This window comes from Terriglobales bacterium (assembly GCA_035691485.1).
Classification (GTDB): Bacteria; Acidobacteriota; Terriglobia; order Terriglobales; family Acidobacteriaceae; genus JAIQGF01.
This window is the reverse complement of record DASSIZ010000069.1, coordinates 57,672-114,463: the sequence shown is the minus strand read 5'-3', so window position 1 is coordinate 114,463 and position 56,792 is coordinate 57,672. Positions and strand designations below refer to the sequence as shown.

Genomic DNA, 56,792 nt, shown 5'->3' with positions numbered 1-56,792 from the left:
AACGTCAAAGAAATGGGGCAGCCGGTGCGGGCGAGCGGGGAAGAATCCTTCGACATGGTTGTGCCGGCGATGAAAGTGAAGGACTTCAACTTTACCGAGGTAACGAAGTTCTGAACAAGGGGCGGCGGTACTCAAAAACACTTTTGGTTTAGCCCAACGAGTGATGACGACAAGCAGCGGTAACCGGCCGCAAGTGCCTGTTTCCGTATCACTTTGGTAACTTTCCCGGCCGCGAAAACCGGGTGTACTCTAAGCACTCTGTGACGAACGAAGAGATATCAACGGAATTGCGGACTGCAGTACGGTTCCCGCTCAGGCTCCCCATCGCCATCACCAGTTCTGGCGAACAACACCATGCGGAAACGCAGAACATTTCAGCCGGTGGAGTTTTGTTTAACTTGGAATCGGAAATGACGGTCGGATCGTCATTGGAATTTTCCATCCAAATGCCGGCGGCAGTGTTGGGCGCAACCACAGATGTACTGGTCACCGGAATGGGACGCGTAGTACGTTGTAGCGTCGAAGGCGGACGCCGTGCCATTGCGGCGGTGATTGACGATTACCGGTTCGAGCGTAGCCAATAGGACCTCGTGGGGAGGCACATGGCCGGGGGCCCGGTTAAGGCACAGTCCGACAGTCAAGCTGCATCTGCCGAAAGCGTTCGGCAGATCCGCGTTATCATTGCGGACTCACAGGCCATCTTCCGCGTCGGCATCCGCAAGGTTTTTGCGGTAGAAGACGACCTGCGGGTCGTCGCGCAAGCGGAGTCTCTGGGGCAAACTCTTGCCGCCGCCGCCAAGTTTCCTGCCGACGTGCTGATTTTCCAATCGGTAATTTCGGCCAACCCCCTGGAAGCCGCCTCGGAAATTCTGAAGCGCGCGCCGGAGCTGAAGATCATCGTCATTACCGCGGAGGCGGACGCCGACCAAACTGTCGAATACCTGCGGCGGGGCGTTCGCGGCATTGTGACCCATTCCGTTGCGCCTGACCTGCTGGTGAAGTGCGTGCGCAAGGTTGCCGAGGGCGAGACCTGGCTCGATAATCGCGGCGTCAACTGGGTGATCGAGGCCTACCGTTCGCAAGCCACGCTTCTGACCTCGCCACGTCCCAAAAACCGGCTCAGCGACAAGGAACTGCTGATCGTTTCCGGCGTGGCACAGGGCATGCGCAACAAGGAGATCGCGCAGGAAGTCGGTACCACCGAGCAGGTGATCAAGAATTACCTGCGCAAGATCTACGACAAGCTGGGCGTCTCCGACCGCCTCGAACTGGCGCTGTATTGCGTGCATCATCGGCTTATGGATAAGGGCGGCAGCTCTGTTGACATGGCGGAGGCGGCGGCTGCAGGCAACGGGAACGGCAGCACCTCAGGAGTCCAGTAAGCAAGAGTCAACCGCGAGTCTGCAGCGCAATCGTACGTCCTACCGCAGAGTTCCTTCCGACTTACCGCCTGGATTCGTCGATTCCTGAATTTCCCAATTCGCCAAGAGGGGCGTGGGCGGCTCGGGCCTGCGAATACGCTAGAATGAAGTAGTCCTGCCTTCGCAGTCTCTCCGGAGAGATGGCCGAGTGGCTGAAGGCGCACGCTTGGAAAGCGTGTTTACTCGAAAGGGTAACGTGGGTTCGAATCCCACTCTCTCCGCCAGCATTTTTATTATCAACGCCGGGAACAACGCCAGGCATGGCTGAGTTAAACCACAATGGGAATAAGCGCCGGCCACAGCGAATCGCTCGCTTCGCGCCGCCGCAGGACGAGTATAGTTCGGCTGAGATGGCGGCCGGCACCCCACAATTCGATTTCGACTTTATCGTGATCGGCTCCGGCTTCGGCGGTAGTGTCAGTGCCCACCGGCTGACCGAGAAGGGCTACCGCGTCGCCGTCATGGAAATGGGACGGCGCTGGACCGCCGCCGATTATCCGGAGACGAGTTGGTCGCTGCACCGCTGGTTCTGGCGGCCCAAGCTGGCGCTGCGCGGCTTCTTCAACATGCGCTTCTTCCGCCACGTCACCATCCTGCACGGTTGCGCTGTCGGCGGGGGTTCCATCACCTATGCCGCCACCCTCCTGCGCCCCCCCGACAAGATTTGGGACTCCGGGTCGTGGCGCGACCTTGCGGATTGGAAGAGGGAAATGGCGCGCCACTACGATGCTGCTTCCGCGATGCTTGGGGTAACCGAGAACCGGATTCTGGGCCCGGCGGACCGCCTGCTGCAGCGCGCCGCCGAGGCTGCGGGCGTGGGGCAGAGTTTTTATCGCACCAGCGTTGCGATCTTTCAGGGCAAGGAAGGCGACCAGGGGGGCAAGACCGTGCCCGATCCTTATCTGGGCGGAGAAGGCCCCGAGCGCACTACGTGCACCGCCTGCGGCGGCTGCATGATGGGCTGCCGTCATGGCGCCAAGAATTCCCTGGACATGAACTATCTCTACCTGGCGGAGAAACACGGCGCCCGTATTTTTGCCGAGACGCAGGTTGTCGACGTCAAGCCCCTTGGCGCCGCCGACGGCAGTGATGGATACGAAGTGCATACAGTGTGCTCCACCGCTTGGCTGCGTCGCCGGCCGCACCGGTTCACCTGCCGCGGCTTGGTCTTCGCCGCCTCCTCTCTCGGGACCATGGAGCTGATGTTTCGACTGAAGGACGGCGGTTCGCTTCCGCGCATCAGCGACAAGGTCGGCAAGCACGTCCGCACCAACTCCGAATCGCTGATCGGGGTGCGAATTCCCGGCTGCAAGGACGACCTATCGAAAGGGGTGGCCATCGGCTCGGGCATTTACATCGACGAGCACACGCACGTCGAGGCCGTGCGCTACCCGAGCGGCTCCGACGCCATAAGCCTGCTTTCCACCATCCTGACCGGCGGCCGCCCCGGCCCGCGACGGATTCTGCTCTGGCTCGCCAACTTTGCGGGCGCGCTACTGCGGCATCCGGTGAAGAGCATGCGCCTGTTTCGACCGTGGGGGTGGGCGCGCGAGTCGGTGATCCTGCTCTGCATGCAGGCGCTGGACGGCCACATCGAGATGCGCTGGCAGCGTCCCTGGTTCTGGCCGTTTCGCAAGTTCCTGGTCAGCCGCGGTGACAAGGTCCCTACCTACATTCCTGCCGCCAATGCCTTTGCCGAAAATTTCGCCCGCCTGACCGGCGGCACCGCCATGAGCATGCTCCCGGAAATCCTGTTCAACGTTCCCGGGACCGCACATTGCATCGGCGGCTGCGTGATCGCCGACTCTCCCGAGCGCGGCGTCGTTGATCATCGCCACCGCGTCTTCGGATACCGGAACATGTACGTGTGTGACGGCTCCGTGGTCGGAGCCAATCTCGGCGTTAACCCCAGCCTGACCATCACCGCCCTCGCCGAGCGCGCCATGTCGTTCGTGCCGCGTGCGGCGGATACATCGTGGAACGATACTGCCGATCCGATCGCAACTCACTCCTCAGTTTCGATAAACACGGTTCTGTGACGCACGGCACACCGTGAGGCGCCACAAGCGTGTTCCAATCTGGTACGGGTCCGAAGGCATTCCTCTTTCGTATTCTGCTCCCGCTGGTCCGACCGCGGTTAGCATGGCATGTTGCCAAGCCAAGTGCCGGAGAGAAGGCGTCATGACCACCGCAGCCCCAGTTCTCCAACCAACTCAGGCGCCACGTGATCCCGCAATTCCCGATGCGAAGCCTGCAATCATCAGCCAGGAGAGAATCGCGTACCTGGATGGCCTGGTGGCGCAGGCCGGCGCCGCCGCGGCCGCGTTTTCCCGCTACACCCAGGAAGACGTAGACCGCATTGTTCAGCCGATGGTACTGGCGGGCCTCCAACAAGCCATGCCGCTGGCGCGGCTCGCCGTCGAGGAAACGCGTCTCGGGGTCATGGAAGACAAGGCCCTCAAGAACATGGTGGCCACGGAATTCGTTTACAACTACATAAAGGACAAGCGCACCGTCGGCGCCATTCGGGAATTTCCTGAGCGCGGCCTGGTGGAGGTGGCAGAACCGATCGGAGTCATCCTGTCGATGACGCCGATCACGAATCCGACCTCGACCGTCCTCTTCAAGTGCATCATGGCGATCAAGACGCGAAACGCGGTCGTCTTCAGCCCGCATCCCAACGCCTGGCGCTGCTGCCACGAGGCGGTCAAGGTGATGTATGAGGCCGCGCTCAAGGCGGGCGCGCCCGAAGGCGTCTTCACCTGCCTGGAATCGCACACCCTGCAGGACAACGACTACCTGATGCACCACAAGGGCATCGGCCTGATCGATGCCACGGGCGGCCCCGGTGTGGTGAAAGCGGCCTACAGTTCCGGCAAACCGGCCTTGGGCGTGGGCGCGGGCAACACGCCAGTCTACTTGGAGAAGACCGCCGATCTCGACATGGCGGTGGTCGACATCATCACTTCCAAAACCTTTGATAATGGCACCATCTGCGCCTCCGAACAGACGGTCGTGATTGACGAGGAGATCTATGACGCGGTGCTGAAGAAGTTCGCTGAACTCGGCGCGCATCTTTGCAGTGATAAAGAGGCCCGGATACTCGCGCGTACTGTGATTGACCCAAAAACCGGGTGCATGCAACCACTGGCCGTGGGGCAGAAGGCGGCCGACATCGCGGGCTTTGCCGGAATCCCGGTCGAGGGCAACACCAAGCTGCTGATCGCGCCCATCCAGGGCGTCGGCCCGGAGTTTCCGCTCTCGGCGGAAAAGCTATTTCCCGTGCTCGCCGTCTATCGCGCGAAATCAACCGATGAGGCGCTAAAGACCTGCGTTGAGGTCAACCACTTCGGCGGACTCGGGCACACCGGCGTCATCTTCTCTACCAATGATTCGATCGTGCGGAAATTTGCGGAGATGATCAATGCCGGCCGCATTATCGTCAATTCGCCAGGCTCCATTGGCGCGCTCGGCGGTGTTTACAACGACATGGTGCCGACATTCTCCTTCGGCTGCGGCACTGGCGGCGGCAACAGCACCATGGACAACGTCAATGTTTTTCACTATCTCAACATCAAGCGCGTTGCCCGGAGGACTCAGGCGCACATGTGGCTCCGCATTCCGAGCGAGATTTATTTCAACCTGAACGCCGTGCAAAACCTGCGGCAGATCCCATCGCGTTCCACCGTCATCGTCACGAATGCAGCGCTGGAACAGATCGGGCACGCCGACATCGTACGACGTCACCTGCCACCCGAGACGCGCGTTCACCTGACCATCATTCCCGATGCCGAGCCGGAAGTGAGTGTGATCGCGCAAGGCGTGCAGGACTTCCACCAGTATCAGCCCGACCAGATCATTGCCCTTGGCGGCGGCGCGGTGATCGATGCCGCCAAGATCATGAAGCTCAAGTACGAATCGCCCGCGGCCGACCTGGAGCAACTCGGCGCGCCCTTCCTGGATCTTCGCAAGCGCGTGGTGAGCTTTCCCAGCGAGAAAGTGAACCGCTCGCGGCTGGTTGCGATCTCGACGACCAGCGGAACCGGCAGCGAAGTCACGCCTTTTGCCGTGCTCACCGACAAGCAACGCGGGCGCAAGGTGACCCTCGCCGATTACTCCCTAACGCCGGACGTCGCCATCGTCGATCCGCAGTTCGTGATGTCCATGCCCAAAGGCCTGACCGCCGATACCGGCATTGATTGCCTGACGCACGCGCTGGAGGCGGCGGTTTCCATCTATGCGTCGCCCTACACCGACGCCAATGCCATGCAGGCGATTCAACTGGCGTTCGAGTACCTGCCGATTGCTTTCGAGAATCCACGGAACGAAGAGGCGCGAACCATGATGCACAATGCCGCAACGATTGCGGCAATTGCGTTCGCCAACGCTTCGGTCGGCGTCAACCATGCGCTCGCACACGCCTTCGGCGCCCGTTTTCATGTGGCGCACGGACGCTCCAACGCGCTGATGCTGCCCCACGTCATCGCCTTCAACGCTTCCGTGCCGACCAAGTTCATGCCTTCCCCGAACCAGCGCACGTACGTGGCGCACAAGAAATATGCCGCCATCGCCGACCGGCTCGGCCTGGGCGGTTCCACGATCAATGAAAAAGTCAGGAACCTGGTGAGCGCTATCGAGCAACTGCTCGATCGCCTCGGATTTCCCCGTGCCATCTCGGAGATGGGCATCTCGAAAGAAGAATTTGAGCGCGCCGTTCCGGATCTCATTCAGGTTGCGTTTGACGATCCTTCCTGGCGATCGAACCCGCGAATGCCGCTGATGGGTGAGTTGTCCGACCTGCTCTGGCGCGCTTACCAGGGTCGGGGCGCCCAGTCCAGCGACACGCATCTACCAACCGGCGAAAAATTGCCGGCATGAGGGCACGGTCATGGCGGAACTGAAACAGCGCGACTCTCTTTCGTTCGGAGACGCCCTTTTTCTGTACCTGGAACGCGAGGGTATGCCGCTGCATATCGCGTCGGCCAGCATCTTCGACGGCGAAATTCCCTTGGAACAGTTCATGCGCTACATCGAGACGAAGCTCGATGTCGTGCCGCGCTATCGGCAGCGGGTAAAGATTCCGCCCTTGAATCTTGGGCTTCCAACTTGGAGCCACGATCCCGAGTTCGATGTGCGCAATCACATCCGGGAGACGCGGCTCTCCCGCAGTACCACCGCGGCGTTCAAAGAGGCAGCCGCCCGCATCCTGAGCCAGAGGATGGATCACGGGCGTCCGCTATGGGACCTGACTCTGGTGCACGGGCTCCCTGGGAACCGCACCGGACTCATCGTTCGCGTGCATCATTGCCTGGCCGACGGATTGGCCGGAATCGGCCTGATGAATGCTCTCATGGATGCCAGCCCGGCGCCGTCGCGCACCGGGTCGCATCCGCGTTCCGCCGCGCCCGCGGAAGGGCAAGAGCCATCCTTACTGGACAGCCTGGTGCAATCATCTCTTTCGGCCGTTCAGCAGTTGCTGAGCGCGCACTCGGAATTGCTGAGCTTTGCAGAAACTCTCGTCGCTGCCCCCAAGCCGCGCGATGGACGCGCGCAGGCGGAAGCCGTCCCCAACGGCACGAATCATCAGAGCGGGGTGAATCTCGCAACCGAATTCAACCGTCTGCTGCCGGAAGTTGCCGCACCGGCCGAGCGCTTGCCGTTCAATATCGTATGCCGCGGGCCGCAGAAATTTCACTGGGCCGAGATTCCGCTGGCACAGATCAAGGCCGTGAAAGACGCCTGTGGCGCCACCGTGAACGACGTGGCCCTGGCTACGATTGTCTCCGCCGTCCGAGGCTATGCGGAACTGCACCGGGTGCGGGTTCGCGGACGTTCGTTGCGCATTGTTGTTCCGGTGAGTGTTCGCGCCAAGGAAGACTCCGGCGAACTCGGAAACCGCATCACCTTTCTTCCCGTCACGCTCCCCCTGGACATCTCGAACCCGAAAAAACTAATCGCGGTTGTGCGCGAACAGATGACGCAGCTGAAAAACGCGCGTCTGGCTGAGTTTGTAGGCTTCGCCGGCACTTTGCTCGGCACCATCCCAAGCCCGCTGCAGGCTCTGCTTGGACCGCTGGTCAGCCAGTTGCCGCTCAGTATCTGCAACTTGATTTTTACCAACGTGCGCGGCCCCGAGACGCCGCTCTACCTGCTCGGGCACAAGATGGTCGCGTGTTATCCCTATGTGCCTATCGGCGGGGAGATGGGCATGAACTGTGCCGTCCTGACTTACAACGGGACCGCTTTTTTTGGCTTTACCGGTGACGTGAACGCTGTGCCTGATCTCGGGCAGTTCGAAAAGCTGCTTGCCGCCAGCTTCGGGGAATTGAAGAAGAGCCTGATCCCGACAAAGCGGAAGCGGAGACGCCAGCGTGCCGTGAAGCCGAGTCCGGACCAATCGGTGGCTGGCACGGCGCCCGTGCCCCCGCGTGTGCCACCCTCGTCGCACACACCATCGTCCCCTGAAGACGCGCCGACCCAGCCCCCGGCGCGCCACCAAACCGCGGTTGCCTAGCGTTTCACCCGCCGCCTTGGCCGCTTCGGCTTGTTTACGCGGGTTTCCAGTTCCGCGAGACGCTCGCGAAGCTCCTGCACGTCGCGCGATTCCCCGCGATTGGCCTGCATGAATCCGCTGACCGCTTCGAGAGGCGAAAGCGCTGCGTCGCGCACGCCGCTGATCCCGCTCTGCACGGCGTCTTGCAGTTTCGAGTAAGCGTCCACTGCCGACTTCACGAATTCGCGCCGCACCGTGTCCGAGGTCACGATCAGCTGCCGCAACAATTCCAGCGGCACCCCGGCGGGCTCATGGCGCGCATCCTCCAGGATGATCTGCGTCAGTGTCACGCGGGTCAGGTCCTGTCCAGTCTTGCCGTCAATCACCTGGACGTCGGTCCCATTTCGGATGAGGGCGGCGATGTCTTCCAGGTTCACGTAGCGGCTGCCGGAAGTGTCGTAGAGCCTGCGGTTGGCGTATTTCCGGATCACAACCTTTCCCGTTTTTGTCATTTTGCCTCGGCGGTGCGGTGCAACAAATTTCAAGAAGCATATTGACACATTTCCGCGAAAAGACTAGGGTTTAATCGTAATGCTGCAGCGCAGCAAATTGGAGGCATCATGCCAAGAGATACCAAGCCCCGTCCCGCCGCCCATCCCCGGCCTTCGTCTTTCCTTTCTTTGCTGACAGGGTGGGTGCAGCAAGGAGTTGAAAGCTTTTTCGCTACCCAGCGCGTGCTGGTTGACGTGGCGATGCGGCAAAACGCGATTGCCATGAAGAACCTGCGCGAGGGCCTATCCGACCCGGAGAATTCACCTTTGGCAATTCTCGCCGAACTCGCCGTCGAGGGCACTTCCAGCTTCATGGAGGCGCAGCAAATCCTGCTCAACATGGCGCAAAAGGAAAACGAGATCCTCATGGAAGGCGTCAAGGAGCGCGTCAACGGTTCCATGCCGCTGGTAGCCACCACCGACCTGGTGCGGCGCAGTATCGACACCTTCATCCGCATGCAGGAGGAATTCTTGAAGATCACGAGCAAGCAAACCATCGCCTGGCTGGAAGACGTGAAGGCCGGCAAGGGCTATCAGGGTACGCACCTGGTCGAGCTCGCCCGCGAAGGAATGGATACCTTCGTCGAGGCGCAAAAGAAGTTTCTCGACCTCGTAGCCCAGGAAACTGCCAAGGCCACGTCAGGCAAACCCGACACCGCCAAGCACGCCAAGAAAACGGAACTGCCGAAGCTGGCGCGCGAGGCGACCAACGCCTTCATCGAGGCGCAGAAGCGGCTGCTCGACGTCATCGGACAACAGATGAACGTCAATCTCAAGACGGCGACCAAGACCGTCGAGATGCTGACCCCGACGCGTTTGCTACCCATGGCCAACCTGACCGGCGAAGGAGTCAAGAACTTTGTGGACGCGGAGAAGGCGTTCATAACCTCCATGATGAAGCCGCGGGATGGTGCAAAAGTGGTGAACATGAGGGAGCGCCGCAAGCGCCCCGCATCGCGCAAGACCGAAAAGGTCCAGGCGGCGCACGCCGGCGCCTGACACGGTGGACGCGCAATGATCTGTTGACCGGCGCGCCGCAGTTCGACGGAGGCACGCCGGTCGACAGGCTTGAACATTCTCGTGCCGTGCGATATATCTCGAAACGAGCGATTGGGAATCGCGTGTCCCCTATTCTCATGCAGCAACCTGGCACCTGAGGCTAGCGGCCCTCCGCAGGTTATCGAGGCGCAGCGAAAGAGTTTCGGTCGAGCGAATGGGAACGAGACGAGGAGCTACGCGACGCAGAACCGTGGATAGCGGTGCGGCCCGGCCCCGGGTGCGCGAACACGAGGCGGATGCCAATCTTGCCATCTGGAAAGAGGCGCTGTTCGGCGCCGAGCTCCTCCTGCTGCACGCCTCGCCGGTGTTCTACGGTTTAGGGATACCACACGGTGCGGGCACGGCAGTGGTCGTAATTCCCGGCTTCCTGGGCAGCGACATCTACGTCGCCCACCTCAATTCCTGGTTGCAGCGCGTCGGGTATCGCTCGTGTTTGTCAAATATCGGCGTCAATGCCGAGTGTCCCAACCTGCTGATTCGCTATCGCCTTGCCCGGACCATTCGAACGGCGCGTCGGCAATCGGGTGCCAAAGTGCACCTGATCGGGCACAGCCTGGGAGGCATCATTGCCCGCTCGGTTGCCGCGCAGATGCCGGGAGACGTTGCTTCCGTTACCACGCTGGGAGCCCCTTTCCGCGGCACCGTCCTGCACCAGTCAGTGCTCGATGCCACCAATGTTGTCCGGCGGCACATTCTTGACCAGCATGGAGAGCGCGTGAATCCCGACTGCTATACGCCTCGCTGCACCTGCGATTTCGTGAATTCGCTGCGCGGGGAATTGCCGGAGTCGGTTGTCCAGACCGCGATCTACACGCGCGACGACGGCATCGTGAACTGGCGCTACTGTCGCAGCGGTTCCCAGGAAGTGGATTTCGAAGTTTCCGGCACGCACGTCGGGCTGGTCTTCAATCCCTCGGTGTACACCATCATCGCCGAGCGCCTGGCGGCGATCGATTCGGGGTCGTAGCGCCTGGTTGGTTCCGAAATGCCGGTTTTGAGCCCTCGGCGGAATTCTGCGATCAGGGCCGCTTTTCCGGCAGAAGACGGTTCAACAGCGCCTCTTCGCCCCGCACCCACAAACGGCTGGGATAGAGCAGCGCGCTGCACTGCAGTGTCAGCCAGTCCTTCGCCTGGACCGGAGAGCGAAACGCGGCGGGATTGGCCATCCAGCGCTGCGCCAGGTGGCGCGCGAGCGAGAAGCCGATTCCCGGCTTCACTCCCGCGACATCCTCCACGATCCCGTCCAGCGTCAGCAGCACCTTCGACAACATGATCAGCGGAGCAGGGAAGCGGATGCCCTGCACCGCCAGCCTCTCCAGCAGCCGCATGACATCCGCTCCGCTGGGCAGCTTTGTCGCCGGCATCTCCTCCAGCATTCGAGTCACGCAACGCCGGATCGTCCGTGCCTGCGGCGAACGCGTCTTAATCCGGAACTGGCTCAGGGCCCGCGCCGCCTCGGCCGTTCCCACCGGATCGCGCACCGTCATGGCCAGGAACAGCAGCGCCAGGTGGCGGCGCTGGACATGAGTCAGTCGTTCGCGCAAAGCCCAATCAATAATGATCAACTCCCGGGTCGCGCTGTTGTAAAGCAGGTTGCCGGCGTGAGGGTCGGCGTGGAACAGGGTGTTCTCGTCGGCGGCAAACAGCGGCACCGCCACCAGCGCTTCCACCAATTGCTCGGCGATCTGACGCCGCCGCCAATCCGGCAGGTGCGCCGCTGCATTCGTTACCTTTACGCCGCGCTCCTCCGTGAGGGCGGTAATCGTGGGCGTGCACAGCGCTGAAATCAGCCTTGGCACGCGCACCTTCTTTTCGTTCCGGTACTGTTCCCACGCTTCCAGCAGCGTCTTCTGCTCGCGCGCGAAGTCCACTTCGTGTTGCAGCAGCCGGCGCACTTTCTGGAAGGTGTCCGAGATCACGTGACGCCCGAATCCGTATTCGCGGTGCCGCGTCCCGAACCACTGTGCCAGGCCGTGCAGGAATTCCATGTCTTCGGCGAAGCAGTCGGGGATGTGCGGCTTCAGGACTTTGAACACGCCGCGCTGGCGCTTGCCCGTGTCGGCATCCAGCCAGGTGAAACGCACCACCGCGCTGACGCTCGCCTCCGACAAAATACCGGGCTTGATTTGGACCTGCAATTCGTCGAGGCGGGCGCCCAGTTGCCGGCGGATAATCGCCGCCATGTCCTCTGGACGAACATCCCGAATTCCGTTTTCCAGCTTTGCTAGCGCGTTGCGCAGTGCCGGACTCAGGTGCCTATTGCGGGCGATCACCTGGCCGAGCTTTTGCAGTCCCGGCACTTTTGCGATCAGCCGCAGCAGGCGCGCTTCCGCCGACGTTTTCGGCGGCAGTTCCAGTTGTTCCAGTAATTTCGGCGCCAGCCTTCCCGCCGACAGGTGGGTAACTACGTACATCATCGCGTCGCGTACCGGCGCTCGCCATGCCGCGTATGCCTCGGGCACCAGAGCCTCCACCGGCACCAGTTCGCGCACGATCCATCGCGCCATGGTCTCGCGCAGCTGTTGGCCCCCAGGACTGGACAATGCAGCTTCAATCGCGCTGACGCGTTCGCTGGTCGTCGCCGCCGGCGGAAGCATAGCCGCCGCCGCTGCGCGTAGTTGTTCCGGCGTCATCTGTGATAACTGGCTTTCGATCAGCGATGCGTGCATCGGCCGCTCCGCAACAACAGCACCTTCATTCGCCGATTATTGTAGAGCGGCGGCTCGCCAAGGCGCGGTGACGCAAGCCAACGTTTACGTTTCGACGAAGCCGGCGTTCCAATTCGGCAATCGGAGAAACCTGTGCGTGGGGCGAGTGCTTCAGTCAGTCAAGAAATTGGCTTAAGCTCATCTGATCGAATCAGGTTCGGCGTCCGTGCAGCATCGGCTCACGGGCGCCTTTACATGTTCGCATTGTTACGCCCCCGCGCCGGTGGGAAAGTTTTCGAACATGCCGTGCAGCCTGGTGATCTCCACCACGTCCTGCACGCGCTTGTTGGGATTGCAGAACTTCAGGTCGCTGCCGCTGCCCTTGGCCGACGCCCACACGCTGACAAAGGCCCCGATCCCGGTGCTGTCCACCAGGGTCACATTCGACAGGTCCACGCGAATTGGTTTCTGCTCGGCAAACAGGTCACGTACGGTCTTGGAAAATAAGGTCCACGAGTCCAGGTTTACCCGCCCGGTGCAGCGCACGATGATTTTTTCGGGCTGACGATCCACCTCCATTTGCAATACCGGGCTTTTGGCTTCGGCGCACATAGGGGTCCCTCTCCTCGGAACTCGTTCAGGATTGTACTCCGCGAGACGGTCAAAGCCTGAATCATCATCCGGGTTAGGGCGCGCACGCCGGGGATGCTGGTTTGCTGCTGGCCCGCGCTCTTAACGCAGCGGAGCTCCTCCATGCACGATGATCTGAATGCGAACCCGATGTCCGGTCATCACCGGCCGTTCCGTTTTGGTCACAATGCCGGGTGATGCCAATCACTGCGGGATTTTCTGCGCGGCCTAGACTGTGCACTGGTCGGGTTGTCAGACCAGTTGCAGAATGCCCTTGGCCAGCACCCTCAAGCCGCCCTTTGAAGTCCGCAAAGACAAGGTCTACGACCAGGTCGCGCGGAAACTGGAACAGTTCATCCTCCAGGAGCTGAAGCCCGGTGACAAGCTCCCCTCGGAACGTGAACTGGCAGCTTCGTGCAAAGTCAGTCGCAGCTCCATCCGCGATGCCATTCGCCGGCTGGAAATGATTGGCTTGGTGGAACCGCGACAGGGTGCCGGGACGATCGTTCGCGACATCTCTCCTGACGCGCTGGTGAACCCGCTGTTCTCCGCGCTACTGCAAAAGCGCAAGCACGTTGCCGAGTTGCTCGACGTCCGCATCATTGTCGAGCCTCCGATCGCCGCGCGCGCCGCGCGCCACATTAGCGCCGAACAGCTCGCTCGCCTGGAGCAGATCCTGCAAAGCCAGGCCAACAAGGTGGCTAGCGGCGAGTTCTCCATCGACGAGGACGCCGAGTTTCACTACATCATCGCCGCGGCCGCCAACAATTCCGTGGTCTTGCATGTAGTGGACGTGCTCATGGACCTGCTCCGGGAAACTCGCGAACGCAATATGCAGTTCGAAGGAAGGCCACAAAAGTCCTTCGAAGGTCATAAACGCATTTTTACCGCACTTTGCCGGGGGGAAGCCAAGGCCGCGGAAGTGGCCATGCGCCGACACCTGGAGGAAGTCACGCAACTCGTACTCATGCAGCACTAAACGAATGGAGGTCGCCAGATGGGCCAGTTATTTGCGATCGAAATCATCTACCGTGGGGTCTTCCAAAAGACTCTGGCGAAGAATATCTGCCGCGGAATCGTCCTGGCCGCCCACAATGAGGGCAAACCAGGCCTTTCCTTTGGCCGTTACGGGGACAGCCCCGAACGGAACGGCATTCCCGCCAAGAGCTTTGCCATTGTCGCTACCGACGATGAGACCCTGGAAAAAGGAATGGCTCAGTACGAGCCCAAACAAACCGACGTCACCGTTGTCCTGGACGACACGCTCTGCAAAGGGATCGAGTCCTGGGGCTGGTACGGCGTCCAGCCTGTGACCGAGCACCTCAAGGCGGGCGCGACCCTGATCGTTGCCTCGCTGGAGCAGCCCACCACCCTGCTGAAGGCGCTCCACACCCACGATAAGCCCTACAAGCTTGGCGTGGTCCGTGGCGTCACCAGCTTCTCCGGTATGTGGGTCTTCAAAGATGATCACACTGACGTGCGTATCCTCGGTGCCATCGTCAAGGCTTTGCCGGAACTTGCAAAGTTCTCCGCGTTGGAGAAATTCATCAGCGGCAGTCTGAAGAATCCTTTAAAAGTCACCTCCGCCCGCAATGTCTTCGACAAGTTCTCCACCATCGACGTGAAGCCCGGCACCGGCAATGCCGAAAAACTTGAGCACTTCGAGCTCATCGGTTCCTCTGCCATGCGCCTGGGCGTTTCCATCCCGGGGCAGGGGCAGGGCGGTCCCTATCCTGACCCCGTCACCAAGCAGCTCGGCGGCTTCCGTCCGGTCCGCAATGACAAGTTGAAAAAAGCGACTACTCGCACCCTGCGCCCGGTAGTGAACTTCGAGACCTGCACTAAGTGCACGCTGTGCTGGCTGAACTGCCCGGATGGGTCGTTCGATGTCACGCCCGACGGCACCTATGATGCCAACCTCGAAGCCTGCTGCGGGTGCGGCATCTGCGAAGAAGTTTGCCCGGTGCCCGACTGCATCCGCATGGTTCCGGAAACCGCCTTTGTGAACAGCGCCAGCCAGTGGGAAGCCTTCCGCAAGGACAAGGCAGCCTACAAAGCGACGCTGAACACCTTGGTGGCGGCTCCGGCAGCCGAGCGTTCGCACGGTTACCGCTTCAAAGGACAGTACAAGGACCAGGCCGCCAAGGCCCTGGAAATCGCCCAGAAAGCCTAGCTAGAAGGAGAATCGTATGGCAACAATGGCAGTGGCAGAACAAAAACAAGCCGAACAGGAAGCCCTGATAACGGGTTCGGAAGCCATGGCGATCGCCTGCAAGCTGGCTGACGTGGACGTGGTCACGGCTTATCCGATTCGCCCGTACGACACGGTCATGCAATACATCACCCAGTTGAACGCTGATGGAGAGATGGATTGCGAGTTCATCGTGGCCGAGGGCGAACACTCACAATTTGAGATCGTCAAGCATGCCTCCGTCTGCGGCGCCCGCGTTTTCTGCGGCAGCAGCGGCGTGGGCTGGATGTACGCCATGGAAGCCCTCACCGTCACCCCGGCGCTGCGCGTCCCCATGATCGCCATGGTGGGCAACCGCGCGCTCGACGATCCCGGCGCTTTCGGTACCGAACACAACGATGCTCTTGCCGTCCGCGACCTCGGTTGGCTCTTGACCTGGGTTGATAGCGGCCAGGAGTGCCTCGATACCACCCTCATCGCCTACCGCGTGGCGGAAGATCCCCGCATGTTGGTGCCCTGCGCCATCAGTTGCGACGGCGCCTTCCTCACCCACTCGCAGTCGCTGATCAAGATTCCCTCGGCCGAGCAGGTCAAGAAGTTCCTGCCCCGCTACGACCGCGGCAATCTGCTGATGCACCCGGACAACGTCATCTCCATCGCGCCTCAGGTCAACGAGGACTGGGTGATGGAAGTCCGCAAGCAGAACTTCGCTGTCACCGAGCGGTCCATGGACGTCATTCGCGAAGCCTATACCGACTTCGAGAAGATTTTCGGCCGCAAGTACGGCAACCCGTTCTTCGAGGAGTTCATGACCGAGGATGCTGACGTCGTCCTGCTCGGCATGGGGACTATGTCGATGCCGATGCACGTCGCCATCCGCGATCTGCGCAAGAAAGGCATCAAGGTCGGCTTTGTTCGCCTGCGCTGGTTCCGGCCCTTCCCGGCCGAGGAGCTGGCCAAGTGCCTCAGCCGTTTCAAGGCCGTTGGCGTTGTCGATCGCGACTTCTCCTTCGGCTCTCCCTACCTGAGCGGCGTGGTCGCCACCGAAGTCAGGACCGCGTTGTATCCGGGCAAGGGACCCAAGCCGCCGGTGTTGGGCTTTATCTCCGGGCTGGGTGGTCGCGAGGTCACGTTGCAGGATGTCAAGACGATGACCGAGAAGACGCTCGAGGCTGCGGAAGGCAAGTCCGTACCGCTGACGCAATGGATCGGGCTGCGGGACTAGCACGTCTCGGACGTGTACCTGGCGCCGGAAAGGATTAGGACAACATGGCTATCTTTGTAGACGAAAAACCGACCCAAAACCTGGAGGACTTTAAGGGTGTCAAGAAAGTCCCCCACAACGAATACTACACATCCGGCCACCGCACCTGCCAAGGCTGCGAGTCGGCCCAGATGATGCGGCTGTTGGCCAAGGCCGCCGGCCCCCGCACGATCGTGCTGGGCTCGACCGGTTGCATGTACGTCGCCAACACGTCGTACTACACCACCCCGTGGGGCGTGCCCTGGATGCATACCCAGCTGGGCAGCTCCGGATCTGCTGTGCTGGGCGCGGCCGCCGCGTTCCGCGCGCAGATGCGCAAAGGCAAAATGAAAGATGAGCCCATCAACGTCATCGCCTTCTGCGGCGACGGTGGTGGCGCGGATATGGGCCTGGGCGCCATCTCGGCGACTCTGACCCATCCCGATTACAACCTCCTCATCCTCATGTACGACAACGAGTCCTATGCCAACACCGACATTCAGATCTCCGGCACTTCTCCTTACGGAGCGAACACCTCGTTCAGCTTCCCCGGCAAGAAGCGTCGCATCATGAATCACCGCTGGAAGAAGAATGTCGCGCCCCTGATGGCTATCGGACATCCCACCTGCCGGTACGTGGCGACCATTTCCACGTCCTACGCGTTGCAGGCCATGAACGTTGTCCGCCGCGCCCTCAGCATCGGTGGACCGACCTTCGTGCATTGTCTGAACCCGTGCCCCAAGGGATGGGATTTCGATCCTCTCCAGGCGCACGAGCTCGGCGAGCTGGCCGTCAACACCGGCGTTTGGCCGTTGTACGAAATCGAGAACGGCGCAGTGAAGCTCTACGGCAAATCCAAGCAAATTGCCGAGGGAAAATTCAAGCGCCTCCCGGTTCGTGATTATCTGGAAAAGCAAGGCCGTTTCAACCACTTCATCGACGAAGACATTGACTTCTTCCAGAGCAAAGTGGACGAAATGTGGACCAAGTGGCTCGTACCCGGGGTCATTCCCCTCGGGGCCGGGCTCGAGAAGGAACTCTAAATGCAGGAAAGGGCCATCCGCGCCGCGCGGGTGGCCCGTTCGCGCCTCGAAATCTCTTCGTTGCGACAGGAGGTTGATGTCTATGGCGATGCCATCGGCTGGACCCACGGCCCCTGAAGTATCGCAATCTTTTCTATCGAACCGCTGGCTCATTCTGTTCTTCAGCGTTACCAGCATGGTCGCGGTTGCAAACTTCCAGTATGGCTGGACTCTGTTTGTAGGACCTCTCCAGAAGCAGCTTAAGGTGGAGCAGGCCCTCATTCAGGTAACCTTCACCGTTTTTGTGCTGCTTGAAACCTGGCTCGTGCCCTTCGAGGGTTGGCTGGTGGATAAGTTTGGCCCTAAGCTGCTGGTTCTGCTTGGCGGCATCATGGCCGGACTTGGGTGGGTGTACAGCGCAAAAGCGGAAACCGTTACCCAACTTTATCTCGCTTACGCCGTAGCCGGAATCGGGGCGGGAATCGTTTACGGCACTGCCATTGGCAGCGCGCTGAAATGGTTTCCGGACCATCGTGGCTTTGCGGCAGGTCTGACCGCGGCCGGCTTCGGCGCCGGCTCGGCACTGACCGTGTTGCCCATCTCCAACATGATTAACTCGGCGGGCTATCAGGCGACCTTCATCAAATGGGGAATCATCCAGGGCGCCATGGTGGTCGTGTGTGCGGTCTTCCTCAAGGCGCCGCCCGATGGATGGCTGCCGAAAAGCATGATCGGCAAGGACATCGTCGCGAAGAAACGCCAGACCTTGGACGACTTCACGCCCACCGAGATGTTCGGCACAAAGAACTTCTGGTTGATGTACTTCATGATGACGCTGGTCGCCACCGGCGGGCTGATGGCTACGGCACAACTTGCCCCCATGGCCGCCAGCTTCAAGGTGGACAAGGTCATTATCAAGTTCTTGTTCTGGTCACTACCGGCCCTTGCCTTCGCCCTGCAAGCCGACCGCGTAATCAACGGATTATGCCGGCCGTTCTGGGGCTGGGTTTCCGACCATATCGGACGCGAGAAGACGATGACGCTGGCATTCGGGTTGGAATCCTGCGCCATCTATCTGCTCGTTACCTTCGCTCACAAGCCGCTGTTTTTCGTAATTTTCAGTGCTTTCACATTCTTCGGATGGGCCGAGATTTACTCGCTGTTCCCGGCCCTCTGCGGTGACTTCTTCGGACGCAAGCATGCCACCGCGAACTACGGCTTCCTGTACACCGCCAAGGGTACAGCTTCCGTGTTCGTGCCCATCGGGTCGGCCTTGGCGGCGGGGAAGGCGTTTGACTTCCGCGCTGATGTCCTGCTGCTGATCGGCGGCCTGCTGGTTGTGTTTTCCCTGTTTGTTGCGCCTTCCGTACTGCGCATCAAGCTGGGACCGGCCAAGGCCATTCTGCTGGTGGTAGCCGGACTTATCATCACCTACGGACTCGTAATGACCGTGGTGCCGAACATTCCTGGCTTCCACCTGAAGTTCACCATGCCGAAGGTGGGCTGGGCCGGCGTGTTCAAGGTCGCGATTGCTTTCGACATGATCGCGGCAGTGCTGGCCTGGTTTGTGCTGCGCAAATTGAAGCCGCCGGTCAAAGAAAAGCCTGCTTCGCCTGCGGCAGTTCTGCGGGCAGCAGAAAAAAAGGAACCCGTTCTGGTTTAGAATCGCACGTCTGTGATCCTCCGGGGGCTCGCCGGCAAACGCTGGCAGCCCCTATTTCATTTCACAAACGCTATGGGGCGTCGCTTGTAGGCGCCCTGTTTTGTGGTTCTTCCTCACTTCCGCAGCATCCAAATGTGCATGGCGCGCATTTCCGGTTTGGAAAAAGATCAGGCGCCCTGGCACCTGCGCTGGATGTACCGGGCGATGCGCAAGATGTTCGGCAAGGACCTCACCCCGGCCAAGCTCCAGATGCGCCTTCCCGGTCTTGTCTGGGGCGGTATCGCCATGCAGGCAGCTTAGGCGTCGGTCCTGCAGCCTGCCGGCCTACCTTCCGCTCTCAGTTCGCAACTGCGTCGCGCGTTTCTTTTGCGGTTGCACCCCAAACCTCAGGAGTAAGCCATTGTTCTGCACCGCCAGCCGCGTAACCTGGCCATGTACCGGCAGCCCCCACAGCAAGTCGGGATCGAAGGAGATGAAATTCTTGTCCATGCTCACGCCCTTCACTGTGCCATCGCCGGCCAATTTCTCGGGACTGATTCCCAGCAGTTCCACCACGCCCTTCGGTAAGTGCGCCACCTTCTCTTTCTCCAGCTCCAACCGGATCTGTCCCGTGTCGGTGAGCGACACCGGCCCTTCAATCGTGAACGGCACGGTCACGCCTTTCTTCGCCTGGCCGGCGATCTTCATCCTGCCTTTGTCGTTGGTGACCTTGATGTCTTGCAGGTTGTGGTCTTTCAGTTTGCTGGTGAGCAACTGGCTGAGCGAATCGTTACTCAGGAAGGCGTCTCCCGTCTTGACCAGTACGATCTTGTTTCCGATGTGCTCGGACTTTCCGTCTGTGCCGGTGGCGATGTCGGCCTCAAAGGCACGCAGCTGGATCGGCGCGCCCTCCTCGCTGACCAAGGTTCCGGACCGGATCAGTAACCGGGTCGGCGGCTTTCCGTCCGTCTTAACCTTCGAGTCGGAGGCGGAGGCAGGACTGGCTGCGGAGGTCGATAGCGCGATGAAGGTCGAGATTCCAAAAGCAAGAATCAAAGTGAGGAGAAGGTAGGGCCCGAAGCGACGCATCCTCTCTTTGATGCACCAGTCCGGAGCCAACTCCTCCTAGCGCGCCGGTCACCGCTTTTCGCGGTGAGCTCACCGCTGCCGCCACAGGTTCTGCACGGCGTTCCGTTGTCGTCCATGCCGCTGCCTCGGCAAATTGGGCACTGCCGCTGGGAAGTATTTTGCTTAGTCATCGCGGATAGTAAAGGGCAACCTTACTGCCAATTCACGCGGTGCTGAAATGTTGAATCGCCACTACTTAGGAGAGTGTCTTCTGGGCAGCTACTCGTAATAATTTCCATCTCCGCGCCGTCCGGGTTAGTGCCCACTGACGAAGCCCAATTCGGTCCTCCTCCCGGGCAAGACCGGTCAACCTCACATGCAACCTTCGCCCCACGAGTGTAAGCTGAAGCGGTACTTTCGCCGTCTTCCTTGTTCTACAATTGTCCGGTTTGCCCGGCTTATCTGGACGATCGTGTTACTTTCCGCCTGCGTGCAGCGGGCTTCAGCGAAACCTTCAGGAGGACCAGGCCATGATCCAGCAGGATGTCCTGCAAAAGTTTCCCGAGTTATTCGGGAAGAAGAAAATCAACGGCCGCGAGGTCAACGTCGAGGAAACGATCGCCACGCTCACCCGCGAGCTGCGTCCCGACATCGCCTCCGTCCTCAGCGCGCGACGCGAGTTGCTGGCATCGCCCGCGCCGGCGCGCGAGAAGTACGCCTGGCCCAGTTGGGAGGAGAAATTCGAAGATCCGCTCAGCGGCAAGCCTTGGACATTCCGCCAAATCGTGCAGGGCATGATCGACAACTTTTTCGGCCGCGAGAGCGAATGGCGCTGGCGGCTCAACGACGAGACGCCGATCCCGAAAGACGCCCATCCGCTCACCAATGCCGGTTTGGAACTCACCGGGCCGTGGGCGCCGCTGGACATGGCGTTCAACGCGCTCAACAGTCCTGCGCCCGTCAACATGCCGGACTGGGAAGACGCTTCGCCGCCTCATTTTCGCCCGTACGGCGTCTCGAGAACCCAGCCCATCGGCGTTTACCAGGCATTGCAGAACGCGAGCGAAATTCACGACGGCCGCTGGAACGAGCGCGCCTACGAAGTGGTGAAGAAGGGAAAGACGCGCTCCTACAAGATCAATAAGCCGCCCTCGCAGTGGCCGACGCGCTTCAACCGCCCGCCCGGCATGCACGTCAAGTACGACCACATTGAGGTGGACGGCCGTCCTGCGCCGGGCATGATCGCGGTCATCGTCCTCTGGACTCTCAACAACTATGACGCTCTCCAGCGCGCCGGCACCGGAGTGTATTTCTACATTCCGAAGTTGCAGACGCCGCGCGAAGCCGTGGTGCTGGAAAAGATTCTTTCGCGCATCGAGAACATTGCAGGCCTTCCGCTCGGCATACTAAAGATCAAGATTCTGTACGAGGAAGGGAACGCCGGCCGCACTCTGCCGGCGATCGCCTGGGTGCTGCGTCGCCGCCTGCTCGGTACTAATGTAGGACGGTGGGATTATCTCGGTAGCATTATCGAGATGTGGAAAGACGATCCGGAGGGAATTTTTCCCGATCCCCAGACGATTGGAATGGCAACGCCGACCATGATCGCCTATCAACGTTACAACGCGTTGATGATGCTCATGGCAGGCATGAAAAACGCCGAACTCACCCACGCCGCGCCCATTGGCGGCATGGCAGCCGTGATGATCTACCAGTCCAGCGATGCCTACGGCCGCTCCCGTTACAACCCGCTCGCGCTTCGGGCCATGGTCATCGACAAGCTGCGCGAACGCCTGCTCGGCCTGATGTTTGTGCCCGAGGGATCGCCGGAAGGACAGCCGACGCTGGATGACATTCTCGCTGGACGAGCCAAAGGACATCTTTATGACGCTTACCGCCAGAGCTGGGTGGCGAGTCCTGAGCCGGCCTACGTCGCTGCCGGCAATGAGCCGCTGCGGTTACCCGTGGCGGAACTCCAGGCACGGCTCGACGCCCAAGTTGAAACCTCCGACGTGAACGGCAAGGCTGTCCCCACCGTTCCGAGCGGGCTGAGCGATGTCGAGCGCGGCGTATTGCGATCACGCGGCCTGTTGAACTCTGAAGGCAGGATCACGCCGGCGGTCATCAGCAAGGAGATGGTGGAAACGCCGGAAAAAATCTTCTCGCCAGAGCGTTGGGACTCGATTTACGGCGTGCCCGAGGGCGAGGTCACTATCGAGCACATCCAGCACGCCTTCTACATGGCGGCCAACTACGGTTTCCAGATCCTGAACGGCAACTTCGCCGCCGCCATCGACGATTACGAGCTCAAGCTGCGTTTCATGAACGATCTTGCCACTTACCGCATCAACGTTTCCTGGCTGTGGCAGGTGGCGCGTCATGAGGCCGCCATCACCAAAGACGGCATGTTCAAACGCTCCATGCTCACCGAAGACGGCGTTGAGCTTGCCAGGAACGCCGAACCCGTGAAAGCCGGAACGCGCTTTACGCACTCGATGTTCGACAAGGTGTGGAACTACCACAACGAGTGGACGGCAGAATTCTTCGCCGAACTTGACCGCCGCGGCGATCCTGGACGCTTTGACCGCTCCAAGGCCCCGGTCATCATGGAACTGCTGAAGCGCCAGTTGCTTTCCCCGCGATACATCCAGCATAGCGCCCGCGTGCTGTTTGAGATCGGCAAGGCAAGCCCGCAGGAGCGCGCGCAAATCCTCGATGCTGTGTTTGAGTTGTCGCGCGATCAAGTAAGCAAGCGAGTGGATGCAGGAAAGATGGACCGGGTGGCGCTGGAGGCGAGCGACTATATCTTTGACATCTTCCCGGCGGCGGCGAAAAAGGAGCAGGCGGCCTCCACGTTGCAGAAGCAACGGGCTTGACCCCGGCTCGGCGTGTTAGGGGAAGAGGTCGCGCCGCGGAAGCTCTTGGTGCGGCGGGGACATGGAAACCGCCGCGCGGCAGTCTGCTAGCGGCGTGTACCGGCGGCAATTCTTGCGGCACGGTATCCGAGTTGGGTGGAAAGCCGCCGCGCTGTTTCCTTGACCAGATCGATGATCCGCGGCAGCGTGTCCTTATTCACCTGTTGCGTGGTCCCGGTGATATTCAGCGCGGCCTCGACTTCGGCCGCCGCGTTGAAGACAGGGGCAGCGACGCAGCGCACGCCAAAATTATTCTCTTCATCGTCGAGCGCATAGCCGTGCTCGCGCACCGTCTCCAGTTCGCGCAGGAAACGCGTGGGATTGGTGATCGTGGTCGGGGTGCGGCGCTTCATGCCGCGGTCGCGCAGGATTGCCAGCACGCGTTCTTCTGGAAGGTGCGAAACCAGGGCCTTGCCGACGCTGGTGGAATAAATCTCCATGCGCCGTCCTACCCAGGTGTCCATCTTGATGAATCCCGGCGCTTCCACGCGCTCCACGTAAACCGCTTGCGTGCCGTCAAGGATCGCGAGGTGCGAGGTGATGTGAACGTGCTCCACCAGCGAACGCATCATGGGCAATGCGACCTCGCGCACATCCACCGCGCTTAGCGCACCGCGGCCCAGGTTCAGGACTTTGAGCCCCAGTCGATACTTGTTGTCGCCATCGCGGCGCAAGTAACCGTGTCTTTCGAGCGCCCGCAGGATATAGCTGGCGGAGCTCTTCGGAATGTCCAGCTTGCGGCTGATCTCGGCGTTGCTCATGCCTGAGGAACGAGCCGCCACCGCTTCCAGTATGGCGATCGTGCGGTCAACCGCGGTCGACGGAGATTCGATAACGACGGACATGCGAAGGGGCGAATCCCGGATGCCCAAAAACGGGGCAGCGTTGAATTTCGCAACACCATCGTACTGCTTGTCGAACGATTGTTCAATAGGCTGAACGGTTTCCTTCCGGCAATCGGAAACTTAGGTGTGCACTATCATGAATTTGCGTTCAGTATACTGAACGGACGAATTGACGTACGCCGCCGACAACCTCTACCCTCTGTACACCATCTTGAACAGTGTTCGGAATATTGAACACGGGTCCCTGGTTCCCAGAATCCGAAACCGCAGAGGAGAACGATGATGCCGGTGAATGGCCATTCAAAAGCAGCGAACATTTGGAACGACAGCCCGCGCTGGAAGGGGATTACCCGTCCCTATTCGATGAACGATGTCGAGCGCCTGCGCGGCAGCATTCGCGTTGAGTACACGCTGGCGCGCATGGGCGCGGAGCGGCTGTGGGAACTGTTGCAAAGCGAGAGTTACGTGCCCGCGCTCGGCGCCGTCACCGGCAACCAGGCCGTGCAGATGGTAAAGGCAGGCCTGCAGGCGATTTACGTCAGCGGCTGGCAGGTTGCGGCCGACGCCAATGACTGGGGCCAGACTTACCCCGACCAGAGCTTATATCCCGTGGACAGCGTTCCGAACCTGTGCCGCAAGCTGAACAACGCGCTCATGCGCGCCGACCAGATTGACCACTCCGAGGGCAAGAATGGCACTTATTGGTTCGCGCCGCTGATCGCGGACGCGGAAGCTGGCTTCGGCGGGGCGCTCAACGCCTACGAACTGATGAAGGCGATGATTGAGGCGGGCGCGGCGTGCGTTCACTTCGAAGACCAGCTTTCGTCGGCAAAGAAGTGCGGTCACCTCGGCGGCAAGGTGCTGGTGCCGACCCAGGAAGCGGTGCAGAAGCTGGTCGCGGCGCGGCTTGCGGCCGACGTGATGGGCGTGCCCACACTTCTGCTGGCGCGTACGGACGCCAACTCTGCCAAGCTGCTGACCAGCGACATCGATCCGATTGACCGCGCCTTCATCGAAGGCGAGCGGACCAGCGAGGGCTTCTTCCGTGTGAAAGGCGGGCTGGACTACGCAATCGCGCGCAGCATCGCATACGCGCCCTACGTCGACATGATCTGGTGCGAGACCTCGGAGCCGAACATCGAAGAGGCGCGCCGGTTTGCCGAAGGCGTGCACGCGAAGTTCCCGGGCAAAATCCTGGCCTACAACTGCTCGCCATCGTTCAACTGGAAGAAGAAGCTGAGCGATGCCGACATCGCGCGCTTCCAGCCGGCGCTGGCGGAGATGGGCTACAAGTTCCAGTTTGTGACCCTGGCCGGCTTCCACTCGCTGAACCTGAGCATGTTCGAGTTGGCCCGCGGCTACCGCGACAGGGGAATGACCGCGTACTCGCGGCTCCAGGAGAAGGAATTCTCGCGTGAGTACGAGTACGGCTACCAGGCGGTCAAGCACCAGAAGTTTGTCGGCACGGGCTACTTCGACTCCATCACCGAAGTGGTCACGCAGGGCATGGCGTCTACCAAGGCATTGGAAGGCTCTACGGAAGAAGAGCAGTTCCAGGTGAAGGTGACGCCGCCGGTGATCCAGATTGGTCAGGATCCAGCATGCCAGCCGATCCTGGGCGATTGTCCGGCCGTCGAACCGACCCGGCAACGGATGGCGGGCGACTAGCGGAGCGTTGCAAGAACCACGGAGTGAAGAGTCAGGACGAAGAGGGTTAAACGCTTCGTTCTGACTTCTTTTTTGCTGTGCCGGCGAGCCTCTGTGACCCGCGGGGTGGCGATGCGCTAGAATCGTATCGACACATATAAGGAGTTCACATGGGCTGCGGGAATCCATTTGCCGGCGAGCCGCAACAAACGCAAGCTGATCCGAACGCCCGGAAGGTGTTCTGTGTGAAATTTCAAAAGGAAATGCCGGGACTCGACGAGCCCCCGTTCGACAGCCCTCTCGGACAGCGCATCTATGAGAACGTGTCCGCCGAAGCGTGGAAACTCTGGGGCGAGTACTGCAAGATGGTGCTCAACGAATACCGGCTGAATCCGGCGAACAAGCAGGACCAGGAACTCATCCTCAAGCACATGGAAGAGTATTTCTTCGGGGAAGGGCAGGCGTTTCCTCCAGGATACGTGCCCCCGAAGACTAAGTCGTAGTTTGCAGCCTTCAGAGAACACTCTGGAGCAGGAACGCGCTCCGTTTGAGAGCGCGTTGTGTTTTGTTCAACCAGAGCGCCGCAGCGGCTACACAACCGGAATGGCGCTCGAGATCAGGAAGCGGAGGCGGCGGTGCGATTCGCGCAGCGCGGCTTCCACGGCGTACGTGTCTGGTGCGCGGGCGAAGATGAAGCCGAGGTAACTGGCGCCTTCGGGCAGCGGCACCAGTTTCTGGCGCAGCTTGGCGGTAATCTCGACGCGCTCGATGTCCGGTACCTGCCGCGCAGCATCCACGTTCTCCACGCCTTCGTAAATGCCCTCGTGAGGTATGGGAATCATCATCACGCCTGAGGCGCAACTTTCCCGCGACATGTGCCCGACATTCTCACCGGAAGCGTGCCGGAGAATGAGTTCTTCCAATGAGATCAATTCCCCGTCGCATTGGAATCGGAGAGCGCCGGCGCACAGTCCTCCGATCGGACGCGCGGCAATTTCCAGCATCCACGGGCCCTCGCTGTTGACGCGTAATTCAGCGTGAATCGGGCCGTCTGTGAGTCCGAGGGCGCTGACGGCCTGTTCCGTGCAATCGATGATCGACTGCTGCGCGGTATCGCTGAAGCGCGATGGCGTGACATAAATGGTCTCTTCGAAGAATGGACCGTCCAGGGGATCGGGCTTGTCGAAGATTGCCAGCACGCGTAACCGTCCCGCGGTGACGAGCCCCTCGACCGCAACCTCACGACCGGGGATGAATGATTCCACCTGGATCCAGCCGGCGCTTTCGTCGCGCATGACCCGCACTTCTTTTTGCTGCAGCAGGGCAACGATGCGCCTGAAGGCAGCGACAAATTCCTTTCCGTTGTTGGCGCGAATGACGCCGCGGCTGGCGGACAGCCCCAGCGGTTTCAGCACGCAAGGATAAGGAACAGCGCCACCGACTTCCGCAGGATTGGAGACCACCTTGAAGCGCATGTACCAGGGAACGCGCATGCCGGCCTGCTTGTAGCGCTCGCGGGCCAGGAACTTGTTGTGGCAGAGTTCGACGCCTTCCGGAGGGTGGAAGCGGAGCCGGAGATCGCGCGCGACCAGGGCGGCAGTGGCGGTGGGTCCGTCTCCGATCGCAGTGACGCCTTGAATCGGATGGTGCTGGGCGAATTCACGGATTTTTCCAGCCGACTCGCGCGGTTTCTGGAAACGTATCGAAATGGCGCCGTCGCCCCAGGGATCGTCAAGTGCGTGGCAGGAGTCAGTAGCGAGCACGAGTGGAAGTCCGATGCGCTCGGCGGCAGCGCGGAACTGTTGCGCCTGGTAGCCGGTGGTGCTGGAGAGGAGGAGGAGTCGTTTCATTCGCTTTTCTATTGTAGCGGGATGGCGTAGCGGGTCGGTGGAGCGGTCGCATGCCACATCGCAATAGAGAAAAACCCGCTCCGAAGAGCGGGTTGGATTCCCGAAACCTTGATTGCCGGACCTCGGACGCAAACGCGAGATCAGGCAGCTCTCGAGCGGGCAAGCTTCACGTTGCGGGTCACCGCCTCGACGATGCAGGCGACGTCGCTGGCGTAGCAGCAATCCACCGCGCCGGCGGCGAGGGCAGCGGCCCACATCTCTTCATCGGGGATGCGATGCGTGCACACGATGCTGGTGTTGTTGAACTCGCGGGCAAGTTCTTGGACATCATCCACTGAAGCCAACTCCAGATCGACGACAGCGACGTGCGCGCGATGCTTGGGAATAGCGTGGCGGACTTCGTCCAGCGTCCCGGCGACGGACACGGTGCCAAAGTGATGGTTTAACGAGGCGGCGAGCTGCCCGGCGGCCTGGCCATCGTTGCTTGCGATTACGATACTTAGAGACTGCATGGGGCCCCCTTTCGAAACTGAATGTGCGGCTGTCCCGATTGAACTAAGACTTGGCCTCGGCGCGTTCAGCCGAGGGTTCGAAAGGTTCAGGTTGTAGTTTGCCGTTTTGCTTCAGGAGGATTTCCACCTTGCCTTCGGCGGCCTCCAGTTCCTGGCGACAGGAGTTGGAGAGCCGGACACCCTCTTCGAAGAGCTTGATGGCCTGTTCTAAGGGTACGTTTCCCTTTTCCAGCTCATCCACGATCTTTTCCAGCCTCTGCAAGCACTCTTCGAACTTGGGCAAAGCCACTCCTCAACAATTAATTCTAATCCAGTTTCCCAAACCCGCACCCGGAATATTTGGGACAACCCCGCAAGTGCAGATGGCCGATGTCGACGCTCGCACTTTAGGTCAGTAGAGGCATGCAACTGATTGACAGCATTCAGAAAGCACCATAAATAGTGCAATACACAAAAGGCACCATAAATCGTGCAATATATGCGGGGAGTTCTATGCGCTGGCGCTGCCGGTGGACCGGGTCCCAAGTGCTTCGAGGACATCGACAGCGGCGGCGAAGCGGCCCAGCGGGGCGCTGATCTGAACGCCTTGGACCATTTCCCGGACCGCCAACAGCATCTCCCGGGCAATGGCGACACCTTCGGCACGGGCGGCTTCAGCGGTGGCGGCGCGGTTCATGCGCTGCATGATGTCGTCGGGCACGGCAACCCCCAGTTCACTTTGCATGAATTCGGCATTGCGCGCGCTGACCAGCGGCCAGATGCCGGCGAGCAAGGGAATGCGGCAGTGCTCGATGCGGCGCAGGAATTGCTCCAGCAAAGCCAGGTCGAACACTGGCTGGGTGACGGCGTATTCGGCTCCGGCTTCAACTTTGTATTCAAAGCGGCGAACTTCCTCGTCGAGGTTGGGCACGCCGGGATTGGCACCGACGCCGATAACAAACGCGGTGGCGGCGCCGATCGGATTGCCGCCCAAGTCGAGACCCCGGTTCAGCCCCGAGACGATGTTGACCAGTCCGATGGCGTCCACGTCGAAGACGGCGGTCGCGTCGGGATAGTTGCCCATCTTCGGCGGATCGCCGGTTATGCAAATAAGGTTGCGGATGCCGAGGGCTTCGGCGCCGAGCAAGTCGGATTGAATGCCGAGCACGTTTCGGTCGCGGCAGGTGTAATGGAGAACGGGTTCGATGCCGACCCGCTGCTGCATGATGGTGGCCAGGGCCTGGTTGCTCATGCGGGCGGAGGCGCGAGGACTGTCGGGAATATTGATGGCATCGACGCCGACCGATTTGAGGTAGCGGGCCGCTTCGATTTCCTTTGTCGGCTGCGCGCCACGCGGGGGAACGATTTCGATCAAGATGGCAAACTCGCGACGCGCGATCCTGGCCCCAAGCCTGGTGCGCTGTTCCAAGGGCAGCGTGGGAACCACCGGCGCCTCGCTCTTCTTCTTGACCACCGCCGGCGAGGCGGCGCCCTTGGCGGCGTCGGCGCGCACAAATGACTTCATGAACTTGATGTGCTCCGGCGTTGTGCCGCAGCAGCCGCCAATCAGACGAACCCCGGCAGCGATGAATTGCGGGATATAGTTCGCCATGTACTCGGGCGAGCAAAGATAGATGTTACGGCCCTCGACCGCGCGCGGCATGCCGGCGTTTGGTTGTGCGGCGAGCGGGACGCCGTTGGCGGCCTGATGCACGCGCTCCATGGCGCCCAGCATGGCGCCGGGACCGACGCTGCAATTGCAACCGATTACGTCGGCACCCCAGTCCAGGAGCTTGGCGGCAAAAGTTTCAGGACTGGCGCCGTCCAGGCAGTTTCCGTCTTCGTCGATGGTGACTTGGGCTACGACAGGAATGTCGGGATTCACGTCGCGGGCAGCGCGAATCGCCTGGCGGATCTCGTCGAGATACCCAAAGGTCTCCAGCATGATCAGGTCAACCCCGCCTTCAACCAGGGCTGAGATCTGCTCAATGAAAGCGGCGTGCGCTTCATCCAGAGAAATCTTGCCGAGCGGCTCAATACGAACGCCCAGCGGGCCAACCGATCCTGCGACCAGGCCGCTGAAGGCTTTGGCTGCTTCGCGGGCGAGCGTGGCGCCGGCGATATTGATTGCCTTGGTTTTTTCGGCGCAGCCATGGCGCGCCAGTCGGAACGCGTTCGCGCCAAAGGTATTGGTCTCGACGATCTCTGCGCCCGCCTGAAAGTAGTCGTGATGGATGTCACGGATCAGGTCAGGCATGGCGAGGTTGAGCTCGTCGTAACAGCGGTTGATGAAAATTCCCTTGGAGTACAGCAGCGTGCCCATGGCTCCGTCGCAGAGCAGCGGGCGTTGTTTCAGGCGTGCGATCAGGTCAAGTGGCATGCGTAGCTGTGTCCCCGGGGCGGTTTCAGAAATCGGGCGAAGACGCCTGCCTCCGTTCGGTGGCACAAGCCGTACGGAGACGCCGATCACGGCGCAACGGAAGCCGCATGGACCTTGAAACCGCTTCCATGTGTTCAACAAATGTACTACGAAGGGCGGGATGGCTGGAAGCCGACGCTCCCAAGTCGTTTGTTATAATTGGCGATTCCAGCGACGCAATTCGATTCCAGTAGGCGGAGTCCGGAGCGTTTTGAAGCGAGCAATCATCCTGGCTTTTTGCACGGCGACATTGGGCACGCTGCTTTCATGTGGCGGCGGCGGAAGCAACACCAGTTCTTCCCGCAGTACCGTCAGTGGTATCAAGAAGCGCGCCTTCATCAGCAACAACTTCCAGAGCCAGATCGATATCATCAACGCGGCCAATGATACAGTCAATACGACGGTGGTCTCGAACGCGAACGGCACCACGTCCTCGACGCCGGCCAATGTCATCAGTGCGGGTGCGAACCCGTCGCAAATGGTTCTGACGCCGGACAAGAAGCTGACCCTGGTATTCGACCAGGGGGCCAGCACGATTGCGGTGATCACAAACGCGACGGAGTCGATCACGACGCAGATTCCGCTTCCCGCATTCACCGAAAGTTTTGTGGTGGCGCAGGACAGCACGACTGTCTACGTGGCGGTGCCGAATGCACCGATGTCAGGACCCTCCGGCGCCGTGGAGGTGTTGAATGCGACGGGGGGCACGCTGACGAGTACGATCGCGGTGCCGGCGGCGCGGCGAGTCGTGCTCAGCCACAACGGCAGCAAACTGCTGGCCTTCGCGGATGGTACGGACCAGATGTTTGTTGTGGATACAGCTGCGAAGACGGTGACTACGGTGAGTGGGTTCGACCGGCCGGTTTACGGGGTGTTCAGCAGCGACGACAGCAAGGCCTACATCATGAATTGCGGCCCGGAGTGCGGCGGGAACTTGGCCAAGGTAACGGTGTTGGATATGACGTCCAATGCGCCGGGTGCGACGGTGGCCGTGTCGGCGGCAAGGTTCGGCATGCTGGACAGCTCCGGAAATCTTTACGTGGCGGGTACGACAGCTAGCGGCGGCAAGTTGGACGTCGTGAACGCGAGCAGCCTGGCAGTGAATAAGTCAGGAGTGGCGATCAGCGACGGGGTTCACACGCTCATGGCGTTGGGCGCGAACAACAAGCTGTTTATCGCATCCCGGACGTGCACCAACACGGTGCGGGGATGCTTGTCAATTTATGACATATCGGCGGGAACGGCGGTGACGTCGGCGGCGGGTGGTGGAGACGTGACGGGGATTGAACCCTTGTCGGGCCGGAATGTGGTGTACGTGATCGAGGGTGGCGAACTGATTATTTACGACACAACCACGAACATGCCACAGTCGACGCAGATTGATATTGTCGGAAAAGCTTTTGACGTCAGAGTCGTCGATTAGCTCAACAGCTAGCCTTTCAACACACCAATTATTTCGGTTCCAATTTCAACTCATGAACGCGGGACTTCTGCACGGAGTCCGCAGAAAACGCAAGTGGGAAGGTTGTTCCCTGGTACCACGCCTGCCATTGGTCCATAAAATAAGGGCTTAGGAAGTTCCCAGCTTCGCCGCTGACGATGTTCAAAGTTGAAGCGTCGAGGTTGCTGAAGTCCACCGTCAGCCGCTCGGAGGGGCCGAAGCCGAGCCCGACTTGCTTGACCGTGGTGCCGTCGCCGGACTGCGGCAGGCGGCCGGGACCGGTCCAGCGATTCAGGAACGGAACGCGGCCAAAGAGAGGGTGCTGCAGGTACACAGGATGGGTGGGACCCCATTTCCAGGAAGCGAGATGGCGGGGGGCGTATTTTGCGCTGATGGCCTGCTCCACCGCGGCGGCCAATAGATCGTCCCACGATTTGTAGTTCTTCGGCAGCCAGCGCTGCGGGCGCTCAGTTAGAAGATTCTCCAGCCACACAGCAGAGTTCTGCCAATGGTATTCGCGCCAGCCGCTGTCGGGATTTCCCGTCGAAGCGGCGCCGAGGTATGGCTCCAACAACATACGTTGCAACTCGCGGCGCGCACCAACGGCAATGGTGGGCGCGGCAGAATCGACGGTCAGCCGGCCATCCCAATTGCGCATCAGGTCGGCAGCCTGGCGCACGCGCTGCGAGGCCGAGGGCATGTGGTCGACTGCCGTGGCGAATTGCCGGGCGAAGAAGCGATCCAGGTCAGAGTAGATGTCGGTCTGAAGAGCAAGCATGTCGGCGGGCGAGAATTTCTTGTCCTGCTGCAGCACCTGGTAGATACGGTCGGCGCGGTAGGGCGACATCCACTCCGCGCTTATCAGGTAGGAATAGCCGTCAGGTGTGACGCGCCCATTGGCGGTGCCGATGATCCCGGAGGGCGGATCAAAAACGCTGGGCATGCTGTCGAAGGGCACGTAGCCTGTCCACTCATAGGTTTCAACATTGCCTGGAACCGGCTTGGTAGCGTCGCCGGCCGCGCGCAGCGGGACCCAACCTGTCGCCTGGTAGCCGATATGACCGTCCACATCGGCGTAAACGACGTTTTGGCCCGGACCTCCGAAATGCGAGGCGGCACGGCGAAAGTCCTCCCAGTTCCGTGCCAGATCGAACTCGCGAATGCATTGCAAAGTGCCGGTGAGCAGATTCGGATCCCAGAGCGTCCATTTCAACGCCAGCGGGCGAGTTTCCCCGGGCAGCAGGCCGGTGACGATGGGACCATGGCGCGTGATAGTGACGTCGAGCGCAACATCGGCCTGGCCTTTCACCTTGATCAGTTCGTGCCGATGCTCAGGGCTTCGACTTCCTTCGGGAGTTTCGTACTGGCCATTCTTGTCGAAGGCTTCCAGGTAGAGATCGGTGACAGCCGGGCCCAGATTAGTGAAGCCCCACGCGATGCGGCGGTTGTGACCGACCAGGACCAGGGGCAAGCCGGGTGCGGTGACCCCGGCGACGTCGAGATCGTCGGCGGTGAGGTGCACTTCGTACCAGACATTGGGGATGTGGTGCTGAAGGTGCATGTCGTTCGACAGGAGCGGCTTGCCTGAGACGGTGTGCGCGCCGGAAAGGACCCAGTTGTTGGAGCCGGGGAAAAATGCGTCGACGGTCGACGGTTGGCGGTCGACGTGAGAAGCGAAGACGTTGGTCATCGATACTCGTCGGTCGATGGCGGTAGCTAAGGCCGGTGCCGGATGGTCGATCGCATAGGACTCGCTCGTCACTAGTCGTTGGTTGTTGACGATATTGTGCGCCGAATGGCCATCGACCATCCCCCACCGCCGGTTTTCTTGTGCCGGCGGGTGGTCGCGGCGCGATGTGTTGGGAAAAAGATCAGCGGCGAGATCGGCGGGCATACGCGAGACAACGCGTTCGCGCGCCAGCATGTCTTCGACGTAGAACAGGTTGAGCATCTCGTTGAACATGCACGCGATGAGGAATGTGTCCTCCACCAGCCAGGGGCGTGGACTGTAGCCAAGGATGCGGAATTCGACGGGCAGCGCTCGGCGATGCGAATCGATGAAGGCGTTGACGCCGCGGGCATACGCCTCGAGAAGATGGCGGTCCGTGTCGGAAACAGTCGCGGCGCCGCGCTGCGCCACCTGCCGCATGCCGAGCGTGCGCTGGTAGCGATCGTTCCTGACGTACTCGGGTCCGAGTACTTCCGCAAGTTCGCCGGCGATGTAACGCCGCGTCATGTCCATTTGCCAAAGGCGATCCTGAGCCGTGACATAGCCCTGAGCAAAAAGCAGGTCCTCCATGTTCTGCGCGCTGATGTGCGGGACCCCGTGACCATCGCGGATAATGGTAACCGGGGAAGAAACCGCAGTGTGGACAACCCCGTCAAGCTGCGGCAGGGAAGCGCGGGCGGCGCGATACAACCATACAGACGCGGCGGCAACCGCGACCAGAATGAGTAAGACTATTAGCGTGATACTGCGGAGAATGAGGCGCGCGGAGCGTCGTGGAGCGGCAAGGGTCGGCGAGACCATCGACTACGAATTCTAGCAGCAGGCTTTCACGCAACACAGCCATGCCAAGCACGACACACGGCGGGTCAGTGATATCCTCATTTCAGGGTAACGCCGATGTCCACGGCTCAAAAACGGGTCGATGATCAAGCGACGATTTCGCGGGAAAGCGTGCGCGAAGCGGAGGGCATTTTTCATAATCACCTGAAGAAGGTCGGACTGAAGCACACCGAGCAGAGGGACACGATCCTGCGCGCATTCCTGGAAACGCGCGAGCATCTCTCCACCGAGGAGCTGCACCGCCTGGTCAAGAAAGAGGATCCGCGGATAGGTTTTACGACTGTGTACCGCACTTTGAAACTGCTCGCGGAATGCGGGCTGGCGAGCGAAGTGGCGTTTCACGACGGCATCACGCGTTACGAACACCAGTACAACCGGCGCAATCATCATCACATGGTGTGCACGGAATGCGGCGGCTCGGTGGAATTTTTTTCGCCCGAGGTAGGACGCCTGGAGCAGGAGATCGGACGGAAACATCACTACCTGACGACGCGCCATACTTTCCAGATCTACGGAGTGTGCGCGCAGTGCCGGTCCAGCCGGCAAAAAAGCAGAGACTAGCGTCCCTGGCCGGACATCGTTGTCGCCACTGCATACCTCTGAAACGAATCATGGCAAACATGCGTGCAAACGCGCACTGCTGGCCTTAATCGATGGGGCTTGCACGCTGCATTGCGTTGCGGGGCGAGATTTTGATAATGTCCCCGCCCTGGAGGCGATTCCGATGGCGCGGTTCTGCTCCAATTGCGGTGCGCAATTACCCGACAATGCAAATAACTGTCCTGGTTGCGGCCGACCAGCGCAATCGGTCGCAGGGGGCGCGGCGGTTGCGCCTACGACGACCGCAGCGGGCGGCCTGACCGACAACGTAGCGGGCCTGCTGGCGTACGTAACCATTATTCCGGCGATCGTTTTCCTGGTGCTCGAACCGTACAATCGCAGCCGGTTCATCCGCTTCCACGCCTTCCAGTCGATTTTCTTCCACGTGGGAGTGGCAGTGATTTGGGTGCTGCTGGGTTTCCTCAGCTCGATTCCGTTCCTGGGTTGGGCCACGCTGCTCCTGTGGCCGCTGGTGGGCTTGGGCTTCCTGGTGCTCTGGGTGCTGATGTTGGTGAAGGCTTACGGCGGGCAGATGTGGAAATTGCCGGTCATCGGGGATATTGCGGAAAAACAGGCGAACGCGTGAGACGATTCCAGGCTTGGAGCTCAAGATGCGGCAACCGACGGGCTGCCGCATCGCGCACTTAAGGTCATCCTTGCCGCAATGAGCGGCAGGCGAAAAGGATCACAAACGGGCTGGATCCGCGCCAGCGCTGGCGGAGCAACACCCCGGTTATTAAGCTTGCGGCTGGCTCTGGGTAGATCGGTAACTGGCGCGCAACTCCTCGACGATCTCTCGCGCCGCCTTGCGGGCCTGCTCAAACTTGTCGGGCTCGAAGGAAATGGCGCCCACGCGTGCATGCCCCCCACCCCCGTAGCGCTCACAGATCCGCGCCAGGTTCACCATGTTCTCCGTGCGCGCCCACGGATTGGACCCAACTGCAACCTTGGTGCGGAAGCTGCTCTTGCTCAACCCGACGCTGTAGGTGCAGGACGGATGAAGGTAGTAGGGCACGAACTTGTTGTATCCCTCCAAGTCCTGGTCGGTGACGTCGAAGAACAAGGTGCCGTCCTTGCACTCGGCCCGGCTGCGGAGCAGGCGAATGGATTCCTCGTGACGCTGGAGCAGCGGCGGAAGCAGCTCGGCGACGAAAGGCTGGCGAAGGATCTCGTCGAACGGCATGGAGGCGAGCAGCGGAATCAGACGCGGAACGAAACCGGAATCCCGCGTGGATTCGATGACCATGGTCAGTTTCATGGCCGGATGCTTCATTTCGACCGCGGTCTTTGCGTCCTCGTAAAGAGCGCCGTCAATGATGTCGGCCCATTCGACGACTTCCGCCACCGGCGCGGGATTGAAGCCGAAACGTGTTTCCGCGATGGTGGCGATGAACTTAGTGCAGGATTTGAAATCCGGATCGTAAAACTTCTTGGTGCTGGTGTCGTTTTCGTAATGGGCGGCGTCCTCGGGGGTGAGGAAAGCGCTGAGGTGGTGATCAAACCACCAGGTGATCTTGGGTGAGGTTGAGTACTTGAAGTCCACGATCGCGTTTTCGTCGCCGTCAAAGTGGCTTTCGTCGAACAGTGCCCCGGCGCGATGGACGAGGCCGCTGTACTGAAATTGCACGTCATCGCGAATGCGCTCCTTGTAAAAACGGCTGAACAAGGCGGCCGAGCAGGCGCCGTCGAAACACTTATCGTGGTAAAAAACCCGAACTCTCACAAAATCCCTTCTTCCGGAAGACGCGCCGGGGCAAAGCCAAAAGCGTATAGAAATCTCATCTCAGCGGGTGAATGTCAAGCCGGGTGGTCGAACAGCGACGCGGTCAGGTTCTGCGCGGAGTCGGCGCTTTGGCCTTCCTGCAGCGGCTCCGCGCACCCGGGATCGTCATTCTTCACTGCGTTGACGCGGCTGCTGACCGGAAAAGATTTCATCAACGCGGCCGGCAGGGGTTTCAGCATTTCCGCGACTTCCTTCACGTTCGTGAAACCGGGATCGAGCCAAAGGTCGTAGTTGTCGGGCGGCAGGATGATCGGCATTCGGTCGTGAACGCTCGCGACCAGCTCGTTGGGCGGGCCGGTTAGGATGGCACAGGTTTCGATGCTGTTGCCGTCGGGAGCCTTCCAGCGGTCCCAGATACCGGCGAAGGCGAAGATCGACTCGTCGCGAAGGGTGAAGCAGTAAGGCTGCTTCGACTTGGCCAACTTTTTCCATTCGTAAAATCCGTCGGCGGGGATAAGACAGCGCCGGGCTTTGAGCGCGTCACGGAAAGCGGGTTTTGTGGCGGCGGACTCGGCACGCGCGTTGATCATGCCTGCGGCGCCGGAGGCATCTTTGGACCAGTAGGGAATCAGGCCCCAGCGCATCAGCGAGAGTTCGCGAACGGGTTGCTTGCGATCCTGGCGAACGGCGGGAATCGAGTCCGTGGGAGCGATGTTGTAGCGCGGCGACCAATTAACATCGCAGTCAGCGCCGAAATATTCCCTCAGTGCCTCTTTGCCCTTGCCGAGACGAAAGCGTCCGCACATAAATAGAATTCTAATGCATGACGCTGCGGGCTAATCGAATCAACGCTGACCTGCTGGCGTTTGTCAAAGCGACTGCTGCCGTGGCTGCCTGAATCAATGCCCGGCCTTCACGTCGGTGAGGGCCGGGATGATTCAGCGCCAGTTCGGTTCTGACTCGTCATTTGCCGTTCACCGCCAGGCTGATACAATCCAGCGGTTCCCCTAAAATTTCAAATCAGCAACGTGACCGCGCGATGACGAAAGAATTGCGGGCGAATCGACAGGATTTCCTTACTGCTGCCATGGCGGCGGAGAACCGCTTGGAGTACGTTACCCTCAACGACTGGGCTTTGCTATTGGATAAAGCTAAATACCGATCTTTCGCAAAAGGTGAAGAGCTCATCCATATTGGAAGGCAAGAGCCGGTGGTCATCTTTCTGGCCAAAGGATCGGCCAGGATCGTTTCTGGCCGTCGCTGGCCTATCGCAACCGTTGCGGCTGGGGAAATTCTCGGCGATATGGCATTCATGGAAGGAACGCAATCCAGTGCCACCGTCCTGGCCGAGACCCCGATCGAGGCCTATCTCATCTCGTGGAGCGACCTGCGCCACCTTTTTGAATCATATCCACACCTTGGGTCGCGGTTCTATCGTTCCGTCGCCGTCAGTCTTTCGCGCCGCCTGCGCCGGCAGATTTCAGAGTAGGTTCTTGTCGACTGACCGACCGCCGACCAGCTGGCAAGTCTCGAATGATGAACTCGCCGCTCGCCCTCATCCTGCTTCAACATGGCTGGTGAAGGGAATCGGAAGGTGTGACAAAGGTCATCGCCACGGCTCAGGTTGCGTTTAGAATGTGCGGTTGTAAGAAGGAGCGGGGCCATGTTCACCCGATCCGAAAATACAATTGCTTGGTTCGACCGTCCGCCATCCTCTGATCCAAACCAACACCTAACCCGCCCGGCGTCCTTGTTGGTGCTGTTGCGGTGATCACACCTAGCGGAGGAAACCCCAATGTTCACACGTATGATGACCTGCACACTGAAGCAGGGGAACAAAGAAAAGTTCTTGGAAGCTGCACGCCAACTGCGCGGCGCTTACAAGGACCAGACCGGCTTTGTCGACCTGCTCACCTTCATCTCGGACGAACGTCCTGACCGCGCCCTGGTTGTCGCTGTCTGGAGGACGAAGTCAGATTCCACACAGTTCTACTTGAACTCTGCTCCCCTGCTGGACCTGAAGCCTTTCCTTGAGGAGCACCAGATCGAGCATTACCATCTGGAGCCTTCGAGCGTGTTCGGGATTGGCAGCGGCAAAGCCGCCTAATCATGGCTGCTTTGTGATCTCCGATTCCTGATTGCTGGCTTGCCGCTAATACTGCCACTGCGCGGGCTGCAAGGGAAGGGAATCGGAGATCACAAACTCCCAGAGTGTGGCGTCAGGAATCACGAGCGCTGTCGAGCACCGCATACGCCTCATCAACGCTACGCACGACATACAGGTTCGGTCGCGTCACGCGCGCAAGTTCCCGGTATTGGCTGACCAACTGGAACGCGATGTCGGCAGGAGCGACGACGACGTGAATCGAGGTCTCATTGAAGATGCTCTTAACTTGTGCCATCGCCGAAAGAGCCGCCTCGGACACAGTCAGCGAAGACACCCGGCTGAAGTCAACCACTTCTGAGAAGCTCGGGTCAAAGGCGGGACTGTCGAGGATCGTATTTCGATGGGTAAGGATATCTTCGTCGCTCACCGCACCGTAAAACGTCGAGACTGCGAGCTTGCGCTTGCGGTCGATCTTCAGAACACCCGGCACGCCATCGATCCTCGCGGTACTGATCCTATCGCGAGGGGGCCTGGGGAACCTACAGCATTAGGAGGCATCCTGCATTCGCACGCCAATCGGCACTTCCTCTTCCAGAATCTCTTCCTCAACCATGCCAGCCAGCAGCAAGAGAAAAATCTCCTCACCGGTGAGCTTGCGCTGCAGCAAGCGTTCCACCTTTGACATCACGCGCTCGGTCAGGCCAGTCATGTCCAAGATTACGGTTTGCCCAGCAGCGCCAGCAGCTCATCGGTTGGCGTGGGCTTCGCCAATACTTCAAAATCTTGGCCGCGCGCGTGCGCGTCGGCAAGAGTTTTGGTAGAGCTTGTATCGCCCGACATCAAGATGACGCGGCAATTCGGCACGGACTTTAAGATTTCAAGCGCCAACGCCACCCCGGTTGTACTGTCGAGCTGAATGTCGCACAACAAAATGTCGGGGCACTGCAACTTTGCCGTCTTCAACCCGTTGGCGGCGCTGACCTCTCCTGCCGCATGGAATCCGACGGAACGAAGCACGAGCACCAACGTCTGCATCACTGTCGGCGAGTCATCTATCACGAGAATTTTTTTCCTCGGAGTGTCTGCAGGCATGAGACACCGCTTGCACTGCACGTTGCTAACCACTTAGCACTTTGCTTGTCGATGCGTGGGATCAGCAGCTTATGGCTGTCGGGTTAGAGTGGGTTAAGAAGGTGCGCAAGCAAAACTTTGCATACCCGAAGGAAAACGAGCTGCAGCATCGGCGGCATTCCGGCGGCAGATTTCAGAGTACTTTGTTGAACACGTCCCGCGACCCTTGAAATCGCCCAAAATCGGCAGAAATAATCTCGCTATCCTCAAAATTGCGTCTCCGAATTTCCGGTGGCTAGGCTTTGCCGTGGGCGCCTCGCGCTCCAACTGATGCCGCAAGGTTCTTTCTGTGCTTGCGTATGTCTTGCAGGAACACGGGAGCATTTTTCCGCCGATGGTGGTATCCTCTTCGACTTCCGATCCTGCCTTTCAGTTCGCGGGGATGACAATGGCGTTGGCAGCGGCCCTACTGGTTGAGGCAGCCCGAACCCTGGCGACCTGCGGATATGGTTTTGTGTATGGAAATGTGGGATGTGTCGGCGGCAATCTCCGAAATGCCATAGATAAGCGTGTGCTAGCATGCTCAAGCTGTTGGTTTTGAACACCACATCATTGGCACGCCATCTGCTTGATGTGTCTAACAAGTCGGTTATGCCGACTCGACACAGTTCACGGCCGGCGTACACCGTTTCGGCGCCGCACACGGCTCGGTACCTAGGCGATCACGAATTGATGCGGGTAATTGCTCAACTGTAAGGAGACGTTATGAAAAGAGCACTCGTGCTTTCTCTTCTGCTATTGGCGTTGGCTGCGGTTCCGGCCTCGGCACAGCAGACTACCGGGCAGATCAACGGAATTGTAACCGATGCTACCGGCGCCGTGCTGGTGCACGCGCAAGTTACCGCGCGCAATCCTGAAACCGGCCTGCAACGGAGTGCGACAAGCGGAACCAGCGGAGATTATGTCATCGACCTTCTTCCTCCCGGCAATTACGAAGTGCGAGTACAAGCCCCTGGATTCACCACGTCGGTGCAAAAGGGTGTGCCCCTGCTGATCGGCAAAGCGGTGTCCCTCGATTTCAAACTCAAGCCGGGCGCCGCGAGCGAGGTGGTGGAGGTAACGGCCGAGCCGCCGTCGGTCGATCTGACCCACTCCGACATCAGCAGCAACGTGACCCCGACGGAGATCAAGGATCTTCCGGTCCGAGACCGCAATTTTGCTAACCTGATGTCGCTGGTGCCCGGGGTTCGCCCGACCCCGAATTTCGATCCCACCAAGAGCCGTTCCGGCACCGTGTCGGCTGGCGGCAGTGACGGCCGCGCCTGGGATTACAACGTCGACGGCGGCGACAACAAGGACAACGTCATCGGCGGAATCGTTCAGAACTATACGCTGGAAGGTATCCAGGAGTTCAACGTCGTGACGCAACGCTACACCGCCGAATCGGGACGCTCGGTCGGCGGGGTAGTGAATGTCATCACCAAGTCCGGCACCAACACGCTGCATGGCTCCGGTTTCGGAGATTTCCAAAACAGCTATCTCAACGCCAAATCGGCCTTCGACCGCACGGCCGGCCCGGACGGAAAATTGTTCACCGCGGACGACGTGCAACTTCCCAAACCAAACTTCAAGCGGTATTACTTCGGAGGCTCGATCGGCGGGCCGATTATCAAGGACAAGTTCTTTTTCTTCGGGGCCTACGAGCACAAGCGCGAACTGGCTGGCATCAACCCCGATCCGACCGCGGTAACGAACCTAAGCTTGCTGCCGTTTGCAGCGCCCGCGTCGAAGATCACGACCCCGTTCTTTGATCACCTCGCTACCGTGAAGCTCGACTACCACGTCAACGACCGCCAGAGCCTGTTCCTACGCTATGGCCGGGAGCGCTGGACCACCCAAAATGATCAGCCAACCTCCAACGGCCCGCCAATCGCCGACCTCAGCGAAGCCACTGCTAACGTCAACCAGTTTCATTCCCTGGTGCTGCAGCACACCTTGACGATTTCGAACTCTAAGGTCAACGTAGCCAGCGTGCAGTTCCAGGACTTCGTGAATGCCATCACTGCCACCCCGGGCCGTACCTTCACTCTTCCGATATCCGGTGGCGGAGTTGCCGCCAACCCGCTGCTCACCTTCCCGAGCGCGGAGTTGGGCAACAACATCAACGTTCCCCAGCAGACCCTCATCCGCAAATACCAGTTCCGCGATGACTTCAACTGGACGGTAGGCCGCCACAACTTCAGATTTGGCGGCAATGAGCTCTACCTGGCCAAAATGGGAGGCTTTTTTTTCTCGGGCCTCGGCTACCAACTCATCTTCAACGATGACCCGGTGGATATTTTCGGGTCAAAGAAGGCGCTTTATCCGCAAGGATTGGCGACGCCAGGCGCTGTGCAGGAGTTGATTTACAGCGCTGGCAACGGCCGCACCGACAATCCCCAACAACCCAATTTGCTGGGCTTGTATTTTCAGGATGACTTCCGGATCACCCCGCGTCTCACTCTCAACCTCGGTATGCGCTGGGATGCCAACATCAGCTTCCTCAACGCACAACTAACCGGTGATCCGCTGACCAGCAATCGCACCGTCGCAGTGCTGCGGCAGTTGGTAGCCGCTAACCCGCAGGGCGCGGCGGTCCAGGACGGCATGAGTTTCGCCCGGTTTTTGGCCGGCAACGACGAGGCGCTGCGGCGGAAAACGGCTTCCTTCAAGGAATTCCAGCCGCGGTTCGGGTTCGCCTGGGATCCGAGCGGCAGCGGCAAGTACGTAATTCGTGGCGGTTACGGCATCGCCCGTGACCAGATCTTCCAGAACCTGACGCTATGGTCCATTCAGCAGTCGAACACAACCCTTTATCAGAGCGGCCTGATTGACCTGTCTGGGTCAGACTTGGCCACCTTCCGGTTCGGCGTGGATCCTCTGCCTGCTCCGGCCCCCGCCGCCACCAATCTCGCCTTTGGCGCCCGCGGCCGCGTAACGGCACCCGACGTCACCGATCCTTGGTCGCAGCAGATGTCCATCGGGACGGCCGTTGCGCTCGCGCACGAACTTTCGCTTTCCATTGATTACACCCACGTCCTGGGCACGCATGAGCCCCGCATGCTCGACTACAATCCCAGGATCAGCGAGGTTTGCAACGCAGCCTTCCCGGGTTCCAATCCTGCTGATGCAAGATGCGTCCGCGGCGCAGGCACTCGCATTCTCGACGCCGCCTTGGCGGCCGCCGGCATTGGCGCCGGCCGGTTTGCCGATATCCGTACTGTCGAAAGCAACAATCGCTCGTTCTATGACGGTATTAACTTCGTCGCCCGCAAGCGCATGTCGCACCGGATGCAGTTTCAGACCAGTTACGTCCTCTCCTGGTCGCGCTCCTGGGGAGGTGTACCGGTTGCTTCTTACGGCGGCTCGTTCCTGACTGAGGACCCGAGGTTGCAGTTCCGGCCCAACAACTTCGGGTACACGGACTATGACGAGCGTCACCGCTTCACCTTCAGCGGAGTTTTTGACCTGGGACACGGCTTCCAACTGTCGCCCCTGTTCCAGGCAGCCTCGGCTCGTCCTATCGATCCCTTCCCCAACGCCGATATTGACGGCGATGGACGCGTGTTCTTGGATCGGGTCTGCTCTCCCTTCGATCCTAACAAAATTACGGCCGCGAACTTTGCTCCGGGTTGCACCCAGGTCAAGCCGAACTCGCTGCGAGGCTTTCCCTTCGTGCAGATGGATCTCTCTGCCGCAAAGACGTTCAGGCTGGGCGAACGAGTGTCGGCACGTTTCTCCTGGCAGTTCTACAACTTGTTCAACCGTTTCAACAAGTGCAACGCCGTGTTGAATGACGCCAGCAGCAGCTTGTTCCGCCAGCCGCTCAGTGGGCCTATTAGCGGGCCGTATTGCGCGGTCAGCGGTGGTGTGTTCGGTACAGGAGGCGCGTCCTACGGTCCGGGCATCAGTACCCCGTTCCGGTCACAGCTTGGACTGCGTTTCGACTTCTAGGAAGGGGAGTTGCTGACACGCTGCAGGAGGAAGGTGTAAGCGTGAACACGATCCGCATCAGGCTGGGGTAAAGTCGCTGGACATGACGCTCGCTTATTTGAGAGGGAAGGACGCCGAATCGGAAGCGGCGCAGGGGATGCGAACAGCAGCAGCTTAGCGGAATTTGCATAACGCAGGAATGCTCGACCGAAATCGCTCACAGGTGCATCCGCTCGCTGGCGCCAGAAGACCGAGCCGCCCGGAATGGCCGTGCTGGTGTAAGCGAAGAGCACGGGGGTATGAGTCTCGTCGTCCACGCAGGAACCTCACCCAGAGGTTCCTGGCAGCCCCTAAGGCACGACCGCCAAAGGCGCAGCGAGGCTGCCCGTCCGGCCTGAACTGTCCCGCACCACCAACCGCACGCTGTATTGTCCCGGCGGAAGCTCGAGGGCGCTGGCATAGGTCAGACCGTGCTCGCGCAGGCGGGCCTCGTTGTCTGGCGTGAGATCAGCTTCGAGGGTGCGCGCGAGCGGCGTGCCGACCGGCTTGCCGTCGGGGAGTTTAGGCATGGCGACAACATCGAATTCCATGTGGTTGTCCCCTCCCGCCCTCGCGAAATCCGCCATCAATTCTAGTTCGAAGGGCACGCGCTTCATGCCCCGCGTCTGCGCTGCTAATCTGGACAATCTCGCTCGGCGCGAGGTCAAACCGACTCTCAAAGCAGCCGATGTTCCATGGCACGGCTGGTATGCCCTGCGACGTGGCATTGGGACACAGATTACTGCACAGAGTAAAGACCCGCTTGCGGCAAAGGGCATGCTGCGGCACGACAACGTGGCCACAACCGAGGCCCACTACATCAAGGATGTACCCGAGAACACGCGTCACGCGATGCAGGCTGTGGAGCAGCGCATCCAGGCGCTCGTAGTGAAGCGTCACGAGGAACAAATATCCGCGCGGGAGGCCACTCCGGTAGCAAAGCTGTAGAATAGAGCGAGGTAGGTTTAGTCTGACTAGGAATCGTGCAGCAAAAGTGCAGCGACCCGCCGCTAAGTCTTTGTGGCCCTGTAGCTCAGATGGATAGAGCAGCGGTTTCCTAAACCGCGTGTCGGCAGTTCGAATCTGCCCAGGGCCCCCAGTTCCCGCGAAATGTTTCTAGGCTGCGCCCGGACGTGACAGCTGGAATCCTTCCAGCCGCCAGTCAGCGCGAACTCTTGAGCGACGGGGACGGGTCTGCGCACCGCCGCCTACGATCACGACCACGGCGAGCAAGAACAGAGATGCAAATACAACCAGGCTCAGCAACAACGCGGACGAGTCAGTCATAGCGCCAATCTCCTAGCTCGCCGTCATTTCCAAGGCGGCGGTTCAAGCCGAAGCCACGTCGCACCTGACGCGGACCGACCATTTGCCGGCTTCGCGCTGGCCGCCAACCGCCATCACGCGCGCCTTTGTAGTGCGGTTATCGCCAAAGGTAACGCGCAAAACTGCACCTGGTTCGACCGTGGTCCGCAGCAGCGCATGGGCTTCTTCAGCGTGGGTGAAAACCATGTCAACCCGTTCAGCAAACGGCAAACGAATGGCTGACATCCCGGACACCAACGCGGGGATGCTCCGCGGGTCAGCCAGAGGCATCGAGGGTGGCGCTTTGTCGGCAGTTCCGAGCTCCGCGATAGCAGAAGTTGCAGAGACATCGGTCGCCTTGTTCGACGGAAGTGCTGTGTTGCGGCGACGATGGAGATGCACATCTCCATCGTCTTTGCTGGGGAAAGACACACCCCAGAAGTTGCCGGGATCGTCGAGCTCGATGCCGTAGTGCCGATCGCTGCGCTTATCCATCCAAACCACCCGGCCCGGCAGCGATTGCTGGCCCCGCCGCTTCTTGACGCGCAGCTGCTCGCCTTGGGTCAGCTGGCCGCGCGTGCTGGTGATCCGGATGCGCGCTCCGTGTTTGCTCACGGTTATGGTTTCAGCATCGAGAACGCTGTCGTCGCCGATTTCTATGGAAAGCTGGATTTTGAGTTGAACGCGAGCGCTGCGGCGTTTATAGGCCCGGGGGGAGACCGTGGTGGACGATCGCATTCCAATATCATTGTCGGTTCGCTTCTGAACGACAAGTAACCGAGGGACAGGGGCTTGGGAACATTCCGTACAGGTGGGCGCTTGTCCGCTGGCTGAGCTACTTCACGTCTCGTAACCTGTTTTTAATCATGGATTCACACGCAGAGGTTGGAATGGGCTGGCATGGGAAGTGCGGAAAGAGTGCCGTCCACTACTACGATCTACCTTGAACTCCTGCAAATGACGCTGAGCGCCTGCGAATTGGGCTTTACTTGGACTGGCTGCGTGGGCTTACTGCAATCGAAGATCGCGTGGAGACGGGAACCGAGAAAAACCGCGCGGGAAAATTAGAAGGGCCGTGACATTGGTTATGGTCTAGCCGCCGACTCCTGCGAGGGAGTCAACGACGTGGACGCATGTACCGTCACAGCCCCTGATGCGATCGCCGCTTTCGCGGTACCGAACCCCAACGGAACCTCGCAGTATCCGTCGGTTTTTTCGGGTCCGGCCACTCAACGAGTTGCCTCGCCTCGCGGATCACCCGGCCTACTTCGGACTAGCGACTTATTATTTTCGCCAACCCTTTCGACCGTCGACGCCCCGGATACTAACACTGAACTAAATCCTGTCAACGCCCACAATCGGTGCAACGCTCGAAAGTTCTAGCCGCTTGCTGCCGCTGCGCATAGCCGAGTTTTCCTCCTGGTTTTGCACGACCAACCACCGATTGCTGCGAAGAAGAGGCAAAATCGCTGTGGTATTCTTCGCCCGAATAAGCTACTCGGAACCAGCGAGGCTCCCGTGCAGGACATTCTGGAGTCGCTCGTAGTAAAGATGGACAGAGGCGGCATCTCCTACCGGGAGGCTCTCTCGGAGTTCAGGAAGGCATTCGTCTGTGCTGCGCTTCGCGAGAATAAGGGAAACCTGAGCAAGGCCGCGCCGGCCTTGGGTTTGCACCGCAACACCCTCACCCGAATCTGCTTTGAACTCCAGATCGACACGAGATCCTTCCGCCCTGGCAGGCGACGACCGCCAAAGAGCGCACTGTCTCCAGGTCTCGTTAAACGGTCCGTGCGGTAATGTGCCAGCGTCCTGCTCAACCGCGCTGCACTCGCTGAGGGAAGTGTCGCCGCCGATGGCTCGATGACTCACGTGTGATTCGCGGCGCAGCGCTAGTGCACCGATGGCGGTGGCCCACATTCGCGAGCCCAGCGGGCTGATGAGCTCGAGTACCCAGTACGAGTCGCCCGGAGCGGGCGTGCTCAGGTACGGGTTGCGAAGCCATCACATTCAGCCGTGACCGCCGTGCTTGACTTGACCGCTCCTCCCGCTAGAATGTGCGGCATCCGCGAACGCGTCTGACCGAGCCGCCGATTCCAACCCGGGCGGCTCAAGGTATTTTTGGAGCTTTGTTATCAATATTTTGCCTCTAAACTATTCGGCCTCAATATTTTGCGGCGAATTTTTTCGTAAGCTGCTGATTCCTTAAGATCGACCGGGGGAGGGGGAGGGGGGCCCATGGCCAAAATTTCGCCGGCAAAACTCCCGCCCCAGCTGAAATCTTTATACTCTGCCGTGGAATCTCCCACGTCATTGGCGAAGGCTCCGGGTTTGTTAGACTCAGGCGAGTGGCAATCATGATCTTGCGTGTGGTTACGGTAATGCTTTCCATGCTACTGTTGTGGTCCGGTTGTGGCGGCCACGACTTCTGGACCACCTCGACCACCACCAGCACGACCACCAATCCAACCGGCGCGGTCCCCAAGTTCGCTTACGCTTCCAACTTCAATGCCGGCAGCACCGGCAGTGTTTCCGCCTATACGGTTAACTCCTCCGGCGGTGCTCTTACTGCCACCGCCAGTTCGCCTTTTACTGCCGGGACCGGCACGGTCGCGGTCGACGCCGACTCCGCCGGCAAGTTTGTCTATGCCGCCAATCAGGACGGAACCGTGTCCGCCTACACCATCAACCGGACCGACGGGACGCTGACAGCAGTCTCCGGTTCGCCGTTTACCGCCGGGACCTCTCCCGTCTGGGTGGCGGTCGATCCCGGCGCTCGTTTCGTGTATGTCGAAAACGGCGGCGCCAAAACCATTTCCTCGTTCGCGATCAACTCCAGTAACGGCGCGCTGACCCCGATCGGCCAAAACATCACCCTGGCCGCCGCTCCCATCCGCGCCACCGTGGACCCTGCGGGACGATTCCTCTATGCCTCCATGGGTACGGCAGGGACCGCCATCTTCCGCATCAACAGTGATGGCACAGTTGCGGTGGTGCGCACCGCGCCGGCAGCGCCTTGCGCCAGCTCTGTCGCGGTGGTGATTGATGCCAATTCGCGCTTCGCCTTCGTGGCCGACGGCGCCACCGGAATTTGCAATTACGCCATCAATGCCAGTACCGGCGACCTGGTACTGATCAACTCTTCGATTAATCCCAGCGGCGCATCGGTGGCACTGGCCAGCGGCGCCAACGGCAAGTTCCTGTTCGCCGCTAACAAGACAACCAACAATCTTGCCGGCTTCGTGATCAATGCCGACGGCAACCTTACTGCCATGACCGGTTCGCCGTTTTCGGTGGGGACATCGCCGGTCGACGTCACCGTCGATCCTTCCGGCAGCTTCGTCTATGTCGCCAACAACGGCAGCAATTCCATTTCGATTCTCAGCATCACAAGCGGCAATACTCTCTCGTCCGGAACTACTGCAACCACCGGCACGAACCCGAGTTCCGTGGTGGTGACCCAGTAGGTTTGAGCTTCAAGCGTTTGCCCTGCAATTTTTCGCCGTTTATTTTTTGCGGTTTGCATTTTCGCTGGTAAGTTTTACGACGCGCCAGTTTTCACTCGCCGCTCATTCGCCCTGGCTAAAAGCTAAGAGCTAACAGCTAAGAGCTCCTCATGACCGAAATCAGAACCATTGGCATTTCCACCGGCGGCGGCGATTGTCCGGGACTGAACGCCGTGATCCGCGCCGCCACCCGCTCGGCAATCCTGAAACACGGCTGGCGCGTCGTCGGCATCACCGACGGCTTCGACGGCCTGATCTGGCCGGAGCGCTCGCGCGAACTGACACTGGACAGCGTTAGCGGCATCCTGCCGCGCGGCGGTACTATTCTCGGCACCACCAATCGCGGCAATCCTTGCAAGTACAAGACCGTCGTCGACGGCTGCGAAGTCGTGCGCGACATGGCGCCGCATGTAATTGAGAACGCGCGCAAGCTCGGCCTCGACGCCCTGATCGTTGTCGGCGGCGACGGCACCCAGGCCATTGGCTTGGAGCTGTTCCGCCACGGCCTCAATGTCGTGGGCGTGCCCAAGACCATCGACAATGACCTGTCCGCCACCGACGTGACCTTCGGCTTCGATACCGCTCTTCATACCTGCACCGACGCCATCGACAAGCTGTTCAGCACCGCCGAGTCGCACCACCGCGTTATGGTCGTCGAGGTCATGGGCCGCGATGCCGGCTGGATCGCCCTCGAAGCCGGCCTGGCTGGCGGCGCCCATGTAATCCTGATCCCCGAGATTGTTTTCGACCTGCGCAAGGTCTGCCAGTTTGTGAACCAGCGCGACGCCACCGGGAAGAAGTTCACCATCGTGGTCGTCGCCGAGGGCATCAAGCCCGGGCTGGAGCTGAATGCCCGGTTCCAAGAGGAGAAGCGCATGTTCCCGCGGGCAGGGGCGGCCGGTAACCTGGTCGGCAACGCGCTCGGCATGTGCACCAAGAAAGATGTGCGCGTCACCGTGCTCGGCCACGTGCAGCGCGGCGGCTCTCCCTCTCCGTTCGACCGCATCCTGAGCACGCGTTTCGGCGTCGAGGCGGTGGAACTGATCGCGCGCGGAGATTTCGGGAAGATGGTTGCCCTTCGCGGCGCGCATGTCGAGACGGTCGATATCGCGGAAGCGGTCGGGTCCAGGAAACTGGTGAATCCGAACGGCGAGATGGTGCGCATTGCGAAGGCAATCGGCGTGTGTTTTGGAGATTGAAATAAGGGCGCGGCCGCGAGCGGCGGAAGCGTCTACTTTTTGAACAAATTCTCGAATGCCTTGCGGGCGTCGTCAGCGCGCATGCCGGCGGAAGATGTCTCCCGTTCCACCGCGGTCCGCATGGCGAATAACCCGCATTCATTGCGTGTGTCCTTGCGCGCGACGCGCTCCAGGATGGTCTGGCGGCACTCGAAGCGGCTGGCGGGATCGAAATGCATGCACTGCTTGCAGGAGTGCAGCTCAAATCCGCACTTGGGACATTGCCCCACCGGGTCGGTGATCATGGTGAGCACGGTCCCGCACTGCGCGCAGCGCGACACCGTCCGGGTTCCCGGCATATTGAGCGCGCGCGGCCCAAAGGTTTCCTCCTTCTTCGGACGCGGCGGCTGCCCCGGGCCGCGGGACTCGGGCTTGTCGCCGCCACGGTCCTTGTAGCCGTGCTGGCGGTATTTCTGTTCTGACACGATGACCTCCTGGATTGATCGCGATGGGAATTGGGAGTGGAAACCCAGTGTAGCGCGAGCGCGGCGGAAAAGCACCCGGGCAAACCTCCACCGTGCCGGGTGGAGCAAGGGAAGACAACTTGTGGCCGAGGTCCCCGCAACCCTGACGGGAAAAAAGGAAAAGCGTGCGCAACGTATGATGTGGGGTGAGGATGGCAACGTTGCGCACGCGTTCAGTTGTAAGGGCAGAGTAGCAGCGCGGCGGAGTCGCGCCTAGGTCATGCGTCATGCTTGAGTGTGACCGGCGTCACACAATCAATGTTCATTCCTCGGTTGCCGCAGCGGCAGCAGGCAAGCCAGCAGCAACAGCATGAGCGGTTCCAGCACATGCCGATAGCGCACCTGGCTGTAGGTGATGTAATAGGGGATGGGATAGAGCAGCAAAACGGCGAAGAACAAAGGCCAGGCGCGGACCCGCCGCAGGATCGCGAACAGCATCGAGGGCAGGAGCAGGAAGCTGAACCAGGCAAAACTCCACGGCAGCCAGTACCAGACGACCTGCGGCCGATACCCCATGGCGCTGCCGTCCCAGAAGTAGGCCACGCGCTGGGCGGTGGTATGGATGGCTCGGCTTGGATTCTCGCGAACCGCGGACAGCGCCTCCCGCAGCTTCGACCGGACGTAGGTGGGTTCGCCCATGGTACGGTAGCGCTGCAGTTCCGCGGCGTTGCCCATAGGATGCTGCTTGATCCAACCACGCGGAGTGGCATAACGCGCGTTCCCCAGCCAGAATTCAAAGCCGAAATTACCGCGCACGAAAGCCCATTGGCCAAGGACAACGCGATTGCGCACCAGCCATGGCGAGATCACCAGTAGGCAGGCTGCGGCGGCGACCAAGGCGTGTTTCGTCCATTGTTGCCACCACACCTGGGCAGGTTCGAGAGCGAACGCGCGCTCTGGTGAACGCATTTGATATGCGCACCACACCAGTGACGGAGGCAGCAGCGTCAGCAGGGCCGGGTTTACCAGCAGCGCGAACCCCCAAAGCGCTCCGAAGCCAAGCCACAGCTTCCATGATGCCGGTTCGGCGAGGCGCAACGCGTACCAGAACAAACACGCAAACAACAGCGTGCTGAGGCTGATTTCCCAGATCCAGCACACGGCCCACTTGCTGAACCACGGGAAGATGGCCCACAAGAGCGCGGCAGGGATCCCGGCGCGAGGTCCGACAGTTCGTTTCGCGATGCCGAGGATGGGCACACAAGTGAGCGCCGAGATCAAGCTTTGCAGCAATATCAACGCGATCGCGGCCTTGGTGCTGAAGACGCCAAAGCAGCGAAAGAAGAGCGCGCAAAGATACGGATAGACTGGCGCGATCCAGGAGGTCGGCCCGGTGTAATCAGCGCTGAAGGGGGAACTGAAGCCGCGGCCCTCGGCAATCGAGCGTGCGATGCTGGTGGTCTCGTTGTGGTAGGAGTATTCATCGATGCGGTAGGCATCGAAAAGGTAGGTGCGGGCGGCGAGCATGAAGCCGATACGCACCGCGAAGGCGACCACCACCATCCAGAAAGCCGGCGAGCGCAGCCAGGGACTCCGGCGCGGCCGACTGACAGGGGAGAGTACCTGCGTCGGCGGGCATTCCAGCGATGCGGTGCGGGTGCTCATCAGGCGTATTGCAGGGCAGCGTACCACGGATCGGAGCGGGATCCAGAGCGGGGTACTACGCTTGTAAACCCATGGCGCTGGAACAGAACGCCTATACACGACAAAGGACCACGGCGCAGTGCAGCCAGGTCGTATGATTAAATTGGAAATACGTTTGCTGCTCGGAATGAAAGAACGCAGGGTTGAATGGCAGCAACCGGGCTCGTTTCGAAAATGATTTTTGTACTCGATAACTACGACTCGTTCACTTACAACCTGGTCCAGTATCTCGGCGAGATGGAGCAGGAGGTTGAGGTGCGCCGCAACGACCAGATTACGCCCGCGGAAATCGAATCGTTGCATCCTTCCCACATCGTGGTATCGCCGGGGCCATGCACGCCGCAAGAGGCGGGAATCAGCATCGAATTGATCCGGCACTTCGCCGGCAAGGTTCCGGTGCTGGGCGTCTGCCTGGGACATCAGGCGATTGGCGCGGCCTTCGGCGGCAAAGTGGTGCGGGCGGCACACCTGATGCACGGCAAGACCAGCCAGATCGAGCACGACGGCCGCACCGTGTTCGCAAAAATTCCTTCGCCTATGCAGGCGACGCGCTATCACTCGTTGATCGTTTCGGAAGACAGTCTGCCGGAGGAATTGGAGGTCAGCGCGCACACCATGGACCAGGATGGCAAGCGCGTCATCATGGGGCTGCGCCACAAGCAGTATCCCGTCGAAGGCGTGCAGTTCCACCCGGAAAGCGTGCTGACCGCACACGGGCGAGAGATTCTTCGTAACTTCCTGCAACTCTAAAACGGCGGATTGGCGGGCCGGAAAGCCGCAAAACGCCGAGCCTGCCGGTTTTGGTACATGCCGCAGATTGGGCCCTGGTACAGCTTCGGTAATCTGTCGAAATGCTTGACAGTTTGACCGCCCGAAGAGATGCTTACGCCTGCGGAGGGTACCCATGGCTCAACCCCAAAGGGAACAGCGTTCAACCCGGCGTTTCTCCCTGCGGCTTCCGGTAACGGTCAAGTTCAGCGACGCGGGTGAAAAAACGGCACACACCCGGGACGTCAGCGCGCGCGGCATTTGCTTTTACCTGGATTCCAGTGTCACGGAAGGATCGGACATCGAGTTTACCCTCACGCTGCCTCCGGAGATCACGCTGACGGAGAGCATCCGCGTTCATTGCAAGGGCAAAGTGGTGCGAGTAGAGCCGCAGGACCCGGGCGGGCGAGTCGGAATCGCCGCCGTCATTGAACGTTACGAGTTTCTTGCCGAGCCCTAGGCTCCGGCCGGGTGGTTGACGAGCTAGAGTCCAGGCAACGAGTCGGCTCACTTCCGTTTCCACCCCAAACCCGTTTACCATAGCGGCAATGCCTCTCCTTCGATTGCTGGCGAGCAGCCTTGCCTTGGTTGCCGCAGCCATGCTGAACCCGGCTGCGGCGCAGGAGCAGGCGCAGAAACCCATCGGGGAGATATACGCCTCGGACGCCAGCGTCACTGGCGCCGTACAACTGGCCAGCAGCGGCATGCAGGTGATGAGCGGGGCTTCGGTCGGCGCAGGCCAGGCGGTTGCGCTATTGCGTTTGACGCGAGGCGGCAACGTGCGCATCTGCCCGCGCACCAGCCTTTCCCTCAGCAGCGCACGCGATGGACTGATGGTGGGGATGAACAGCGGCGCGGTGGAAACAGATTATTCGCTGGCCGCCGGCGCCGCCGGGGACGCAATCATCACGCCGGACTTTCGCATCATGCTTGCCGGGCCCGGGAACATTCACATAGCCATCGGCTCGGACGCGCGCGGCAACACCTGCATTCGTCCGCTGGCCAACAACTCCGCACCGATTATGGTTTCCGAGCTGATGGGCGACGGCACCTACCAGGTGGGCGCGGACGAGCAGGTGGTGTTTGAGCGCGGCAAGCTCGCCAACATGTATCACGTCATCTCTGATTGCGGATGTCCAGCACCGGCGCCGGTGATGCGTGCGGCGGCGCCACCCTTGGAGATTCCGAAGATCGCGGACTTGCGGTCGGCCCCGCCGCCTCCGTCGCTGTCGATTCCCCTGACGCAGCCGGCTTCACCAACGGCCCCGCTTCCCGCTGCCACGCCGCAAGAGGTCCACGTGGAGGTGGACGCTCCGTTTGTATTCAGCGCGGAGGAGCCGCTACCCGCTCCTCTGGAACAGATGGCCGAGTTGAAGTTTACCTCGGCGGCGCCATTTGCGCTGACCCCCGCCCCGCCACAACGGTCGGGCCGGAAGCAATCACAGAAACTATCCAAGGCGGGTGAGATTGCCCAGGAAGCGCCCAGGAAGAGGACGGGATTTTTCGGCAAAGTGCGTTCCTTCTTCGCCTCGGTATTCCATTAAGGACCGTGGGATATGCCACCCAGGTGGTGGGGGAGCAAGTTTTCTGAAACCTTTGTGGCAGAATCAGGTCTATACTTATTGAGGAAGCATGCCCGTTCCTGCTGTCGGTAAAGCACCGGTGAAGCATCCTGCGGGGGCCGAGTCGCATGACTTCATGCCCGCACTGTTTGGGCTGGAGTATTCGACCTACGGCACCAAGCCGACGAACTTTCTTGTCTCTTTTCTCCTGCACACGTTGATGGCGGCAGTGCTGCTGATCTCGACCTCGTTCGTGGTCAGCCATCGCCAGGAAATCAAGGCAACGGTAACGGGCGTAGTGACCGACATCAGCCCCTACATCCTGCCGCCTTCATCGACCAAGGCGGGCGGTGGCGGCGGCGGAGGCGACGGCGACAAGCTGGCAGCATCCAAGGGCGCGTTGCCCAAGCTGGCGCGCGAACAGTTCACGCCTCCCGCAGTGGTGATCCGCAATCCCGATCCCAAGCTTCCGGTGGAACCCACGGTTGTCGTGCCGCCGGAGATCAAGCTGCCGCAAACAGGGCAGTTGGGCGATCCGCTTTCCAACGTATTGGGGCCGCCGTCGAATGGTCCGGGAAGCGGCGGAGGAATCGGCAGCGGTAGCGGTGGCGGAGTTGGCTCGGGCCGCGGCCCAGGCGTGGGACCAGGTTGGGGCGGCGGCATCGGCGGCGGGCCGTATCGAGTGGGCGGCGGAGTGAGCGCTCCGCGCGTGCTCTATCAACCGGATCCCGAATATTCAGAAGAGGCGCGGAAGGCGAAATACCAGGGCACGGTGGTGCTGTGGGTGGTAGTGGGACCTGACGGCCGGCCGCGCGACATCAAAGTGCAGCGCACGCTGGGCATGGGATTGGACGAAAAAGCGATTGAGGCGGTGCGGACCTGGAAATTCGAGCCCGCGCGCAAAGACGGGCAGCCAGTCGCGGTGCAGATCAACATCGAAGTAAATTTCCGGCTCTACTGAAGCGAATCGACAAGAAGAACGAAGCGCGGGTATGAGCCCGCGCTTTTCGTTTTCGCCGAACGAGCGGAACTGGAACCTACTTTCGCACTGCCTTGGCGAAGGGAGCGACCTTCTCCTTGGCCGTGTCCTTGGCGGTATTGGCCCACTCCTTGGCATTGCTGGCCCATTCCGAGCCCTTCTCGATCACGTCGCCGGCCTGCTCCTGCAGGTCGTCAATCACGTCGCGCGCGTCCTTGTACCTGCGCCGGAGTTCACGCCGCATCTGCTTGCCGGTCTTGGGGGCGAACAACAGCGCGGCCAGGGCACCCGCACCCAACCCGATAAACAGGAAGGTAATGGCGAGCCCCACCGAACTGCGGTCCGAAGGCTGATAGTCACCAAAATGCTCGTAGTCCGTCATTCGCACCTCACTTGTCGAATACCCAGCGTCATAGCAACCTGTGATTGTACGCCCGGCGCTTGCGCCTGGTTTGGGCACGCGGCTCGGTCACTGGCGCACCCTTATACGTCTGTTTTGAGCCTAATAATCTTAGAAAGGGACGCGCCGATGGGGTTGTCCGGAAACGAAATAGTGCTGTGGAGAAGCCGCCGGAATTTCCAAGCTCCCGGGCGCTAAGGTACAATCAACTGTTTGCCTTGCGAGGGCTGAGGTCGATGCTGACCAACCGGCGCTCCCGCCGCCGGTTTCCGCCTTCCATCAGAAGAATTCTAAGGAGACGTATCAGCATGGCGATTCCAGCCACCCAACTGCGCCCGGGGATGGTGATCAAGCACAACAACGACCTGCATGGCGTATTCAGCGTCGAGCACCGCACGCCCGGAAACCTGCGGGCGTTTATCCAGGCCAAGCTGCGCAACCTGCGTACGGGAGCGATGTTCGAATACCGCTTCCGTTCCGGCGATGCTATCGACAAGGTCACCGTGGACGAGGTGCAGATGGAATACCTCTATAACGACGGCGACGCCTACTACTTCATGAACACGGAAAATTACGAGCAAACGCACCTCACCCGGGACATCCTCGGCGACGCGGTGGACTACCTGATTCCCAACCTGCAAATCCAGGTCGAGTTCTTTGACGGCAAGGCGGTGGGCGTGGAACTGCCGCAGACGGTGGAATTGACCGTGGTCGAGACCGAACCCGGGCTGAAGAGCGCCACCGCCACCAACGTCACCAAGGCGGCCAAGACGGAAACCGGGCTGATCGTGCAGGTCCCGCCATTCATCAATGAAGGCGAAAAAATTCGCGTCGATACCAGCGAGGGAGCGTATCTCTCGAGAGCTTGATACATTGCCGATTGATGATTGTCGATGTTCGCGACGGATGGTGAAATCGACATCGGCAATCGACAATCGGAAATTGTTTGTGTTCCGCATGTCATCCGAAACCAAGTCGTCGCTTCAGACCCGCCGTTACATGGTTCGAGGCCGCGTGCAGGGGGTGGGTTTCCGCTGGTTCGTGGAGCGCGAGGCGCACGTGCTGGGCGTGTATGGCTGGGTGCGCAATACCTTTGACGGGAACGTGGAAGTGCTTGCCACCGGCACGCGCGAGCAGTTGTCGAATCTGCGGCGGAAGCTGCAGCAGGGGCCACGCGCGGCGCGGGTGGACGAGGTCGAGGAATCCGAGGCCCAGCCGGTCGAAGGCCTGAAGACATTTCGCATCGAGGGAGCGTGGTGATGCCGCAGCTCA

Annotated in this window: 54 protein-coding genes and 2 tRNA genes (2 of these 56 cut by a window edge); 36 read left to right on the top strand and 20 right to left on the bottom strand. The window is 60.4% G+C overall.

The window, feature by feature from the left end; translation table 11 throughout:
* The 7 genes from VFI82_08900 to VFI82_08870 form a co-directional block, all read left to right on the top strand.
* Positions 1–114: the final stretch of a TldD/PmbA family protein gene (locus VFI82_08900; protein ID HET7184792.1), read on the top strand. It extends 1,266 nt beyond the left edge of the window; 114 of the gene's 1,380 nt are visible here — the last part of the coding sequence; its start codon lies off the left edge, out of view; the stop codon is at positions 112–114.
* Between the two features lie 146 nt (positions 115–260).
* Positions 261–584, top strand: a complete 324-nt coding sequence (locus VFI82_08895; GenBank protein ID HET7184791.1) for a PilZ domain-containing protein — start codon at positions 261–263, stop codon at positions 582–584.
* 18 nt (positions 585–602) lie between these two features.
* Positions 603–1,382: a response regulator transcription factor gene (locus tag VFI82_08890; protein HET7184790.1), complete on the top strand. Its 780-nt coding sequence runs from the start codon at positions 603–605 to the stop codon at positions 1,380–1,382.
* A gap of 173 nt (positions 1,383–1,555) precedes the next feature.
* Positions 1,556–1,645 (top strand) — tRNA-Ser (locus VFI82_08885).
* Positions 1,646–1,681: 36 nt separating this feature from the next.
* On the top strand, positions 1,682–3,460 hold the full coding sequence (locus tag VFI82_08880) for a GMC family oxidoreductase (protein HET7184789.1): 1,779 nt from the start codon (positions 1,682–1,684) through the stop codon (positions 3,458–3,460).
* A 142-nt stretch (positions 3,461–3,602) separates the two neighbouring features.
* Positions 3,603–6,299 (top strand): bifunctional acetaldehyde-CoA/alcohol dehydrogenase, encoded by a 2,697-nt coding sequence (gene adhE, locus VFI82_08875; protein ID HET7184788.1) that lies wholly within the window; start codon positions 3,603–3,605, stop codon positions 6,297–6,299.
* Between the two features lie 10 nt (positions 6,300–6,309).
* Positions 6,310–7,935, top strand: coding sequence for a wax ester/triacylglycerol synthase family O-acyltransferase (locus VFI82_08870; GenBank protein HET7184787.1), 1,626 nt, complete (start codon positions 6,310–6,312; stop codon positions 7,933–7,935).
* On the opposite strand, the gene VFI82_08865 is transcribed toward VFI82_08870, so the two are convergent.
* Positions 7,932–8,426, bottom strand: coding sequence for a polyhydroxyalkanoate synthesis regulator DNA-binding domain-containing protein (locus VFI82_08865; GenBank protein ID HET7184786.1), 495 nt, complete (start codon positions 8,424–8,426; stop codon positions 7,932–7,934). The genes VFI82_08870 and VFI82_08865 overlap by 4 nt on opposite strands.
* Positions 8,427–8,534: 108 nt before the next feature.
* On the opposite strand from VFI82_08865, the gene VFI82_08860 reads away from it, so the two are divergent.
* Together VFI82_08860 and VFI82_08855 are read left to right on the top strand one after the other, a co-directional pair.
* Positions 8,535–9,464, top strand: a complete 930-nt coding sequence (locus VFI82_08860; protein HET7184785.1) for a hypothetical protein — start codon at positions 8,535–8,537, stop codon at positions 9,462–9,464.
* A gap of 250 nt (positions 9,465–9,714) precedes the next feature.
* A complete protein-coding gene (locus VFI82_08855; protein HET7184784.1) occupies positions 9,715–10,491 on the top strand; it encodes an alpha/beta fold hydrolase in 777 nt (258 codons plus the stop codon).
* A 52-nt stretch (positions 10,492–10,543) separates the two neighbouring features.
* Here VFI82_08855 and VFI82_08850 read toward each other — a convergent pair whose 3' ends face one another.
* Together VFI82_08850 and VFI82_08845 are read right to left on the bottom strand one after the other, a co-directional pair.
* The gene (locus VFI82_08850) at positions 10,544–12,193 is read right to left on the bottom strand and encodes an AarF/UbiB family protein (protein HET7184783.1); all 1,650 of its coding nucleotides are present in this window, start codon (positions 12,191–12,193) and stop codon (positions 10,544–10,546) included.
* 246 nt (positions 12,194–12,439) lie between these two features.
* The gene (locus VFI82_08845) at positions 12,440–12,784 is read right to left on the bottom strand and encodes an STAS domain-containing protein (protein HET7184782.1); all 345 of its coding nucleotides are present in this window, start codon (positions 12,782–12,784) and stop codon (positions 12,440–12,442) included.
* 292 nt (positions 12,785–13,076) lie between these two features.
* Between VFI82_08845 and VFI82_08840 the strand changes: the two genes are divergently transcribed.
* The 6 genes from VFI82_08840 (at position 13,077) to VFI82_08815 (ending at position 19,221) form a co-directional block, all read left to right on the top strand.
* Entirely contained in the window at positions 13,077–13,781 is a 705-nt protein-coding gene (locus VFI82_08840) for a FadR/GntR family transcriptional regulator (GenBank protein ID HET7184781.1), read from the top strand.
* Positions 13,782–13,799: 18 nt separating this feature from the next.
* A complete protein-coding gene (locus VFI82_08835; GenBank protein ID HET7184780.1) occupies positions 13,800–14,975 on the top strand; it encodes a 4Fe-4S dicluster-binding protein in 1,176 nt (391 codons plus the stop codon).
* 16 nt (positions 14,976–14,991) lie between these two features.
* Positions 14,992–16,218, top strand: a complete 1,227-nt coding sequence (locus VFI82_08830; protein HET7184779.1) for a transketolase C-terminal domain-containing protein — start codon at positions 14,992–14,994, stop codon at positions 16,216–16,218.
* A gap of 44 nt (positions 16,219–16,262) precedes the next feature.
* On the top strand, positions 16,263–17,279 hold the full coding sequence (locus tag VFI82_08825) for a thiamine pyrophosphate-dependent enzyme (GenBank protein HET7184778.1): 1,017 nt from the start codon (positions 16,263–16,265) through the stop codon (positions 17,277–17,279).
* An 82-nt stretch (positions 17,280–17,361) separates the two neighbouring features.
* Entirely contained in the window at positions 17,362–18,921 is a 1,560-nt protein-coding gene (gene oxlT, locus VFI82_08820) for an oxalate/formate MFS antiporter (GenBank protein ID HET7184777.1), read from the top strand.
* Positions 18,922–19,059: 138 nt separating this feature from the next.
* A complete protein-coding gene (locus tag VFI82_08815) occupies positions 19,060–19,221 on the top strand; it encodes a hypothetical protein (protein HET7184776.1) in 162 nt (53 codons plus the stop codon).
* 24 nt (positions 19,222–19,245) lie between these two features.
* On the opposite strand, the gene VFI82_08810 is transcribed toward VFI82_08815, so the two are convergent.
* Complete coding sequence (locus VFI82_08810; protein ID HET7184775.1) at positions 19,246–19,989, bottom strand: hypothetical protein; 744 nt, start codon at positions 19,987–19,989, stop codon at positions 19,246–19,248.
* 509 nt (positions 19,990–20,498) lie between these two features.
* On the opposite strand from VFI82_08810, the gene VFI82_08805 reads away from it, so the two are divergent.
* A complete protein-coding gene (locus VFI82_08805; protein ID HET7184774.1) occupies positions 20,499–22,844 on the top strand; it encodes a malate synthase in 2,346 nt (781 codons plus the stop codon).
* A gap of 86 nt (positions 22,845–22,930) precedes the next feature.
* On the opposite strand, the gene VFI82_08800 is transcribed toward VFI82_08805, so the two are convergent.
* The gene (locus VFI82_08800) at positions 22,931–23,728 is read right to left on the bottom strand and encodes an IclR family transcriptional regulator (GenBank protein HET7184773.1); all 798 of its coding nucleotides are present in this window, start codon (positions 23,726–23,728) and stop codon (positions 22,931–22,933) included.
* Positions 23,729–24,007: 279 nt separating this feature from the next.
* On the opposite strand from VFI82_08800, the gene aceA reads away from it, so the two are divergent.
* Entirely contained in the window at positions 24,008–25,396 is a 1,389-nt protein-coding gene (aceA, locus tag VFI82_08795) for an isocitrate lyase (protein HET7184772.1), read from the top strand.
* A gap of 215 nt (positions 25,397–25,611) precedes the next feature.
* Complete coding sequence (locus VFI82_08790; protein ID HET7184771.1) at positions 25,612–25,878, top strand: oxidative damage protection protein; 267 nt, start codon at positions 25,612–25,614, stop codon at positions 25,876–25,878.
* Positions 25,879–25,965: 87 nt separating this feature from the next.
* On the opposite strand, the gene VFI82_08785 is transcribed toward VFI82_08790, so the two are convergent.
* The 4 genes from VFI82_08785 to VFI82_08770 form a co-directional block, all read right to left on the bottom strand.
* The gene (locus VFI82_08785; protein ID HET7184770.1) at positions 25,966–27,225 is read right to left on the bottom strand and encodes an ATP-grasp domain-containing protein; all 1,260 of its coding nucleotides are present in this window, start codon (positions 27,223–27,225) and stop codon (positions 25,966–25,968) included.
* A 140-nt stretch (positions 27,226–27,365) separates the two neighbouring features.
* Positions 27,366–27,737 carry a hypothetical protein gene (locus VFI82_08780; GenBank protein ID HET7184769.1) on the bottom strand — a complete coding sequence of 124 codons (372 nt, stop codon included), beginning with the start codon at positions 27,735–27,737 and terminating at the stop codon, positions 27,366–27,368.
* A gap of 43 nt (positions 27,738–27,780) precedes the next feature.
* Positions 27,781–28,020 (bottom strand): exodeoxyribonuclease VII small subunit, encoded by a 240-nt coding sequence (locus VFI82_08775; GenBank protein HET7184768.1) that lies wholly within the window; start codon positions 28,018–28,020, stop codon positions 27,781–27,783.
* Between the two features lie 207 nt (positions 28,021–28,227).
* Positions 28,228–30,096: a bifunctional homocysteine S-methyltransferase/methylenetetrahydrofolate reductase gene (locus VFI82_08770; GenBank protein HET7184767.1), complete on the bottom strand. Its 1,869-nt coding sequence runs from the start codon at positions 30,094–30,096 to the stop codon at positions 28,228–28,230.
* A gap of 250 nt (positions 30,097–30,346) precedes the next feature.
* On the opposite strand from VFI82_08770, the gene VFI82_08765 reads away from it, so the two are divergent.
* The gene (locus VFI82_08765) at positions 30,347–31,558 is read left to right on the top strand and encodes a hypothetical protein (GenBank protein HET7184766.1); all 1,212 of its coding nucleotides are present in this window, start codon (positions 30,347–30,349) and stop codon (positions 31,556–31,558) included.
* Positions 31,559–31,586: 28 nt separating this feature from the next.
* Here VFI82_08765 and VFI82_08760 read toward each other — a convergent pair whose 3' ends face one another.
* The gene (locus VFI82_08760; GenBank protein ID HET7184765.1) at positions 31,587–34,106 is read right to left on the bottom strand and encodes a penicillin acylase family protein; all 2,520 of its coding nucleotides are present in this window, start codon (positions 34,104–34,106) and stop codon (positions 31,587–31,589) included.
* 96 nt (positions 34,107–34,202) lie between these two features.
* On the opposite strand from VFI82_08760, the gene VFI82_08755 reads away from it, so the two are divergent.
* Both VFI82_08755 and VFI82_08750 read left to right on the top strand, forming a co-directional pair.
* Positions 34,203–34,706: a Fur family transcriptional regulator gene (locus tag VFI82_08755; GenBank protein HET7184764.1), complete on the top strand. Its 504-nt coding sequence runs from the start codon at positions 34,203–34,205 to the stop codon at positions 34,704–34,706.
* Positions 34,707–34,869: 163 nt separating this feature from the next.
* Positions 34,870–35,331 carry a DUF4870 domain-containing protein gene (locus VFI82_08750; GenBank protein HET7184763.1) on the top strand — a complete coding sequence of 154 codons (462 nt, stop codon included), beginning with the start codon at positions 34,870–34,872 and terminating at the stop codon, positions 35,329–35,331.
* A gap of 150 nt (positions 35,332–35,481) precedes the next feature.
* On the opposite strand, the gene VFI82_08745 is transcribed toward VFI82_08750, so the two are convergent.
* Together VFI82_08745 and VFI82_08740 are read right to left on the bottom strand one after the other, a co-directional pair.
* Positions 35,482–36,468, bottom strand: coding sequence for a phosphoesterase (locus VFI82_08745; GenBank protein HET7184762.1), 987 nt, complete (start codon positions 36,466–36,468; stop codon positions 35,482–35,484).
* A 74-nt stretch (positions 36,469–36,542) separates the two neighbouring features.
* Complete coding sequence (locus VFI82_08740) at positions 36,543–37,274, bottom strand: SOS response-associated peptidase (GenBank protein ID HET7184761.1); 732 nt, start codon at positions 37,272–37,274, stop codon at positions 36,543–36,545.
* A gap of 161 nt (positions 37,275–37,435) precedes the next feature.
* On the opposite strand from VFI82_08740, the gene VFI82_08735 reads away from it, so the two are divergent.
* Positions 37,436–37,957, top strand: a complete 522-nt coding sequence (locus VFI82_08735) for a cyclic nucleotide-binding domain-containing protein (protein HET7184760.1) — start codon at positions 37,436–37,438, stop codon at positions 37,955–37,957.
* 306 nt (positions 37,958–38,263) lie between these two features.
* A complete protein-coding gene (locus tag VFI82_08730; protein ID HET7184759.1) occupies positions 38,264–38,575 on the top strand; it encodes an antibiotic biosynthesis monooxygenase in 312 nt (103 codons plus the stop codon).
* Between the two features lie 112 nt (positions 38,576–38,687).
* Here VFI82_08730 and VFI82_08725 read toward each other — a convergent pair whose 3' ends face one another.
* The 3 genes from VFI82_08725 to VFI82_08715 are packed head-to-tail and all read right to left on the bottom strand — an operon-like array spanning position 38,688 to position 39,667.
* Entirely contained in the window at positions 38,688–39,065 is a 378-nt protein-coding gene (locus VFI82_08725; protein HET7184758.1) for a hypothetical protein, read from the bottom strand.
* A 57-nt stretch (positions 39,066–39,122) separates the two neighbouring features.
* Positions 39,123–39,284 carry a hypothetical protein gene (locus VFI82_08720; protein HET7184757.1) on the bottom strand — a complete coding sequence of 54 codons (162 nt, stop codon included), beginning with the start codon at positions 39,282–39,284 and terminating at the stop codon, positions 39,123–39,125.
* Between the two features lie 8 nt (positions 39,285–39,292).
* Positions 39,293–39,667 carry a response regulator gene (locus VFI82_08715; GenBank protein ID HET7184756.1) on the bottom strand — a complete coding sequence of 125 codons (375 nt, stop codon included), beginning with the start codon at positions 39,665–39,667 and terminating at the stop codon, positions 39,293–39,295.
* A gap of 744 nt (positions 39,668–40,411) precedes the next feature.
* Between VFI82_08715 and VFI82_08710 the strand changes: the two genes are divergently transcribed.
* The gene (locus tag VFI82_08710; GenBank protein ID HET7184755.1) at positions 40,412–43,639 is read left to right on the top strand and encodes a TonB-dependent receptor; all 3,228 of its coding nucleotides are present in this window, start codon (positions 40,412–40,414) and stop codon (positions 43,637–43,639) included.
* Between the two features lie 329 nt (positions 43,640–43,968).
* On the opposite strand, the gene VFI82_08705 is transcribed toward VFI82_08710, so the two are convergent.
* Positions 43,969–44,187: a hypothetical protein gene (locus tag VFI82_08705; GenBank protein ID HET7184754.1), complete on the bottom strand. Its 219-nt coding sequence runs from the start codon at positions 44,185–44,187 to the stop codon at positions 43,969–43,971.
* Between VFI82_08705 and VFI82_08700 the strand changes: the two genes are divergently transcribed.
* Positions 44,186–44,605, top strand: coding sequence for a hypothetical protein (locus VFI82_08700; GenBank protein ID HET7184753.1), 420 nt, complete (start codon positions 44,186–44,188; stop codon positions 44,603–44,605). The genes VFI82_08705 and VFI82_08700 overlap by 2 nt on opposite strands.
* Before the next feature lie 74 nt (positions 44,606–44,679).
* Positions 44,680–44,756: transfer RNA gene (locus VFI82_08695), tRNA-Arg, on the top strand.
* A gap of 230 nt (positions 44,757–44,986) precedes the next feature.
* Here VFI82_08695 and VFI82_08690 read toward each other — a convergent pair.
* Positions 44,987–45,700, bottom strand: a complete 714-nt coding sequence (locus tag VFI82_08690) for a PilZ domain-containing protein (protein HET7184752.1) — start codon at positions 45,698–45,700, stop codon at positions 44,987–44,989.
* 813 nt (positions 45,701–46,513) lie between these two features.
* Here VFI82_08690 and VFI82_08685 point away from each other — a divergent pair.
* The 3 genes from VFI82_08685 to VFI82_08675 all read left to right on the top strand — a co-directional run bounded on the left by VFI82_08685 (position 46,514) and on the right by VFI82_08675 (position 49,664).
* Positions 46,514–46,759, top strand: coding sequence for a helix-turn-helix domain-containing protein (locus VFI82_08685; GenBank protein ID HET7184751.1), 246 nt, complete (start codon positions 46,514–46,516; stop codon positions 46,757–46,759).
* 557 nt (positions 46,760–47,316) lie between these two features.
* Positions 47,317–48,426, top strand: coding sequence for a beta-propeller fold lactonase family protein (locus VFI82_08680; protein HET7184750.1), 1,110 nt, complete (start codon positions 47,317–47,319; stop codon positions 48,424–48,426).
* Positions 48,427–48,575: 149 nt separating this feature from the next.
* Positions 48,576–49,664, top strand: coding sequence for an ATP-dependent 6-phosphofructokinase (locus VFI82_08675; protein HET7184749.1), 1,089 nt, complete (start codon positions 48,576–48,578; stop codon positions 49,662–49,664).
* 32 nt (positions 49,665–49,696) lie between these two features.
* Here the strand turns inward: VFI82_08675 and VFI82_08670 are convergent, their stop codons facing one another.
* Together VFI82_08670 and VFI82_08665 are read right to left on the bottom strand one after the other, a co-directional pair.
* Positions 49,697–50,128 carry a hypothetical protein gene (locus tag VFI82_08670; protein HET7184748.1) on the bottom strand — a complete coding sequence of 144 codons (432 nt, stop codon included), beginning with the start codon at positions 50,126–50,128 and terminating at the stop codon, positions 49,697–49,699.
* 294 nt (positions 50,129–50,422) lie between these two features.
* Positions 50,423–51,772, bottom strand: coding sequence for a glycosyltransferase family 39 protein (locus VFI82_08665; protein ID HET7184747.1), 1,350 nt, complete (start codon positions 51,770–51,772; stop codon positions 50,423–50,425).
* Positions 51,773–51,985: 213 nt separating this feature from the next.
* Between VFI82_08665 and VFI82_08660 the strand changes: the two genes are divergently transcribed.
* The 4 genes from VFI82_08660 to VFI82_08645 all read left to right on the top strand — a co-directional run bounded on the left by VFI82_08660 (position 51,986) and on the right by VFI82_08645 (position 55,102).
* On the top strand, positions 51,986–52,561 hold the full coding sequence (locus VFI82_08660) for an aminodeoxychorismate/anthranilate synthase component II (protein ID HET7184746.1): 576 nt from the start codon (positions 51,986–51,988) through the stop codon (positions 52,559–52,561).
* 154 nt (positions 52,562–52,715) lie between these two features.
* Positions 52,716–53,039 carry a PilZ domain-containing protein gene (locus VFI82_08655; GenBank protein ID HET7184745.1) on the top strand — a complete coding sequence of 108 codons (324 nt, stop codon included), beginning with the start codon at positions 52,716–52,718 and terminating at the stop codon, positions 53,037–53,039.
* Between the two features lie 88 nt (positions 53,040–53,127).
* Positions 53,128–54,123, top strand: coding sequence for a hypothetical protein (locus VFI82_08650; GenBank protein HET7184744.1), 996 nt, complete (start codon positions 53,128–53,130; stop codon positions 54,121–54,123).
* A gap of 88 nt (positions 54,124–54,211) precedes the next feature.
* Complete coding sequence (locus VFI82_08645) at positions 54,212–55,102, top strand: energy transducer TonB (protein ID HET7184743.1); 891 nt, start codon at positions 54,212–54,214, stop codon at positions 55,100–55,102.
* A 76-nt stretch (positions 55,103–55,178) separates the two neighbouring features.
* Here the strand turns inward: VFI82_08645 and VFI82_08640 are convergent, their stop codons facing one another.
* Entirely contained in the window at positions 55,179–55,502 is a 324-nt protein-coding gene (locus tag VFI82_08640) for a YtxH domain-containing protein (GenBank protein HET7184742.1), read from the bottom strand.
* Positions 55,503–55,828: 326 nt separating this feature from the next.
* Here VFI82_08640 and efp point away from each other — a divergent pair, with 326 nt between their 5' ends.
* The 3 genes from efp to VFI82_08625 form a co-directional block, all read left to right on the top strand.
* On the top strand, positions 55,829–56,389 hold the full coding sequence (efp, locus tag VFI82_08635; protein HET7184741.1) for an elongation factor P: 561 nt from the start codon (positions 55,829–55,831) through the stop codon (positions 56,387–56,389).
* Between the two features lie 88 nt (positions 56,390–56,477).
* On the top strand, positions 56,478–56,780 hold the full coding sequence (locus VFI82_08630; protein HET7184740.1) for an acylphosphatase: 303 nt from the start codon (positions 56,478–56,480) through the stop codon (positions 56,778–56,780).
* Positions 56,780–56,792: the beginning of an adenine phosphoribosyltransferase gene (locus VFI82_08625; GenBank protein HET7184739.1), read on the top strand. Its footprint extends 539 nt past the window's final position; the window shows 13 of its 552 coding nt (coding positions 1–13); its start codon is at positions 56,780–56,782; its stop codon lies off the right edge, out of view. The genes VFI82_08630 and VFI82_08625 overlap by 1 nt, the downstream gene beginning before the upstream one ends.

What these genes read in the sequence shown, in the direction of transcription:
- VFI82_08740 (HET7184761.1), bottom strand. Translation starts at nt 37,274, where the DNA reads ATGTGCGGACGCTTTCGTCTCGGCAAGGGCAAAGAGGCACTGAGGGAA.
- VFI82_08660 (HET7184746.1), top strand. Translation starts at nt 51,986, where the DNA reads ATGATTTTTGTACTCGATAACTACGACTCGTTCACTTACAACCTGGTC.
- VFI82_08815 (HET7184776.1), top strand. Translation starts at nt 19,060, where the DNA reads ATGGCGCGCATTTCCGGTTTGGAAAAAGATCAGGCGCCCTGGCACCTG.
- adhE (HET7184788.1), top strand. Translation starts at nt 3,603, where the DNA reads ATGACCACCGCAGCCCCAGTTCTCCAACCAACTCAGGCGCCACGTGAT.
- VFI82_08850 (HET7184783.1), bottom strand. Translation starts at nt 12,193, where the DNA reads ATGCACGCATCGCTGATCGAAAGCCAGTTATCACAGATGACGCCGGAA.
- VFI82_08675 (HET7184749.1), top strand. Translation starts at nt 48,576, where the DNA reads ATGACCGAAATCAGAACCATTGGCATTTCCACCGGCGGCGGCGATTGT.
- VFI82_08680 (HET7184750.1), top strand. Translation starts at nt 47,317, where the DNA reads ATGATCTTGCGTGTGGTTACGGTAATGCTTTCCATGCTACTGTTGTGG.
- VFI82_08830 (HET7184779.1), top strand. Translation starts at nt 14,992, where the DNA reads ATGGCAACAATGGCAGTGGCAGAACAAAAACAAGCCGAACAGGAAGCC.
- VFI82_08880 (HET7184789.1), top strand. Translation starts at nt 1,682, where the DNA reads ATGGCTGAGTTAAACCACAATGGGAATAAGCGCCGGCCACAGCGAATC.
- VFI82_08865 (HET7184786.1), bottom strand. Translation starts at nt 8,426, where the DNA reads ATGACAAAAACGGGAAAGGTTGTGATCCGGAAATACGCCAACCGCAGG.
- VFI82_08720 (HET7184757.1), bottom strand. Translation starts at nt 39,284, where the DNA reads ATGACTGGCCTGACCGAGCGCGTGATGTCAAAGGTGGAACGCTTGCTG.
- VFI82_08665 (HET7184747.1), bottom strand. Translation starts at nt 51,772, where the DNA reads ATGAGCACCCGCACCGCATCGCTGGAATGCCCGCCGACGCAGGTACTC.
- VFI82_08780 (HET7184769.1), bottom strand. Translation starts at nt 27,737, where the DNA reads ATGCAGTCTCTAAGTATCGTAATCGCAAGCAACGATGGCCAGGCCGCC.
- VFI82_08715 (HET7184756.1), bottom strand. Translation starts at nt 39,667, where the DNA reads ATGCCTGCAGACACTCCGAGGAAAAAAATTCTCGTGATAGATGACTCG.
- VFI82_08640 (HET7184742.1), bottom strand. Translation starts at nt 55,502, where the DNA reads ATGACGGACTACGAGCATTTTGGTGACTATCAGCCTTCGGACCGCAGT.
- VFI82_08835 (HET7184780.1), top strand. Translation starts at nt 13,800, where the DNA reads ATGGGCCAGTTATTTGCGATCGAAATCATCTACCGTGGGGTCTTCCAA.
- VFI82_08755 (HET7184764.1), top strand. Translation starts at nt 34,203, where the DNA reads ATGTCCACGGCTCAAAAACGGGTCGATGATCAAGCGACGATTTCGCGG.
- VFI82_08860 (HET7184785.1), top strand. Translation starts at nt 8,535, where the DNA reads ATGCCAAGAGATACCAAGCCCCGTCCCGCCGCCCATCCCCGGCCTTCG.
- VFI82_08690 (HET7184752.1), bottom strand. Translation starts at nt 45,700, where the DNA reads ATGCGATCGTCCACCACGGTCTCCCCCCGGGCCTATAAACGCCGCAGC.
- VFI82_08825 (HET7184778.1), top strand. Translation starts at nt 16,263, where the DNA reads ATGGCTATCTTTGTAGACGAAAAACCGACCCAAAACCTGGAGGACTTT.
- VFI82_08810 (HET7184775.1), bottom strand. Translation starts at nt 19,989, where the DNA reads ATGCGTCGCTTCGGGCCCTACCTTCTCCTCACTTTGATTCTTGCTTTT.
- VFI82_08710 (HET7184755.1), top strand. Translation starts at nt 40,412, where the DNA reads ATGAAAAGAGCACTCGTGCTTTCTCTTCTGCTATTGGCGTTGGCTGCG.
- VFI82_08870 (HET7184787.1), top strand. Translation starts at nt 6,310, where the DNA reads ATGGCGGAACTGAAACAGCGCGACTCTCTTTCGTTCGGAGACGCCCTT.
- VFI82_08750 (HET7184763.1), top strand. Translation starts at nt 34,870, where the DNA reads ATGGCGCGGTTCTGCTCCAATTGCGGTGCGCAATTACCCGACAATGCA.
- aceA (HET7184772.1), top strand. Translation starts at nt 24,008, where the DNA reads ATGATGCCGGTGAATGGCCATTCAAAAGCAGCGAACATTTGGAACGAC.
- VFI82_08805 (HET7184774.1), top strand. Translation starts at nt 20,499, where the DNA reads ATGATCCAGCAGGATGTCCTGCAAAAGTTTCCCGAGTTATTCGGGAAG.
- oxlT (HET7184777.1), top strand. Translation starts at nt 17,362, where the DNA reads ATGGCGATGCCATCGGCTGGACCCACGGCCCCTGAAGTATCGCAATCT.
- VFI82_08890 (HET7184790.1), top strand. Translation starts at nt 603, where the DNA reads ATGGCCGGGGGCCCGGTTAAGGCACAGTCCGACAGTCAAGCTGCATCT.
- VFI82_08845 (HET7184782.1), bottom strand. Translation starts at nt 12,784, where the DNA reads ATGTGCGCCGAAGCCAAAAGCCCGGTATTGCAAATGGAGGTGGATCGT.
- VFI82_08730 (HET7184759.1), top strand. Translation starts at nt 38,264, where the DNA reads ATGTTCACACGTATGATGACCTGCACACTGAAGCAGGGGAACAAAGAA.
- VFI82_08785 (HET7184770.1), bottom strand. Translation starts at nt 27,225, where the DNA reads ATGAAACGACTCCTCCTCCTCTCCAGCACCACCGGCTACCAGGCGCAA.
- VFI82_08760 (HET7184765.1), bottom strand. Translation starts at nt 34,106, where the DNA reads ATGGTCTCGCCGACCCTTGCCGCTCCACGACGCTCCGCGCGCCTCATT.
- VFI82_08645 (HET7184743.1), top strand. Translation starts at nt 54,212, where the DNA reads ATGCCCGTTCCTGCTGTCGGTAAAGCACCGGTGAAGCATCCTGCGGGG.
- efp (HET7184741.1), top strand. Translation starts at nt 55,829, where the DNA reads ATGGCGATTCCAGCCACCCAACTGCGCCCGGGGATGGTGATCAAGCAC.
- VFI82_08705 (HET7184754.1), bottom strand. Translation starts at nt 44,187, where the DNA reads ATGCCTAAACTCCCCGACGGCAAGCCGGTCGGCACGCCGCTCGCGCGC.
- VFI82_08685 (HET7184751.1), top strand. Translation starts at nt 46,514, where the DNA reads ATGGACAGAGGCGGCATCTCCTACCGGGAGGCTCTCTCGGAGTTCAGG.
- VFI82_08770 (HET7184767.1), bottom strand. Translation starts at nt 30,096, where the DNA reads ATGCCACTTGACCTGATCGCACGCCTGAAACAACGCCCGCTGCTCTGC.
- VFI82_08700 (HET7184753.1), top strand. Translation starts at nt 44,186, where the DNA reads ATGGCGACAACATCGAATTCCATGTGGTTGTCCCCTCCCGCCCTCGCG.
- VFI82_08630 (HET7184740.1), top strand. Translation starts at nt 56,478, where the DNA reads ATGTCATCCGAAACCAAGTCGTCGCTTCAGACCCGCCGTTACATGGTT.
- VFI82_08655 (HET7184745.1), top strand. Translation starts at nt 52,716, where the DNA reads ATGGCTCAACCCCAAAGGGAACAGCGTTCAACCCGGCGTTTCTCCCTG.
- VFI82_08800 (HET7184773.1), bottom strand. Translation starts at nt 23,728, where the DNA reads ATGTCCGTCGTTATCGAATCTCCGTCGACCGCGGTTGACCGCACGATC.
- VFI82_08650 (HET7184744.1), top strand. Translation starts at nt 53,128, where the DNA reads ATGCCTCTCCTTCGATTGCTGGCGAGCAGCCTTGCCTTGGTTGCCGCA.